The following is a 56,383-nucleotide window of genomic DNA, read 5'->3' on the forward strand; positions in this document are numbered from 1 at the left end:
CGCGGGTTAAATAGCGGCTCGCTCGACGATGGCGCCGCTTTCGCTGCTGTTTCAGGCGTTCGCGCCGCATCGCCATAAACAAGCGTGCAGCGCAAACCGTTTTGCGAGCATTGCGCGGCATATGCGGCACCGACCTCGCTGGTTAGGCGATCGTTCTTTCCGTCACGCTCAACACCATTGCCCTGCGACCATGCCGGGTGGAGTTGAGTTGCCAGGGCTAAGAACAGGCCCAGCACCAGCAGGCCGATGCTGCGGATCAACATGCCTCAGGCAAACACCGCCGCCGTGGCATCCGGACGCAATGGATCCGCGCCGAACTTGTTCGGACCATCAGTGCCCCTAAGCACGGTGATAACGAAGATCGCGATACCAGCGATAATACCTAGATAGGGGATAAAGCCCAAGATCGCCAGGGCGAGATACCACCAACCGGAAATGTTGCGGTCGTGGAAACGACGAACCATGAGAGAAATCTGTGGCAAAAGCACCGCAAGCGCGAGCAACCCGCCAATAACGCCGATAGCAATGACCAAGGCGGATGGGCCGGATTGGCGATCGAAAGAGGCGGCAATTGCTATTCCAGCGACAAACCCAAATACCATAAGTACGAGGGAGTAAAATAGCTGGAACCACCAAAATTCCGAGCGGGAAGCCCTACCGGAAAACGTGGCGTACTTCAATTTCAGTACTGTCCGCACAGATTCAGAAAATCCCATTTTATCCCCCGTTCTATCTTGTGAGACGCGCCATGATCGTCGGGCCTCAACGATGTCTGCATCCAAGAAAGTGACCCCGAACGATAAAGAGCTACAATTTGAACGTGAAACTTGCAAGAAGGCCGCGGTACCCATGGCTTATTTCAACCTTCTAATTCGCCATGAACCCGACTCCGGATAGGCGGACTGCAAACAGGCGGCAGTTAACACCCCTACCCTCTCAGCAGCGAAAACAACAACTTATCGTGATCAGCGGCTTTGACACGCCATGGCGGCGGGCAGACATCGTCTCGTTGAGATGTCGGTTTATATCACTGGGGCAGGCCCTGGTTTCAGGCCATATTTCACGAATTACATGGGTTTACCCGGCCAAGCCTCGCAGATTCGGCCGTTTCGCACGTAGCGGGAATCGTCGGGGCATCGCTTGCATCGGCTATCTGAAAGTGAAGTACTTGCATTCCGAAGACAGGGCATATCGCCAATCTGAATCACGGATTATGGAGGCATGATGAGGCTACGATCGCTATCCCCTCGCCTTTTGGCACAGCAGTGCTTCAATCCGGGTTGCCATTCAAGCCAGCGGCTCTAGCGATGACCAAAAACACCGATGCTGGTAGGCCCCGCGATCCGGATGTAACAGATCGTGCCCATATTGCTTCGACCGCCTACCATGTGATCAAGCGCTACTTCGCTCATGCGGAGGGATTGCCTGCTGGTTATGACTTCGAGGCGCGCTACCGCGCCTATCTTGGAGAGACGATCGGAGCCGAAAACCGGAACGCTTTTTCCCTGGCCACCATGCGCTTCTTCGCAAGCCTGCAAAACGGCCACACATTCTTCGAAGACGAAGTGCTATCCCAACAAGAGCCAGCACCGTTCAGCATAAAGCGGATCGACAGTCGGTGGACCATCATGCGATCAAGAATGCCTGAGTTAGCGCCTGGCGACGCGGTTGCTACGATTGACCACAAAGCTGTCGATGAGTGGCTCAAGCCGATCCATGACCATATTGGCCAATCCAGCCAAGCTGCGCTTGATCGGGCAACCTGGCGCCGGCTGTTTCTGTTTCCGAGGCATTTCACGATCGGCACGGACGACGGCCGGCAAGTGCCTGTCGATTTGACCGCGCCGCTTGCAGGACCGGAACGAGGGCTGATGCCTGCGACGGAAGTCGAGACAAGCCGACGCACAGACGGCTTGGTGGTGATCCGCATCCCCAGCTTTGCAAATCCAAGGTATGAACAGGACGCGATTTCTGCCATTCATAATGCAGGGGATACCCATGCCATACTCCTCGATCTGCGTGATAATGGTGGAGGCAGCACACCCGGAAACCTGCTTTCGGCCATCATGACGAAGCCCTACCGGGGCACTCAAGTCGCCACCCCCATGACGATCGCCATGAACGATGCTTCGCACTCCTTTAACGGCACCATTCCGGCCCTGCCGACGCTGATGATGCGATACGGGCCGAATGTAACAGCACCACTCGCAAATGCCTGGAGCGGAAATATAGCCCTGCTTGTTGACGGCGGATGTGCTTCCGCATGTGAGGATTTCGTCTTGCGCTTCCAGGATGGCGGACGAGGCCTTGTGCTGGGAGAGTCGACATATGGATCGACCGGGCAGCCGTATTTCGTGCGCTTCCCGGAATTTGGAATGTCGTTCAGAGTATCGACGAAACGCGAATATTTTCCTGACGGGCGTCAATTCGAAGGTGTTGGAATAACTCCCGACAGACTTATCCCGGTTACGCGTGAGGAGTTGACGAGCGGCACCGATAGTCAGCTCGAAGTTGCAGCCAGCCTCGTCTTGGCGCAGTGATTTTCGTCGCGCCGTTCGCTCTCTGACATGCTCCCCGGCACCGTCCTTGAACGCAGCCAGCAACCGACGAACGGACCGCGCCGAATATCGCCGCAAGGGCTTGCCGGAACCATGGCAACTTTTTCAAACGAATCTGTCTGCCAGAGATGTTCCTGCGCGCAATACTTGCGAAGTATTTGTTTATATATCTGTTTTCATTGCAGAAAATTCAAATTATAACACATGTGAAAAACGATATAACTCCAGTTGCTACGCGGTTTCATAGCCTGATATGAATCTTACATGATAACATTATCATGTTCGAAAATGTCGTTGATTCCGTGTTTTTGATCAGGCATCGTGCCAGCGTTGAGGGGTGGCGCACCCCTTCAAAACAGGAAAATGGAGTTAGTCATGTCTGTACTTGATAGCAGCTTGGACAATGCCGGTATCCGTGAGCTCCTGGACGGTGAACTCGATCATGTGGCGGGCGGCGGCTTGCTCGATGGACTCCTCGGTTCAATAGAAAAGGATGTGAACGGCCTTCTTGGTAACCCTGGTGGCGTTCTTGGCACCGTGCTTGGGAGTGCCGAAGGCGCTGTGAATGGCATCGTTGGTACGGTTGGCGGCATCGTTGGATCCCTCCCGGTCGTGGGCGGTCTGCTCGGCGGCCTTCTCTGACGCGAAAGGCTTGGTCGATTGGTCGACCTTGCGGGAATAACGAATAACCATGGACCCAAACGGCCCATGGCACGGAAGATGGCGCCCTTGCACTGATCCGATCAGTACAAGGGCGTCGGAGTCTAAGCAGGCACCACATCATCCCGGAATTTTGTCTCTGACATGCAAGCTGGCGCGCAAATTCTGATGCCGGCTTGTCAGTGTGATGTGCCTCTCACGGATTAGGCCCCAAAATAATGGGTGACCATCGGGATCGAGGACATCGCCAACGACGTGAGTGGTTTAACAGACGACTTAGCAGGACCAGCCCCATGTCCACATTGTTTCGTCGCGAAGTGCTGCAAGCCAAACAGGATGCCTGGCTTGGCCAGGTGCAGGTCGTTTACCCCCTGTCCGTCCGCCTCGTTGCGATCACCAGCCTGGTACTGCTGGCGGCTTGCCTGACATTTTCGATCATGGGCAGCTACACGCGCCGTGTCTATGCCAGCGGGGTAGTGATGCCTCGTGCGGGCTTGATTACGATCGCAAGTCCGGCAGCGGGCGTGATCGATGGAATGGCCGCGACGGAAGGGCAGAAGGTGCACGCTGGCCAGTTCCTTTATGCAATCAATCTGGAGGCAACCTCAACCGCGGGCCCGACCCAGGAACGTGTCATCGCCGCACTGACGGACCAGAAGGTGGCATTGCAGCGAGAACTGTCGCTGCGAAAATCGATGGCGGCGGTGCAGAAGCAGGGATTGAAGGACCAGCTTGCCAATCTCGACCTGCAGCACAAAAATCTCGCGGCGCAATTGGCGGCCGATGAGCAATCCTTGCCGCTGATGAAGGCGTCCATGGATCGATTGAACGATGCAGCCAACCGCCGCATCGTTACCGACGCCTCCTTCCAGTCCCAGGCATTCATCTATGCGGAGGCCCTTGGCCAGCATGCGCAGTTCGAACAGACATATCTGACGCTGGAGGGCAAAATCGCTGATGTCACCGCGCAGCTGTCTTTGTTCGACGACAATCTGGAAAAGGATGTAAGCGGGCTCGATCGCGCGATCTCGCAGCTCGATCAGCAAATCGCCGAGGTCCAGGCCAAGCAGGCGATCCAGGTTCTGGCACCTGCCGACGGCGTGCTGACGGCCGTGCGCGCGCATGTGGGGCAGCCGGTCGGTGCCGGCGCTGTGCTGGTCACGCTCCTGCCCAATGGCCAGGCGCTGCAGGCGGATCTCTATGTCGACAGTTCCTCGATCGGTTTCATCAAGGAGGGAGCCCCGGTCCTTCTGCGTTTTGCCGCCTTCCCTTTCCAGCGCTTCGGCCTCTACGAAGGCCGTGTCAAGGAAATCACACGCGCGCCCGTTCAAGCCATTTCCGTAGCCGAAACCGGATCGTCCTTGGCAGCCGGAGGACAAGCGCCCTCGCCCGGCAGCTCTTCCGGTCAGGGCGGCCAATACCGCGTCGTGGTCGAACCCGACTTGCCATATGTCATCGTCGACGGGAATCAAAAGCCGCTGGAGGTCGGCATGGAAGTGGGAGCAGACATCGCGCTTGATAGCCGTCGCATTTACGAATGGGCGCTCGATCCACTTTATCGCGCTCGCAGCAGCATCGGTGTGGTCACCGGCGTACCCAAGCAGGCAGCGCCATGAAGCTCGACCGTGTGCTGCAATTCGGTTTCAGCCGCCGCCTACCCATCATCCTGCAGGCCGAGGCGGCCGAGTGCGGCATGGCCTGTCTGGCCATGATCCTGGGCTTCCATGGCCATGCGATTGATCTCGGAACCATGCGGCGGCGCAATGCCGTGTCTTTGAAGGGCGCAACGCTGCGCGATCTGATCAATCTGGCGGATGCGCTGGGACTCGCGACGCGCCCCCTGCGGCTGGAGCTGGTAGACCTTCGCAAGCTGCGCCGGCCCTGCATTCTCCATTGGGGCCTTAATCATTTCGTCGTGCTGCAAAGTGTCGGACACGGCAAGATCACGATCCATGACCCGGCGGTCGGGCGCCGGGTCATTTCCATGGAAGAAGCTTCGCGCGAATTTACCGGCGTGGCGCTCGAAGCCCTTCCGAACGAGCGCTTCGTTCGCGCGGATGAACGACACGATCTGAAGCTGCGGCATCTGTTCCGCAATATCACAGGCGCCGGTTCGTCTCTCGTCAGCATCCTGCTCCTCTCGCTGGGAATTGAGCTTATCGCTCTTTTGATGCCGATCGGCTCGCAAATCATCATCGATGAAGTCATCGTGTCGGCCGATTATGACCTGCTGCTAACCGTGGGGGTCGGCCTTGCCGTGTTCCTCGTCCTGCAGCTGGTCATCAGCGCGGCGCGCACCTGGGCGATCATGCTCGTGAGCACCACGATCAATCTGCAATGGAATACCGGGTTGTTCGATCATCTGACCCGCTTGCCGCTGGATTTCTTCGAGAAACGGCATATCGGCGATATCATCTCGCGCTTCGGCTCGCTCGCCACGATCCAGAAGGCGCTGACCACCGATCTGGTCCAGGCGGTGCTGGATGGGCTCATGTCCATCGGCATGGTGGCGATGATGTTCATCTATGGCGGATGGCTTGGCTGGGTAGCGATGATCGCCACTGCCCTGAACGCTTGTCTGCGGCTGCTTCGCTACCAGCCATATCGTCAAAGCACGGAACAGGCGATCGTCTATGATGCCAAGCAGCAGACGCATTTCATCGAGACCGTGCGTGGAATGGCCAGCGTTAAGCTGCTTGGCTTGCGCGATCGCCGCCGCTCTGTCTGGCTGAATTATCTGGTGGACAGCATCAATGCCAAGCTGCGCCTGCAGCGTCTGGATCTGATCTTCGGCCGGGCCAATGAACTGCTCTTCGGCGCTGATCGGCTGGTCATGATCATCCTGGCGGCGCAAATGGTCATGACCAACAAGATGACTGTCGGCATGCTGGTGGCATTCCTGTCCTACAAGGATCAGTTCGCCACCCGCGTCGGAAGCCTGATCGCGTCATGGTTCCAGCTTCGGATGCTCAACGTACAGACCGATCGGCTGGCCGATATCGTGCTGGCGGAGCAGGAGGCAGAAGGCAGCGGTTTCGCCGCGCCTGCGATCCACGACAAGCCGGACCTTTCGGGTGCAGCGCTTCGGGCCGAGGATCTGTCCACTCGCTATGGCGAAAACGAGCCGTGGATCCTGCGTGGCGCCGATCTGGATATACCATCGGGCCAGAGCGTGGCGATCACCGGCCCCTCCGGTTGCGGCAAGACAACCCTGCTGAAAGTGCTGATGGGTTTGCTGGCGCCCACGGAGGGGCGCGTGTCTATCGACGGCATCGATATCCGCGCGATAGGGGGCACCGCATACCGGCATCAGATCGCGGGTGTACTCCAGCATGACGGCCTGTTCGCAGGCTCGATCGCCGATAATATCTGCGGCTTCGATCCCAATCCCGATCGAGGCTGGATTGATGAGTGTGCGTCACGCGCTGCAATCCTGCAGGATATCCAGCGAATGCCCATGGGCCTCGAGAGCCTTGTCGGCGATATGGGCAGCAGCCTGTCGGGCGGCCAGATGCAACGCGTCGTCCTGGCTCGGGCGCTCTATCGTCGGCCACGGATCCTGTTTCTGGATGAAGCGACGAGCCATCTCGACGAGACCACCGAGACGGCCATCGTGGCAGCCTTGCGCGACCTGCAGATGACCCGCGTGATCGTCGCGCATCGGCCAGCCACCATCGCGAATGCCGATTTGGTCATTCCCTTTGCTACACTCGGCGTCGCTCATCTCAGCGGCACTCTGCATCGGAGCGGCGTCGAACGGGAAGCAAAGCGACCGGGGTCGCTTCCCGATAGACAGGCTTGAACTATCACACTGGGCAGAGATCATGTCGGCACAGATGCCCGCGCATCATCCATATGCCTTGACGATTCCACCCGTGCCGCTGCCCTCCACGCAATCGACATAGGCTCCGATCAGCCTATCCATCGACACCGATTTCATTCCCGGAAACAGACGACCGAAATTTTCGATCGAGTCGGCGACCATCGTCGGACTGACGGCATTGATGCGCAGGCCGCGCGGCAACTCGATTGCCGCTGACAGGACGAAACTATGCAGGCCACCACTGATAACCGCGCCGCCGGTGACGCCTGGCCAAGCCTCATCGGCGAATATGCCGCTGGTCAACGTAAACGAGCCATTGTCCGCGAGGTAGCGCTGGCCGATCAGCACCAGATTAATCTGGCCGAAGAGCTTCCCGCGCATGTTCTCAAGCAGAGCGGCTTCGGTCAGCTCGGCGAAACGGTCCAATGCGCCCGATGCGGCAACGCAGATGCAGGCGTCTAAGCGCCCTACGCGCCGATACATCTGCTCAATGCTTTCAGCCGATGTGATATCGACCGCTACGTCACCACCGGAGCGGCCGGCGGTCATCGCCCGATGCCGCACCGCCAGCTCCGCGCAGAGCGGGCGCCCAATGGTCCCCGCCCCTCCGACGACAAGAATTTGCATTCCACTCTCCCTATGCTGTCCATGACATCAACTGAAGAGGAAGATCGCTCACTGGATTTGAGAAGAAAATACTCTATTATATGATAGAGCTTTGAAGGGAATAATGCATAATGCGAGGCAGCGAGTTTGCCGATCTTAAGGCGTTCGTCGCCATCGCAGAACGCGGCAATTTCTCGGCTGCGGCAAGAACATTGGCTATTTCGCCATCCGCCTTAAGCCAGCGGATTCGTGAGTTCGAGGCCCGGCTGGGTGTGCGGCTGTTCAATCGCACGACCCGGAGTGTTGGCCTGACCGGGCAGGGACAAGCGCTGCTGGACAAAATCGTGCCGCTCTTTGCCGGCTTTGATCAGGCGGTCGCCGAACTGATAGCCGAAAACGCCGAGGTGGCCGGCTCACTGCGGCTCAATCTCTCACGCGTCGCCGCTATGTATCTGCTGGGGCCTCATCTGGAGGCGTTTCACCAGACCTATCCAGCCGTGACACTCGACATCACCATCCAGGACACCTTCTCGGACATTGTTGCCGGGCGGTTCGACGCCGGTATTCGCCTTGGCGAAACCCTTGAAAAGGACATGGTGGCGGTGCGTATGGGCGGACGAAGGGCTTCCATGGTGGTCGCAAGCCCGGAGCTTATCGACCGGATGGGAGGACCGGAAAGTCCTCAGGACCTGCACCGGTTCCCTTGCATCCGCTTCCGCTGGCCCGGTGCGATGAACATCTATCGCTGGGAGTTCGAGAAAGGCAGCGATGTTCTCGAGATTGATGTTGACGGCCCGCTGATCGCCAATGACACCGCGATGATGCTGAAGGCAGCAGAGCAAGGGCTGGGCTTCGCCTACCTGCTGGACCTCGAGGCAAGAGAGCAGATTGAGGCTGGCCGACTGGTGCAGCTTCTTCCCGATTGGACGCCCTCGTTCGGCGGTTTCTACCTGTATCATGCCAGTGCAAGACAGATGCCGAAGCAACTCAGAGCGTTCATCGACTTCCTAAGCGGCCGGCTGAACGTGTAGCGCGCCCTGCTTTCCAGTTCGCATTTATCATTGCCCCATAGAGCAACAAATCAAACGCACCTATTACTCACTCCAAGCAAGTAATTCGGGGTGATTTGCAAAAATTTAATCAGACATACGTCAAGGTGAAATGAGTATGGCTGAACTTAGGAAGCCCCCGCTTTACGCTAGCGCAACAGGCCCCTTGTTTTGCAGCTTCAATCGCGGGCAACTGTTAAGACATCAATCCTCTCTGAAATAGATCGATCCGTTATGGGAACAAAGGCCGCATAGATCGGCACATAAAGATATCGTCAAGGGAGATATGCTTGGGGGAGAGCATGCCGGAATTCTTGAAAAGCAAGGCTGGGAGGCAACTTGTTGCTCTCGTCTCCGGCTCGTCATTGCTGTGGATCATAGGTTTCTTTTGGCATCGAAACATCTTCGGCGGCCTCAGGGCGCTCGGCAACGACGCCACTGACGTGCTGTTCCTGTCATTTACGATTGTCGGGGGAGCGAGTTTTATCTATTCGTGCCTGCGAATTCTTGACCTCCGCAAGGAAATGCTGCGGCAGGAAGAGCGTGGAAAGCGCGCGCACTGGATTGCTACACACGATCATCTCACCCGTCTGCCGAACAGATATGCGTTCGAGAAATTCGAGATCGTGAAGACGGTGAATGCAGAGGAAGACGAGCAGGAACCAACCGCAACGATTTTTTCCATCGACCTGGATGGGTTCAAGAAGGTCAACGATCTGGTCGGTCATCAGGGGGGCGACAAGCTTCTTCAGGAAGTGTCGAAAAGGCTGTCTGCTTTCGCCGATGAATCGAGCGTCTTCCGCCTCGGCGGTGATGAGTTCATCGTCGTAACCAGAGGGCTGACCTCCGAGAAGGACGAAAAATTCGCAAAACTCCTCATCCACGCCATTAGCCACCCTATCCAAGTGGGGGCGATATCGTGTCAGGTCGGAGCGAGCGTCGGCTATGCTCGCTGGCCGCAGCAAGGGGATTTACTGCAGGAAGTCTGCCATCGCTCAGACATCGCGCTTTATGAGGCCAAAAGCGTCGGCACCAACATCGCCCTTCGATTTTCAGAGGATATGCAGCTCAAGGTTACCGCGCGGGCAAAGCTCGAAGGGGAACTTCGTCAGGCCGTCACGGAATGCCGCATCAAACCATATTATCAGCCTTTGATCGACCTGCGGTCAGGACAGGTCTGTGGCTTCGAGGCCCTTGCCCGATGGATTGCGGATGATGGCACAAGCATCTCGCCGGCGCTTTTCATTCCCATTGCCGAAGAAACCGGCTTGATGACGCCCTTGTTTCAGCAGCTTCTCCACACCGCGTGCGATAATGCCAAGTCGTGGCCCCAGCACATATCGCTTTCCTTCAATGTCTCCGCCATTCAGATGGATGATCGGCTTCTCGCATCCCGGATTCTCAAGATCCTCGAGGATACGGGTTTGCCATCATCCCGGCTCGAGGTTGAGATCACTGAAAATGCCTTGATCCGAGATCCGGATCTTGCCGCATCGATCATTGACGATCTTCACAGTGCAGGCATTCAGATCGCACTGGATGACTTCGGTACAGGCTATTCGAGCCTCGCACAGTTGGCGCGCTATCAGTTCGATAAGATAAAGATTGACAAGAGCTTTGTCAGATCAGCGCGGGAACATGATGACCGGCATGAAAAGATCGTGCAGGCGCTGCTGATCATGAGCCGCGGCCTGGATGTGAAAACGACCGTGGAAGGCATCGAAGAACATGGGCAATTGATGTACTTCCTGCGTGAGGGATGTGACATCGGACAGGGCTATCTTTTCGGGAAGGCCATGCCCTTCCCCGAAACAATTCCCTATATTCGAGATCGAGAAGAGCTATCACGCAAGACAGCCTGAGCTGCCTCCTGAAATCCCCGACACTTCGCTCCTACATGAGATGATCATGCCAGCAACAACGAGGATTCCATTGCCGCGGCAAATGACAAGACCTGCTCGTCGGCAAAGCGCCGGTCGATGATCTGAAGTCCTACCGGCAAGCCATTTGATCCACGCCCGGCCGGCAGTGACAGAGCCGGAAGCTGCGGCAACAGGTTGAAAGGACAGGTCATATCGAGGCCTGCGAATTTGCCGTTCGGCAATGTCGCGACATAATCGTCGTCGTTCTCCTGCACTGATGGAGCGGTGATCGCGCAGGTCGGGCATAGCAACGCGTCGTAGGTCTCGAAAATCTTTGCCATGTCCCGCCACATGGAGGTGCGGAGCAGTTCCACGCGCTTGTAGTCCGTCGCATTGGCGGCAAGGCCACGCTCGATTATCGAAACGACGACGGGATCCATTTGGTGCCTGTATTGGATCAGGCGCTCGCCGAAGAATGAAGACATGAACACGCACCACACGTCGAACCATTGGTCGTTGACGGCGCGGGTCCAATGCATCGGCACCTCATCGACGACAGCGCCCAGCTCGCGAATTCTCCCGATCGCCTCGCGCATCACGGCCGCGACTTCGGGTTGGATCTCGTAATATCCAAGATCCATCGAGAAGGCGAAACGCCTGCCTTCTAAACTCCCCTTTCGCGCGGCTTCCCCCGAGAAACTCAGGGGCAGCGACATGATGTCTTCATCGCTGGGGCCGCTCGCAGCCTCCATGAAGGCAACGGCATCACCGACCGTTCGTGCCAAGGGGCCAAAATGCGAGATATTGTCGAAAACGCTCGGCAGGATCGTCATCGGAATGCGGCCGAGGCTTGGCTTCAGCCCGACGACGCCGCAGAAGGCGGCGGGAATGCGAACCGATCCACCCATATCGGTGCCCTCGGCAAATGGCACGACGCCGGTTGCCACCGCCGCCGCCGAACCGCCGGAGGAGCCACCGGGCGTTCTCTCGAGGTCCCAGGGATTGCGGGTCGCGCCCCATCGCGGACTATGCGTGAAGCTTGCATAGGCGAATTCCGGGGTTGCCGTCTTGCCGATCAGGATTGCACCGGCCTCTTCAAGCCGGCGGATGCAAAGCGCGCTCTCCTCCGGTATCCAATCGCCCAATGTCCAGGACCCCAGTGTGGTCAAATCCCCTTTCGTCGGTGTCAGGTCCTTCGCCGCGAAGGGTACGCCGTGAAGAGAGCCAACCGTCCCGCCTTCGGATAGAATCCGGTCCGCCTTGCGAGCCGAAGCAAGTGCTTGCTCCTCGCGGATCACGGTGAATGCATTCAGCGTCGCGTTGGCAGATTTTGCCCGGCGAATTGACTCCGCGACGACGGCTTCCGAAGTGAACTGCCCCGAGCGGATACCGCTTGCGATTTCGGTCGCGGGAAGGTCGAGTGGATGAGTAGTGGAAAGATTTCCCTGAGGCTTGTTCACGAGATCGGTTTCCGTTCTTTCGGGCCTATTGCATTTCGCGGGTAAAGCGCGCGTGCTACTGATGTGGTTGCGATGTCCGACAAAGAGAATGCAAGGAAAGGTCTGCTTTTTGATGAGTTCGGCTGCGACATCGAACACCCAGACGCCACCTTTCGACGTTTGGAACACCAGTCTTGGTACTGCAGCAAGGTCCATCGGCTCGCACGCGTTTCCCGATGCCCTGGCCGTCACATTGCGGCTTCTGGCGCCATTCCAGATGATGAACGGCTTTCTCTACTCTCCGGACGGACACGCCTTCGATCTCTACAATGAAAAGATCGTCGCCAAACGATCTGTCATCGTCGATCGCTATCTGGCCGGGGCGTTCGTGCTCGACCCGTTCTACGATGCCATCTGCAACGATAACAGCGAACGCATGATCGTGATGCGTGACCTTGCTCCCGACGACTTCACGCAGACCGAGTATTTCCGGCTGCACTACGCGACAACCGAGATCGTCGATGAGATCGGTTTCGTGCTGAAGCTCGAGAGCGATTTTGTCGGCGTGCTCTCCCTGTCCAGAACCGGTATCGCGCCGTTGTTTTCCGGCGAAGATCTGGTCCGGCTGAGAGCCGCCGCACCGGTTATTTGTGCGCTGGGAGAACGGCATTGGTTTCACGTTCCCAGCCTCTCCCTCGACAGCCAGACCGCACCGCCGGCCTCGAAGATCGAGCACCCTGCTCTCACCAAGCGCGAATTGGAGATCGTCACGCTGATCCTCAAAGGACATTCCACCCTCTCGCTTGCGGCGGTTCTTTCCCTCTCCCCGAACACGGTCAAGGTGCATCGCCGGCAGGTTTACGCAAAGCTGAATATCTCAAGCCAGGCCGAGTTGTTCCGCCTGTTTCTGGCGTGAGGCCCGGCCACAGACCGAGCCTCATTTTCGTCCAGCACCCTACTCCGCAAAATCCATTTCCGGAGGAGCCGTCTGGAAGGCGCGAGTGAGATAGGCAAGATAGGCGATGCCGATCACCAGCCAGACGAGACCGAGAATCTTGGCATCCTTGTCGAGGTTCCAGAGAAGGAAGAGATCGCAGACAGCCGCTACCGCCGGGATGACGAGGCCAATCAGGGCTCCGAGCGGCTTAACCTCGGCATTGCTCTTCAGATAGAGAGCGATGACCGAGATGTTGACCGCCGTAAAGGCCAGGAATGCGCCGAAATTGATGAAGGAGGTGGACGTGGTGACGTCCATGGTCAATGCGAGCAGGCCGACAATGCCGACAAGGATGAGGTTGAGCAAAGGCGTATGCCACTTCGGATGCAGGCTGCCGAAGAAGGCCGATGGCAGCACCTTGTCACGCCCCATGGCATAGAGCAGACGACCGACGCTCGCCTGGGCGGCAAGACCGGAGGTGAACTGCGCGACAACCAGCGTGGCGAGGAAGATCGTGACGAACAGATCGCCGCCGATCGTCTTTGCGATTTCATTGGCCGCTGCATCGGCGGAAACAAAATCGAAACCGGGATGGGCAAGCTGCGTGACATAGGCCGAGGCAATGAAGATCAGGCCGCCGGCAAGCGCCGTGATCAGGATCGCCCTCGGCATCGTGCGCTTGGCATCCTTTGTTTCCTCCGTCAGCGTCGAGACTGCATCAAAACCGAGGAAGGAATAAGCAGCGATCGCAGCGCCGGCGACAGATGCCGAGAAAGGCACATCCGGCTTGAAGAAGGGCGTGACGGAAGCAAGACCGCCGGGACCGTTCAAGGCAATGACATATCGCGCCGCCAGGAAAACGAACGCCGCGAGAACCGCGAGCTGCACCACCATCAGGATAAAATTGACGCGGTTGGCAAAGGCGATGCCGACGACATTGACGATTGTCGTTACCGCGATGAAGCCAACGATCCAGATCCAGCCTGGAATGCTCGGAAACGCCGATGTCAGATAGGCGGCGCCGATGAGCCATATGACCATCGGCAGAAAGAAATAATCGAGCAGGACGGCCCAGCCGACAAGGAATCCGATGTTCGGATTGATCGATCGGCGCGCATAGGTATAAGCCGATCCGGCGACGGGATAGACGCGTGCCATGACGCCATAGCTGATGGCTGTCAGAAGGATTGCTCCGGCGGCCACGAGATAGGCCATTGCCGTCGTTCCCTGGCTTGCCGTTGCAAGCGCCCCGAAGGTGCCGAAGACGATCATCGGCGTCATGTAGGCCAGGCCAAAGAGCACGACGGACCAAAGCCCGAGCGTACGGTCAAGTTTCACAGTGTTGTTCATGTTCCGCCTCCGCGAAGAGTTCTTGTTTATCTTCTCGGAAACTGCGCAGTGCAGATAAATCAGCCATTCCCGCGCAGGTCTCCGCCCGCTGCTTTTTCTTATTTATGAAGAAAACATGACCGAGGGGGTGGCCGCTTGATATAACCCCAAGGTGTTATATCGGCAGCGCTGGCTGGATAGGTGAAACTTGCTGCCCATTGCCTCTCTTTAGCCTGTGCTGCTCCGCATATGATGCACGATCTTTGCAGGTATAATTCAGGCCGACATGAAAAGAAGGCCTGGAGGGAAACCAGGCCTTCTTCTCTTTTCTGATCGGAGGTCAATTTCAGATCAGATTAGAAGCTGCGTTCGAAGCGAAGGATACCGGCCCATTGGCTTTCGTTGATCGAATCCCAATTGGTGTAGGAGACTTCCGGTTCGATGAGCAAATTCTTGACCGGGTTCCACTTGACGTTCGTGGTCGCGGCAAAGATCTTGGAGTCGGTGTAGGCAAGCTGGAAGTTCCACTTCAGCTTGTCGTTGATCGGAACGCTTGCGCCACCCCAAACTGCCCAGTCGCCCCAGCCGATGTCAGCTGCATCGCCAGCACCGTTTGCACCGGCATACTTGTTCAGCTTGCTGCCATCGGTGTTGTAGCCGCCCATCAAGAAGGCCGAGAAGACACCGAAGTCAGCGTCAACACGAGCCTTGACAGCACCTTCTTCGACGATCGAGTCGTAACCGCCGACCACCTTGAAGCCCCATGCACCAGACTTGAAGCCGGCACCGGCGACAACGTCAGGAGCATAGTGGTCAGAGCTGTCTTCGCCATTCGAGCCGGTAGCGCCCGAACCGGAGTTGGTGTCTTCAAGCGAGATCACAGCCGTGAAGCCATTGCCTGCATCGTAGTTGTAGGTGATCTGGTTCAGTTCATACGGGCCGTCATAGACCACGTCGTCGTTGATGACGTCGCCGGCGTAACCGGTGAATACGTTGAACTGCGAGTCTTCCTTACCAACGGTGAAGCCACCGAGGCTGATGCTGGCATGCAGCAGGTTGGTAGAGGTCGAACCGCCGTCGTTCCAGTCCCAACGCAGTTCGGTATTGGTCTTCAGAGCACCGTATTCGGTGTCCGTAGCCGTTTCGAGACGCAGTTCAGCACGGGTGTGCCAAAGCGTGCCCAGGCGTGCATTGGGGTTGTAAGGAGTATACCACTGACCTTCGGTACGAACCTTGCCGCCGATCTTGAGGCAGGTTTCAGTGCCCGGGATGAAAAAGTAGCCGGCACCGTAAGCGTCGCAGATGCGAACGTATTCCAACGGCTCCGGCTCAGCAGCGACAACGGCATCAGCTGCGTGCGCACCGGATACTACTGCCAACGCAGCAGCGGAGCCGAGAAGAAGGCTCTTGATATTCATTTTTTCTCCAATCGCTTTGCCAAATCAGAGCGACACCAGCGTTGACCCGCTGCATTCGTTGATTTGGCTGTTCCCTATGATTGGAAGCCCATGGGCCCCCACGCACAGGATAGGGACGGAAAATCTCGCGACGGAATCCAATACTTCGGTCGCAGCCGCTAAATCAGGCAGGGGAAGGTGCGGCAGATGTATAATTACAACATATATCAAATAAACTTAAACTGATTTACTTAAGTATACATGATAGAAACATTAGAAAACAAACTTTTGGTATATATACGGAATCGGTAGATGTCTTATAGTAAGTCTTATTTAGTATTTGTCCAGTGCACCATGGAATAAATGGCCCCTGCTGCATCAAAGATAGCAATGGTGTGTGGGCGGCACCGCCAGGATGGCCAAGAAAGATGTCAGCATCACAACGCTCGACATCCTTTTCTTCGAGTTCGGAGATCTTAGCCTTGTCGGTATCGTGCGGTGTGACCGAGGCTTCGGCAGCGCAACTTTTTCAGCGTTTCCCGCATGGCACATTCGCGGCTTGCCGAAGACGATGAAAAATCAGTCTCTCGGTTCGCAGGAAATGAGCACAATTACCGATTTGAAAACACAATGAAATTCAGCGTCACTTCAAGATCGTCAGCTAACAAGGCCGGAATCGGTGCTGAAAGATTGATGGCACGATGCAATGTAGCGAATAATTCGTGCGGGGCAGAGACAAAGATGAACGACCAAACCCATTCTTTCGGTGCAGCCCCGATTTTGGATCGGCAATGGGCCTTCATCATTGGTGGACTCTGGCTCGTCGTCATGTCTGCCTCGCTGATTGAAAGTTACGCCTATCGTTATGCTGGCGTCTTGCTCCTGATTTTGTCGCTCATTTCCTATCTGCGCTCCTCATCAAGGCCATCAATCGACTGGCGAGGGTGGCTCTGCCTGGCCTGGGGCACCTATGCGCTGCTGCGATTTTCTCTTCAGTTCGCGCTGGAAAGCGATCATCCGGTCGGCGATCGCGATCTGCTGTTTCTGATGCCGCTCGTTTTCCCGTCTCTCGCTTATGCGCTGTTTCTATGCTGGCCTCACCTCGAGAGGCTCATCGCTGTCTACTTCGGTTTCGCGCTCATCGTCCTCTTATGGGGTGCGCGGATTACTGAGGTCGCCGCGGGCAAGACGGTCATTCCGTTGATCCAGCACAATCAAATACACGGCGCGGTTTGCTGCGGTATGATTTTTATAGGCGCCGTGTTCTGGCTGCTCTATTACCTGACCGAGGGAGCCGACAGGCGCACGATGCGCCTCTATGCTTCCGTTCTGTCCCCGCTCATCTGCCTACTCTGCCTGATTGGCATCTATGGGGCAAAATCGAAAGGGGTCTGGCTTTCGCTCCTTCCGGTATTGCCGATCCTGGCATTTCTGGCACTTCGCAGCCTGAAACAGCGACTGGCTGTGCCGCTCGTCCTTGCCTCGCTCGCTTTGCTCGCCGCAGGTGCCTATGCGGTCCGGGACAATATCGACCACACAGCCGGAGCGACAGTCTCAGCCGCTCTCGCCATGTTCAAGGATGCCGGCACGACCGAGCCAATTGGCCAGGCCGTCTCGCGCTCCATCGAGAGCGGCAGTACGCCGCTTGCCATGAGCGAGCGCCTGCAGCTCTGGTCAAACGCGTGGGAATTGTTCTCCGCCGCGCCGATTTTCGGCTGGGGAACAGAATGGCTCACACGCTGGCCGCATACCCGCTATCCAAATGTCGGATATACTTTCATGCACAATGGCTATCTCGAAATCCTCATCCGGCATGGGATATTCGGCGCGGTGGTTTTGGGCGCGATGCTGGCCTGCTTTTGCGCCAGCGTCTGGCGGGCGGCAAACAGGGGGATCATCCCAAGGCACGCCATGTATGCCTATTTTCTGATTCTCTTCTTTTTCAGCTTGACCATTCTCAGCAACTCGAACAACCGGCTCGCCAGCGGAGAAAGCCTGTCGATCCTGACCGCCACCTTCGCCCTGGCATGCGAGCTGAGAATTCGCAGGCAGGCGGCTTGAAGAGGGTTTCATATCAAGGAACCGGAAAATGAGCCGTTCCTGCCCCGCATACGACTGCTATCAAGTTTGTCGCGAGTAAAACCTGGCAGCCACGCGATCAAGGGCGATGAAAATCCCGCCAAGAGCCAGGAATATTACGCCCAAGATCGTCATGTTGATCAGAACGGCGTTTAGGCCAATGTCGCTCACCTCCAAAAAGGGGTAGGGATAAAATCCCGAGAGATGACCATGGATCAGCGAGTATACTGAGTAGAGCGCGGGAAACAGCAGCCACCAGATCGCATCACGCCAGGAAAGCCTGCCGCGTTCAACAAGGAAAATCCAATCCAGCGCGGTGAGTAACGGGATCCAATAATGAAGTATCTGGTCCCCCCACAATTGCCACCCGCGTGGATGCCAAACGTCCTGCAGCACCCATACATAGACGCAGCCCGCGACGCCGACATAAATGAGGAGTGCGGTTTTCGTGGCTGAACGTTTGGCCCATCGTCCGATCCCCGATGACGGCGTGATTTCAGCCGACAGCAGTGCAATAACGAGCAGAATATTCGCTTGGATCGTAAAATAGCTCAGGAAATTGGTCGTCAATCGTAATCGTGAGACATGGACTGCCGGTATGATGGCCGCGTATGAGATGACGATGCCTGATAGCGCCAGCAGTGCGATCATCCAACGCCAGAATCGGACTGAAATTCTCTTGGACATCGCGGTCTCGCAGAGTTCTAGGGCAACCGACCCCCGCTCGCGAGGTGCACGACTTACGCATATGTCGTAGATCGAGTCGACAATACCCGTCTCTAGCGCACCAGCTCAAAAATCGAAATCTATTTTCGGCTTCATGACTTGGAGAAGCCGCGCTGCTTAACCTTTCGTCACCCTCTTGCGCAGCCGTACGGCGATTAGCAGTGCTCCTTCGGCAGCAATAATCGTTAAGAGGACCCAAAAGCCGGTCTGGACAACGTCTCTTCCGCTGTAGCGCAGGCCATAGCCGAGGCACAGAAAGGACCCGTTCCAGATCAAGCAGCCAAGCGATGTCGCCGCCAGGAAAGTTTTGGGATCGAGCCGCAGGGCACCCGCCGGCAAGGCCATATAGATCCTGACTGCAGGGATGATCTGGCCAGACAGCGTCACCCAGAAATGGTTGCGGCGATAGCTGTCCGTCAGCCCGTCATAGAAGGAGAGCCGCAGCAGTATGTATCCACCATAATTGGCGACTGTACGACGAACCCTCTGCGGTCCGAACATCCAGCCGACGGTATACCAGCCAAGCCCACCTGTTACCGAACCGGCTGTCATTGCCGCAATGGAAAAGACAAGCGTGAGGGGATCGGGCGCCATCAAGCCAATGAGCATCAAAAGGATGTAGGATGGGAAAACCGGGACAAACTTTTCCACGACGGCGAGACAGAAAATTCCCCCAAGCCCGAAGCTGACGAATAGTCTGATCGTACCAGGCGCTTGCGCCACAAGTTCCTGCGCCGTCATGCGAGCTTCGATCCCACCGATCCGGAACCGTTCAAGACTTTGCAATCGCCAGCCTTGGAGATCTGGTAGACGGAGGCTGGCGGCAGGTTCCAGACAGTTCGGCCGATCCGCACGTCTCTAAGGTTTAAATGATCCAGCACCTGGTCCGGCACCGGACAGCGAGGGCCATAGGTGATCTGATGAAATGCTCCGCCCGGTTTGAGATTCTTGAAAGCGCCGCCGAGAATGGCGCGGATCTCCCGTACCCGCATGGCACGAAAGCCCAGTCCGCTGACCACCGCACCGAAGGGAGCGCCTTCCAACAGTTCCATCTCGCCAATCCGCGCCGCGTCCAGGCACAGCACGCGCGCCTTGGGGAATCGTTTTTGCAGGAGCCTGGCGAAATCAGCACTCAGCTCGACCAGCGTGAGATCATCTTCGCGAACGCCTCGTTCGAGAAGTGAATAGGTGAAGGCTCCCGTACCCGGGCCTAACTCCATAACCGCACCTGTGGCGGGTCCAATGCCTTGCGTCATCAAGGCAGATACGCGAGAACCCGAAGGGGCTACGGCCGAGATGGCACGGGGATTGCGAAGCCAGGCAAGAAAGAACGAGGCGGCGTCAGTGAGCAGCATGACAGCCACTCTCAATTGCGAAATATCGATCGGCGGTGAAGTCGTTGGGGTTACTGGGCATTGGTGCTTCCTTCCAAGATGAGGAAGCGACGTCTCACACACCCAGATTGAGAAAACCTGTCATGCCGGAGTGCCTCGGAAGATAGCGGCTTACGTGGATCGAGGACGAGAAGCCTAGGTCCGCAACGGTCTTTGCAAGGTTATCGCAATGTAGCGATACTAAGTTCCGCGCGCCCTATCGATATGGGCGGGGGATGGAGTTTATCGAATGCGCGTGCTTCTGGTCGAGGACGAGCGGCCCATGGCCCTGGTCCTGCGCAACGGACTTGTGCGACACGGCATGGTCGTGGACGACGTGGCAAGCCTATCGGAGGCGGAAGCCGCGCTCCACAACGATATTTACGATGTCGTGGTGCTGGACCGCCGGCTGCCTGACGGGGATGGCCTTTCGCTGGTCAAGCTGCTGCGCGCCAAAGGCGATGTCGTGCCCGTTTTGGTCTTGACGGCGAAAGGCGACCTGATCGACCGGATCGCCGGCCTTAACAGCGGCGCGGATGATTACCTCGGCAAACCCTTTGCGTTCGAAGAGCTTCTGGCACGCTTGCGGGCAATCTTGCGTCGACCGGTTCATTTGCAACCCGACATCGTCAACCTTGGCCGCATGTCGTTCGATTTCGCCCATCGCGAGGCCCATGTCGAAGGTGTCCATCTGCGCATGCCGCGCCGCGAACTGCTGGTGCTTGAAGCACTGATGCGGCGCATGGGGCGCATGGTGCTACGCGAGACGCTGATGGAGGCCGTTTTCGGCATGAACGACGAAATCGAGTCAAACGCTCTCGATACGCATATCTCTCGCGTTCGTCGCAAACTTGCCGACGCGCAGGCCGGTATCACCATCAGCGGCATTCGCGGCGTCGGCTATCTCCTGCGCGAGACTGCATGATGCGGCCACGCTCGCTGAAATGGCTGCTCGTCAGCAGGCTGGTGACGCTACAGGCAGGCATGATCGCCGTCGTCCTGCTGCTGGTTATAGCCGCGATCTGGAGCACCGGTTATCTTCTCGACGAGTATGAAGGCGGCAGCCTCGATGTTCTGGCTGATGCTACGGAGCGAGACCCGACGGGAGGATTGGCGCTGCGAGAGACGCCGGAGCTCGCGCATCTTCGCGCCAAGGCGCCAGATTTGTGGTTCATGGTTCGCGACACTCAGGGACACCGCCTGCAAGAAGGCAACATTCCTGCAGCCTATCTGCCTGTCGTCGCAGTGCTTGACCAATTCAGCGATGCCCGGCTGAGCGACCGGCCGGAATTGGCCGGAAAACCCGATGCGGTAATCAAATGGGTGGAAAGCCCTGCCGGCAGGGTCCAGATCCTGACGGGTACGAAAGGGCAGATGTCCGTGCAAAGACTCGCAAGGGGTATTTCAGGCGGCTTTGTCCTGGTGATGCTGCCCATTATCGTGCTGATGGCACTGGCGACCTCGCTTGCCACTCCGCTGGTGGTTCGCCGGGCGCTGGCTGGTCTTGGCCGGACCGTAGCGCAGGCGGCCCACATCGAGTTCGACAAACGTGGCGCCCAACTGGAGGTGAACGATGTTCCCGCTGAGATCGGTCCGCTCGTCAGCGCGGTCAATGACACACTGTCCCGCCTCGATGCAGGATATGAACGGCATCAGCATTTTCTGGCTCAGGCGGCCCATGAGCTGCGCACGCCGATCGCTATCCTGAACGCACGCGTTGCAGCCCTCCCCGCCGGCCAGGACAAGCGCGACTTGCTGGAAGATGCGGCGCGGCTGACAACACTTGCCGGACAGCTGCTGGATCTTCAGCGCCTCGATCAGAAGCGAAACGATTTCCTGCCGGTGAACCTGACCGCCATGGCCAAGCAGGTGCTGTTCGACCTTGGCCCCTTGGCGCTGGATGCCGGTTATGATGTGGCCTTCGAACCGCAATGCGACGAGGTACTGGTGACGGGCGACCAGACGTCGTTGGAACGGGCGCTGACCAATCTGGTTCAAAACGCCATCGATCATGGAGGGCGTCAGGGAACGATCACGGTTCGCGTCGGCAAGAGCGGCTTCGTTGAAGTTTGCGACGAGGGCAACGGCATTCCCTGGAGCGAACGCGAGCAAATCTTCGAACCTTTCAATCGCCTGGGCTCCGAGGGCCGGGGTGCCGGACTGGGACTCAATCTGGTTCGTGAAATCATGCAGCTCCATGATGGCTCCATCGCCGTGGTCGATGTCGCCACCAAGGGCGCCTGCCTCAGGATGTCGTTTCCCGCAGCACCTTCAGCGTAATCAATGAGACGATATCGGCGTCATCAACGGATCGTCGCCGACGATCTCGACCAGAAAATCGAGAACCGTCCTGATCCGCATCGGCAGGTTTCGGCGCGACGGATAGACGACACTGATCGCGAAACGACTCGGTGGAAAATCGGGCATGACGTTCACCAGCCTACCGTCCGCGATGTCAGATCCGACCAGAATGTGGGAAAGCACGGCAAGTCCGTTTCCGGCAAGCACGGCACGATGGACCGCGATCGAATTGCTGGCGACCAGACGAGGCGCGATGCGAACCGCCACATCCTCTGCTCCATTGGAGAAAGACCAGGAGCGGGCATCGCCTGCGCGGCTGTAGCAGATGCAGTCGTGGGTGCCGATATCTTCAGGCGTTTCAGGCGCTCTTCGTCCCCGCAGGTATGCGGGCGATGCGACGAGAAAGGCGGTGGTCCAGCCGATCCGGCGGCACATGAGACTACAGTCGGCCACCAGCCCGAGGCGAACCTCCAGATCAATGCCCTCCCCCACCAAATCGGAGGGTTCGTCGCGAAAGATCAATTCGACGGCTAGCCCGCGATGGCGTTCGAGCAAAGCCCCCAGGCGGTCGCTGACATAAAGCCCTAGCGGTGTGGGCAGAGCGAGCCGCACTTTGCCTGCGACGGCCGCGCCCTCACGGCATGTCGTCTCAGTGAGTGCCTCGACGGCCTCTATGATCTTCTGTGCCATCGGGATGATCTGCTCGCCCTCGGCTGTCAATGCAAGCGCGGTCGTCGTGCGATGCAGGAGACGCGTATTGAGGTGCGCCTCCAGTGCCGAGACCTGACGGGAGATCGCCGGTTGCGTCCGCCTGAGGTCGGCGGCTGCCGCGGAAAACGAGCCGGTTTCCACCACCCTCATGAAAGTCTGCAGCGCGCATACGATATCCATTTCCGACCGTCCCATACTTTTCAGCATAAGCCTTATGTCCGCAGCTTAGTCCGGCAGGGGTTTACTGTCCAGCTATTAAGGATATATTTTATCCATAAGGACAATAAATATCCTTAATTATGGGGATGGCAATGACACAGCGCTTGAACTACGCCCAACAATCCCCGGAACTCTTTCGGAAACTCTCGGAACTCAGCATGGCCCTGAAAGACAGCGCCATCGAGCAGAAGATCCATGATCTCGTGCAGATCCGCGCATCTCAGATCAATGGCTGCGCCTTCTGTCTCGACATGCATGTCAAGGAAGCCAAGATCCATGGCGAGAGCGAGCTCCGGCTCTACCACATCGCCATCTGGCGGGAATCCAATCTCTTCGTGCCCCGGGAACGGGCTGCTCTCGCCTGGACGGAAGCCGTCACGAAACTGCATGAGGGCGGCATTCCCGATGAACTCTACGAGCGCGTGCGCGGTCAGCTTTCCGAGAAGGAAATCTCCGACCTCACCTTCGCAATCATGGTCATCAACGCGTGGAACCGCTCCAGCATTGCTTTCAAATCCGTGCCCGGCTCCGCCGACAAGGCATACGGCCTCGATAGGGCCGGCCTCAACTGAGCCTTTCGCCCGAAAGGCTCCTTGACCGACACGCAACGGCACGACCGGCTGCGGAACGCCCAGTAAACATCGTCATCAACGGCAGAACCGGCCTGACCGGTTCAAAGACCGCAATCAACAGGAGACAGTCATGACCGTACAAAACACTTCCCATCCCATTAAATCAGCCCCCGAAGAGCTGGTTCCCTCGCGCTACGCGGTGAAGATCGGCGAAATCGACGTGCTTGTGGTAAGCGACGGCGTACTGCCATTGCCGACAAAGATGCTGGGCTACAATGCCGATCCGGCCGAACACGCAGGCTGGCTGAACGACATGTTTCTGCCGCCGGACGCTTTCGACTGGGCGCTGAATGTGGTCGTGGTGCGCACCGGCAAGCAGACCATCCTCATCGACGCAGGCTTGGGCTTGGACCCGGAGTTGAACCTGCCGCGCGCCGGGCAATTGATCAAGCGGTTGGAAGCCGCCGGCATAGACCTTGGATCCGTGACCGATGTGGTGCTGACCCACATGCATATGGACCACGTCGGCGGCTTGCTCGTCGACGGCGTGAAGCAGCGGCTGCGCCCGGACCTGCGCATCCATGTGGCCGCCGCCGAAGTCAAGTTCTGGGAAGCCCCCGATTTCATGCATGTGTCGATGCCGCCCGGTTTCCCCGATGCGCTTCGAGCGACCGCCAAGCGGTTCCGGGAAGAGTATCAGAGCCAGCTGCGACTGTTCGACGACGAGCGCGAGGTAGCGCCTGGCGTCATCGTCTCCCGGACCGGCGGCCACACACCCGGGCATAGCGTGGTCCGTGTGGCATCCGGCAAAGACAGGCTGATGTTCGCCGGCGACGCCGTGTTCGCCGTCGGATTCGAGCATCCCGACTGGCACAATGGCTTCGAACACGATCCGGAAGAAGCAGCGCGCGTCCGCGTTCGCCTCCTGCGGGAGTTGGCGGAGACCGGCGAGCTTCTGGTGGCCACCCACATGCCGTTCCCCTCCGTCGGCCATGTGGCGGTCGATGGCGACCACTTTCGTTGGGTGCCGGTCTTCTGGGACTACTGAGACCTTGATGGCCGGGGCCGAGCCGGGCGCGAAGCCTTCGCGGTCGGCGCGGCTCATACGACGCGGCTCCCATGGGGCCGCCGCAAACCACAACCACCTGAAATAAATGAACAATGCGGCACCCAAGGTGCCGCGAATGGAGAAGCTCATGAAAATCGTCATCATCGGCGGAACCGGCCTGATCGGTTCAAAGACGGCCGAACGCCTTCGCAAGCAAGGCCATGAAGTCATCGCCGCAGCCCCCAACACCGGCGTCAACACTATCACCGGTGAGGGCCTAACCGAGGCATTGAGTGGCGCCTCCGTCGTCATGGACCTGGCAAACTCGCCATCCTTCGAGGACAAGGCGGTGCTCGAATTCTTCGAGACGTCTGGCCGCAATCTGGCGGCAGCGGAAAAGGCGGCGGGTGTGAAGCATCACATCGCCCTTTCCATCATCGGCGTCGATCGCCTGCCCGAAAGCGGCTATATGCGCGCCAAGGTCGCCCAGGGGAAGATCATCCGGGAATCCGGCATTCCCTATACGATCGTCCATTCGACGCAGTTCATGGAATTCCTCAGCGGCATCGCTCAGTCTGGCAAAATCGGCGATACGGTACGTCTGTCGCCGGCCTTTGTGCAGCCGATCGCGTCCGACGATGTCGCCGACAACATGACCGTCGTTGCGAACTCGGCTGCCATCAACGGCATTGTTGAAATCTCGGGTCCGGAACGTGTGCGGCTGAATGAGCTCGTTGCCCGCTATCTCAAGGCGATGGGCGATACAAGCAAGGTCGAGGCCGATCCGGAAGCCCGTTATTTCGGCGCCAGGCTGGAAGACGGCTCGCTTGTTTCCGACAACAATCCGCGCCTCGGCCGCATCACCTTCGAGCAATGGTTCGCAACTTCTGCCCGTAAATGACCCCTGCCGATAAATCGTCAGGCGCCGTGCCGCCTCACTCTTAAGAAAGGAATTCGAGATGCTGAAGTCAATTCTCGGCCTCACCCTGGCCGCTCTTCTGTCCACCACCGCCGTTGCCCATGATGCCGGGGAGAAGGACGCGAAAGTCACGCTGGTTTACCAGCACGAGCTGCCGAACGTTCCCGGCAAGAGCATCAAGGGCATTCTCGTCGAATACGGCCCGGGTGGCTTTTCCGAAGGCCATACGCATCCAAGCTCCGCCTTCATCTATGCAACCGTTCTGGAAGGGGCGATCCGCAGCCAAGTCAATGATGGTCCGGTGGAAGTCTACAAGGCCGGCGAGAATTTCTCCGAAATGCCCGGCGATCGCCATGGCGTCAGCGAGAATGCCAGCAAGACCAAGCCGGCGAAACTGCTGGCCGTCTTCGTCGTCGACAGCAGCCAGAAAGAACTGACCTTCCCGATCAAGAAATAACCGGCTGCGAGATGGGTGCCTGAGGCACCCGTCCCTCCCAGCCTTTTGGAAATCATCGTCGGTGAGCCCCATCATGTTTGGTGAAGATCATTCCCTGCCGCTCGTCCTCATCAATCTTCTCGGGCTCGCCGGCATTCTCATTTGGCATATTCAGGGGCGCCGGCACCCGACCGCGCGCCTTGTCGCGCAGATCCTGTTTTTCGCCGGCATGACACTCGTGCTCTGGCTTGCCGGCATTTCGCCCTATCATCTCGACGACGGTGAACTCCAGGGTGCAGGCATCCTGCTTGCCAAATCTGCCAGGGTGCTCTGGTGGCTGCATCTTGCCTGGACGATGATCGGCTTCGTCCACATCTATCTCACTCTCAATCGCCGTCCGCATGAAGCCCATCTCCTGCAGGACCTGATCGTCGGCATCGTCTATCTCGGCGCCACATTATCGGTCATCGGTTTCGTCTTCGGCGCACCCGTGGGGCCGCTGATTGCCACCTCGGGCGTGGTCGTCGTCCTTATCGGCCTTGCGCTGCAGAACACGCTGGCCGATGTCTTTTCCGGGATCGCGCTTGCACTGGGCCGCGCCTATGTGATCGGCGACTGGATCCAGCTTGCCGATGGCACCGAAGGGCGCGTCGTTGAAACCAACTGGCGCTCCACCAACCTGCTCTCGGGCGGAAATAACGTCGTCGTACTGCCGAACGGCGTCCTGGCGAAACAGGGTGTTACCAACCGCAGCCGCCCGGATGAATCGCACCAGATATCGCTGACGATGCGAGTTTCCGCCGCTCACAAGCCGCGGCTCGTCGAAGAGCTCATGATCGCCGTTTTGCAGCACAGTGAAAGGATCGTCATGAACCCGCCGCCGGCCGTCGCGCTCAAGACCATCGACGCGATTGCCATCGAGGTCGAGCTGCTATTCCGCGTCGCGAGCGCGGCAAGCCGCATGTCGGCCCAAAACGAGATCATCGACCTCATCTACGAGCATTGCCGGACGGACGGCGTATCATTGGCAATGCCGGCGCAAAGCCTCGTCTGTGTTCCCATGGGTGAACCCAAGGAGCAGGCTGCTTTCACGACGATTTCATCCGGCGCGCTCTAGCACCCATTCAAAGGAGCTTTTCCAGAGCTCCGGCGGGATTTCCTGCGACAGGATGCCGACAAGGTCGGACAATTTGACGCCGCGTAATTTCTCGCGCCAGGCTTCGTCGGCCGCCCACATGATGCGCGCGACCGCGCAGGGGCTGCTTTCGCAATAATCCTTCGGGCGACAGGGGTTATTGGCACGAATATTGGTGCAGACGAAGGTTCTTTGCCGGCCTTCGACAGCCTCTACAATATCAAGAAAGGTGAGATCTGCAGGCGGTTTCGCCAGCCTGTAACCGCCGGAAGGACCAAGGGCGGTATCGACAAGCCCGGCCTGCGACAGACCCTGCAGTGCCTTCGAAAGATATTCCTTGGGGAGCCCGTGAAATTCTGCCAGCGCCTTGGTGGAGAGATAACGGCCCTCTGGCAGGCCTGCAAGAATGGCGCAGCAATGAAGCGCCCATTCGACTTGGCTTTTCAAAATCATAAATACACACCAAAGGCCTGCGGTTGGCATACATTGATCAAGGATAAATAATATCCTTATTTGATCATCATGTAAACAAACGCAAAGTGCGCATCCGCTACCGTCCTACAGTACCGCGGCCAAGAGAACCACCTAGACCAAAGTATCATTCAGCGCGGTCACGCATGCGACTAGCATTTCGTCATCAGCCAGCGCCGGTCCGGGTTCGATCTGGTGATTAAGCGAGGATCTCGTATGTACCAGGATTCCATCATCAACTTCGCCGAGTCCGGCGAACACAAGGCCGTCATCGTGCGCACGCAGCTATTCGCTTTCCTAATCGGAGCAGCAATGGCGGGTGCCTATATCGGCTTTGGCGATATCCTTATGTTTACCGCCGGCGCGCACGCGGATGCGGCCTGGGCGCATCTCATCATGGGTGCGGTCTTCTCATCCGCCCTGACGATCGTCGTGTTCGCCGGTTCCGAACTCTTTACCGGAACGGCCATGTACATGCCGCTTGCTGTTCTGACGCGGCGCGCGCATCTCTCGGACATGCTGCTCGTCTGGTGTGCCGCCTGGATCGGTAATCTGATCGGCGCGGTGGTCCTTGCCGGACTGTTTCATATGGCGGGCGGCGGCGTGCTGCTGGGCGACGGGAGCCAGGAATTCTTTTCCGTCGTCTCCGCAAAGATGTCGGCGGGTTCGCTTGCGCTTCTCGCGCGCGGCATTCTGTGCAACTGGCTGGTCTGCCTGGCGATCTGGATGGCGGGGCGAACCGACAATGCGGCCGCAAAGATCATGCTGATCTTCTGGCCGATCACGATTTTCGTCGCCGCCGGATACGAGCACTCCGTCGCAAACATGTTCACCTTCGCCATGGCCCTGATGGGCGACCATCCGGCCAACATCACCCTTGCCGGCGCTGCTCACAACCTGATCTGGGTCACGCTCGGCAATCTGATCGGCGGCGCCGTCTTCATGGCCTTGGGCTACTGGGTCCAGTTCCAAAGCAGCGGCCATGTTTCGTTCGCACCAGCTCCCGCAGCCATCCGGCCTGAGATCGCCGGCAAGGGAAACCGGAAATGAGCACCCCAAACCGGCCGGCTCGACGGTATGAGCCTCAGGCCGTGGATTGAAAGCTGCCCGGCTAGGCGATAACCTGCCCTCAACGTCATCGTCGCCCCCACGTAGCCGCACCACACCTATGTACAGGTTAAGTGGTGTTCATAAGAGGATAAGCTTGCGGTCGAACAGGCTGAGGGAAGAATGTCCATAGCGTCAATATTGCTTCGTGCCCGCGATCCAGGCCAGGGCCATAACCTGGCCTTCGGCGTGGTTGCCGTCACGCTTGCGGCCGTTATCTTCTGCATCGATACCTATACCGATATCGAGGGTGCGATCGCGGTTCTCTACGTTGTCAGCATGCTCCTTGCCGCTCAATCGATGACCCGCATCGGTCTGCTTGTCATCGCGGCAGGATGTGCCGCCCTGACTTTTCTCTCTTACGCCATGACGCATGGCCAGGAAGCAAACCTTCAGGAAACACTCCGTCTGTTCGGCGCGCTCGCTGCACTGTCCGTGACGACCTTGCTACTCCTCAAAACCGAAACTGCACGGCTCAATCTACTTTCAACCCATTCTGCATTGTCGGAAAGCGAGGCAAGATATCGCTCGATTTTCGATCGCACACGCGTTGCCCTCTGGGAGCGCGATTATTCAAAGCTGCGAAGCTATCTGATGGATGTCAGGGCGCAGGGCGTTATCGACATCAAGGCTTATGCGCGTGTTAACCCGACCCTGGTCGACCACTGTGGCAGTCTCATCAAGGCGGTAGCGGCAAACCAAGCCGCCCGCGAATTGCTGGGTCCAAACTCCTCCGGCATGGGCATCCCACAGCGGGCGCTTATTGCCGGCCAGGAGAAGTTCCTTGATATGCTGCAGGCGATAATGAATGGCGACCGAACTTTCGAAGACAAGGTGGAGGTGCAAACCGACGATGGCGAAGAAAAGCTCGTGCTGCTCAGCGTCAGCCTTCCGGAAGATCCAGCCGCCTTCGGCCGCGTCGTCGTCAGCATGGTCGATATCACCCAGCGTGAATTGGCTCTGAAGGCGCGGGCCGAGGCCCAGGCGGAACTGACGAAGGCTTCGAGAGCCGCAATGGCCGGCGCGATGTCGGCGTCACTTGCCCACGAACTCAACCAGCCGCTCGGCGCGATTGTCATCAACGCGCAGACGCTGCTGCGATGGCTCGATCGCGAACCGCCGGATCTCCCCGCCGTGCGGCGCTCGGCCGAAAGAATGATCCGCGACAGCCAGCGGGCAAGCGAGCTGATCCAGAATGCGCGCCGTGTGCTTTCTTCGCCGAACAACGATCTCGAGAATGTTGATCTCGGCAGTCTGATCGATGAAACGATCGCCTTGATGGAGCACGAGCTTCAGCAGAGCAAGACGGCCGTGCTGGTCGACTACAGCCCGCATATCCCCACCGTATCGACCGTGAAAATCGAATTGCAGCAGGTGCTGATCAATCTCATGACGAATGCCATTCAGGCAATGGATGAGGCCGGGTGCTCCGAGCGGAGTATCAGGATAAAGATGGATCAGCCTGATATCGAGCATGTCTGCATCGCGGTGCGCGATACAGGCCCCGGCATTGGCGCCGATGCGAAGGACAGGTTGTTCGCGCCGTTCTTCACCACCAAGGCGACCGGCATGGGCATGGGCCTTTCGATTTGCCGCAGCACGCTGGAGGCCCGCGGCGGAAGGCTCGATGGAACCAATCATTCCGAAGGCGGTGCGCTCTTCGAAATGCAGCTGCCGATAAAGCCGGAGGCGGAGCATGCCTGATCAGCGCAAAATGCAAAAGGAGCCGCCCAAGCCAGTGGTCTTCATCGTCGACGACGATCTGTCGATGCGCGAGGCCCTCTTGGATCTCTTTCGCTCGATGAAGTTCGAGGCGCAGGCATTCGAGAGTGCCGCGGCGCTGATGGACGTGACGAACTTCGACCGCCCGGGCTGCATCGTTCTCGATGTCCGCCTGCCCGGCCTCAACGGGCTGGATTTTCAGGCACAGCTGGAGCGCCTTGGCAGCAAGATGCCGATCGTGTTCATGACCGGGTTTGGGGACATACCGATGACCGTGCGGGCGATGAAGGCCGGCGCCGTCGACTTTCTAACCAAGCCGTTCAAGGACCAGGATATTCTGGATGCCGTGGCGGCAGCGATGGAACGCGACACGCAGCGCCGGCGCCAGCATGCGCAGAACGAAGCCATTGTTTCGCTTGCGGATCACCTCACCCCGCGCGAGCGCGAGGTCATGAAGGCCGTTGTGATGGGGCTGATGAACAAGCAGATCGCCTACGAGCTCGGCATCAGCGAGGTCACGGTGAAACTGCACCGCGGCAATGTCATGCGCAAGATGGAGGCACGCTCGGTCGCCGAGCTGGTCCGCAAGGCCGAAGTGCTGGGCGAAAGCATAAGCCCACCTGTCTCTTAGTATGATATCTTTCAAGTGAGCTTCAGAGCATAAAGATCACTATAAGCGCCGAAAAGCAGCCAGAAAGGGTCGCTTCGTTGCCTCCGACACCGACCATAGCCATCGTCGATGACGACCACGCCATCCGGGAAGCCATGGATGATCTGGTGAAGTCCTGTGGTTACGACAGCCGCCTGTTCGCGTCGGCCGAGGAGTTTCTCGCCTTCGAACCGCGCTCGGCAATCGACTGCATGCTCGTCGATGTGAAGATGCCCGGCCTTAGCGGGATCGAGCTGCAGACGGAATTGAACAGGCATTCGGACCGGCCGCCGATGATCTTCGTCACCTCCTACAAGGATGAGCGGACGCGAAAGAAAGCCATGAACGGCGGCGCCCTCGCCTTCCTCGGCAAGCCAGTGGATATCGCAAGGCTCATCGATTGCCTTGAGTCCGCGCTCGGTCATTGACGGCCGAAAGATAACCCTAGGCCATCTGCCCTCTTCGACTCATCCAGCCCTTGCAATCACTCGTCTGCCGATCGCACTCCGCGGCCTCGGGGCTAGCCCGAGGGCGGAGCCGCGCCGGTCGATACCGTGTATTCGCGGATAGACATATACCTTTTGCCGAATACTACTAGACCTAGGTATAGATGTGCGATTGCCTCTGCGGTTGTAGCCTCCAGTCATCAGATTCAGCGACAGGAGGAGACGATGCCCAGACTTGAAGTGACGCATACCATCGCGGCTCTTCTTATGGCCGGCATTGTCGGCTCGACGTCCATCCACCTCGCAAACACCGTTGAGACACGACCTCATTCGCCTGCATTGCAGGGCGCCCCCTCGCATTCGCATTGGCGTCCGGGTCATCGGCAAGTGAAGTCCTAGCCGCCATCGGCCGCTCGTCCTCAGAGACCTTGGCCCACGCTTCAGCGGTCCTGCACACCCATCCACATGAAAGGAGTAACAGCAATGGATTCTCTATCGAGACGCTCGGTTCTTGCCCTCGGAGCCATGGGAGGTGCCGCGCTGGCGACCGGCGCTGCCCAGGCGGCCAGTTTCGGCAATCCCGATCAACCGGCCGAGGGGGCGATCAATGCCAATCCCGCCGGCCTTTCCGACCCCGGTCCGAAGAACCCGGCGCTCGGCGAGCAGTTCCCCTCGTTCCAAAGCCCGCCGGCCACCGATATCGGCGACATGCAGCTCTTCTGGGCATCGTTCAACAACGCCGCCAAGCGTATCCAGAACGGTGGCTGGGCGCGCCAGGTCACGAAGTCGGATTTCGCGATCTCCGAAGCCGTCTCCGGCGTCAACATGCGCCTCGGCCCCGGCGGTGTCCGCGAGATGCATTGGCACCGCGCCGCCGAATGGGCCATCATGACCAACGGGCGCTGCCGCATCACCGTCCTCGATGCCCAGGGTCGTGCCTATGTGCAGGATGTGGAAGAAGGCGATCTCTGGTATTTCCCGGCCGGCTTCCCGCATTCGCTGCAGGGGCTTGGACCGGACGGCTGCGAATTCGTGATCGTCTTCGACCAGGGCGACCAATCCGAATACGGCACGCTGCTTCTGACCGATTGGCTGGCCCATACGCCGCCGGAACTGCTTGCCAAGAATTTCGGCGTTCCGCAGGACGCATTCAAGAACATTCCGCTGCAGGATCTGTGGATCTTCCAGGGCAAGGAACCGGGCCCGCTTTCGGCCGATCAGGAGGCCGTTGCTTCCGCCGGCCTGCCGCCCTACCCCTTCACCTACAAGCTGACCGCTTCGGCACCGTTGAAGCAGAATGCATCGGGCACCATCCAGCTTGCCGACAGCAATACATTCAAGGTCTCCAAGACCATTGCCGCAGCGATCGAGACGATCAAGCCCGGAGCCGTACGCGAGATGCACTGGCATCCGAATGCGGACGAATGGCAATACTGGATCAAGGGTGAAGGACGCATGACCGTGTTCGATGCCGGCCCGCGCAGCCAGACCGCCGACTTCCGGCCGGGCGACATCGGATATGTGAAGAAGAGTCAGGGCCACATCATCGAGAATACCGGCAAGACGGACCTGCAATTCGTCGCCGTCTTCAAGGTGGCTGAATATCAGGAAGTGGGTCTGTCATCCTGGCTCACCCACACGCCACCGGCGCTTGTGGCGCAGCACCTCAATGTCAGCCTGGCCGACATTGCGAAGTTCCCCGCCGATCAGCCGGGCATCATGCCTCGCTGATTTCAGATTGCCGCGGCGCATTGGCGCTGCGGCAATCCGCGTCACTGCAAAATGCGACGGATGCGGTAGGCGCAGCGGCGGGCTCCCGCCAGAATATGTTCGTCGCGCTGGATCGATACATCTTCGCCCATGACTTTTTGGAAGATGGCCAGTTCGGTTCGGCAAAACCCCTGGCACACCTGCGCTGCGGCGCATATGGGACAATGGTTCTCCACCAGCAGCCAACCATCGCCGTCAGGCGCTACAGACCACTCTGCCATGTATCCTTCGCGAGACCTGATGTCGGTCAGTCCGGCAAGACGGCCTTCGATACTCCCCGCTGTGGCCAGAGCGTCGACATAGGATTTTTCCGTTTCCAGCTCGCGCGCCGTAATCAGTTTCTCGAGCCCGGCTTCGCCGAAGGCAGCACGAATGCCTTTGATCAATCCGAGGGTGAGCTCCGCATGGGTGTCGGGAAAGCGGGATCTGGCGGCTTCGGTAAGATGCCAGAGCTGCTTTGGCCGCCCGACGCCGGCCGAGATGGTTTCGGCCGTCACGAGGCCATCATCACCGAGCTTGAGCAGCAGCTGGCGCGCGTTCTCGCCGGTAGTGCCGAGACGCTGTCCCAGCTGCGCCGACGTCTGAGGGCCGCGCATCTTGATCTCCAGCAGCACGCGCTCTCCAGCAGCACCCCTTTGTTTTTCCAAGCTATTGCTTGACATACTACTTTCCAAAGATATTTTCCAAGGTAAGGCTTGCTAAATAAACCATCTCCATGAACCCGACAATACCGGAGCTCGATATGTCGTCGCCGCTCGTTTCCCCTTTAAACGCCATTGATATCCAGAGTTCTCATCTATCCAGGCATTCCGATAGGGCGGTGGTCTGATTCCATGACCGCGATAATCCAAACGCTTCTGGCGCGGCTTGAAAGCGGCGATGACGGCCCGCTCCTGCGCTTTGCTCTGGGTAAAAGTCTGCTGGATGCCAGTGATGCAAACGGCGCGCTTCCGCACCTGCGCGAGGCTGTCCGTCAGAATTCAGACTACGCTGCCGCATGGGCACAACTCGGCCGCTGCGAACTTGCTCTTGGTGCCGAAGACGCCGCCATCGAGGCCTGGAGTCGAGGTCGCGACGCTGCTCGCCGGCATGGCGAGGTTCAAGCCGAACGCCAGATCTCCGTCTGGCTTCGGCGGGCTGTTGCAAGGAACGCCGGCAATGCCTGACGTGTTTGGTGTTTTGCTGCTCAAATCCATCATAGGATTGGGCTTTGGGGACTGTTTGCGGCCTGGAGCAACCTAGTTGGGCTTCCCGGCATCGCATCATACGCGGCTCGCGGAGCAACCGAATGCAGCACGAGCCGCGCAGAGACTTAGTAGCGTTGGAAGGATGCTAATTGCTTCCTAACTACGCGAAAACGACTTCTTCCATTTCGATCTTGCTCGTGTCGATTTCCATCGCCAACCCGGGTCGATCCGGCACTTCAATCATGCCGTCAATGACATCGAGGGGATCAACGAGGAAATGCTCGTGCACGGCATTCCACTTGACCAGATACTCCTGATAGGGCGTGTGGATCGGCGATTGCACCGCCGAAAAATGCGCCGTGGCAAAACTTGAATGGCCGTGGGGGATGGTGACAAGATCGTGGACCGAGGCGTAGGCGGCGATCTTCAGTGTTTCCGTCAATCCACCGCACCAATAAATATCCGGCTGAATGACGTCGAGCGCCTCCGAGTCGATGAAGCGTTTGAACCCCCAGCGCGTATATTCGTGTTCGGCGCCGGACAGCGGGATACGAATGCGCTCCCGGATCTTGCGATAGCTGTCGATCCGATCGGGCATGACGCATTCTTCAAGCCAACGAGGCCTATATTGTTCGATCCGATCGGCAAGATCGACGACATAGCCGACATCCATAGCCTGCCAGCAGTCGAACATCAGATCATAGTCTTCGCCGACCGCTTCGCGGAGTGTGCGCACCAGCTCGACGTTTTTCTTCAAGCCCTCCGCGCCGCTCATCGGTCCATGGCGAAAGAACCATTTCTGAGCCCGATAGCCCATTTCCTTGTATTCAATCGCACGCTCGCGGACCCGACCGGGGTCGAGAACCGCAAAGCCGAGCATCGAGGCATAGGCTGGAATCTTCGTCTGCGTCGGCCCGCCGAGCAGACGATAGACCGGCTGGTTCAGCCATTTTCCGCGCAAGTCCCAAAGCGCGCAGTCGATGGCTGAAATCGCCAGCATGGCGTCGCCCTGTCGGCCGTGAACCATGAAACGGTGCATCTGGTCCCAAAGGCGTTCGCCGGCTATCGCATCTTGACCGACCAGCAATCGCCGCAGGCTTTTTGCAATGATGAATGCCACCCCTTCCGGAATTGGCCCAGCCAGACCGGTAACGCCTTCGTCCGTATGGATTTCGACGAAATAGGTGACGATCTTGAATCCGTCGGCGGTCTGCACACCACCCTCGAAGTCATTTCGCGTCCGGTATTCGGGATAGATATCGACGGGACGAACAAGGCGTTCCTCCCAAAGATCTGCCTGTGTCGGCAAGGTGCCGGCCAATTTTCTAAGACGGATTTCCGTTATCAGCATTATCGGACCTCGACTGCGGAGTTAGACCGGTTTCGCCCAAACAGGACGGTGATGATGGTAAGAACAACGATCGACATGGCGGCCATCAGCGCCAACCAATAAAGGCCGCCGTTGAAATCGCCCGTCGAGTCGCGGATGGTTCCAATGACCCAGGGATTGACGACACTCGACAAATTGCCAAGCGCATTGATGAGTGCAATGCCACCGGCAGCAGCCGCACCGCTAAGGATTGCTGTGGGCAGGCCCCAGAAAACCGGCATGGCGCCGAAGACACCAAAAGCGGCAACGCAGAGAAAAATGAGTTTCACCGTCGGATCACCGGCACTCCCGGCCCCGACCAGGCCGATAATGGAAATGGTCAAGGCACAATAGTTCGCCATCCGGCGCTTGCCCGGCAGGTCGGCAAGGCGGCCGAGCAACAGCATGCCCGCAAGGCCAAACAAATAGGGAATGGCCGCGACGAAGCCGGTCTGCAACTGGCTGAGACCGAACCCCTTGAGGATCAAGGGCAGGAAGGTGCTGACCGCGCCATTGAGGTTTGTGAGGCCGTAGTACATCAGGCAGAAAAGCAAGACCTGCGGGCTGAGCAAGGCCTTCAGGAGCTGCTTGCCATGACCGCTTGCACTCAGCGCCGACCGCTCCCGTTCCTCCTTGGTCAGCCGCTCCACCAGCCATGTCCGTTCAGCAGCATCGAGGAACTTTGCTTCCGAAGGGTTGCTCGGAAGAATGAACGGGATGCACACGGCCAACAACACGGCTGGAACACCCTCAAGCAGATACATCCATTGCCAGCCATGCAGTCCTAAAATTCCGTCCATCTGCAAAAGCAAGGTCGATACCGGCGTGCCGATCACCAAGGCAATTGGAATCCCAGCCATGAACAGGCTGATGATACGGCCGCGATAGGCCGAGGGATACCAAAGCGTCAGATAGAAGACGACGCCCGGAAAGAAACCGGCTTCGGCAGCGCCAAGCAAGGCCCGCAACACGTAAAGACTGCCCGCGCTCCAGACCAAGGCATGAGCGCTGGAAAGCAATCCCCAGGTCAACATGATCCTGGCGATCCACCAGCGGGCGCCAAAGCGCTCCAGCGCCAGATTGGACGGAATTTCCAGCAAGACGTAGGGCACGAAGAACACGCCGGCGGCAAAGCCGAATGCGGCGGTCGACAGACCAAGATCCTGGTTCATCGTCAGCGCCGCCACGCCGACATTGGCGCGGTCAAGAATTGCAATAAAATAAGCAAAAATCAAAATCGGCAGCAAACGCCACGTCAGCTTGCCGATAACAACCTGTTCGGAAACAGCCATTCTCTCCTCCTAGAGATCCATTCGCTCTAACACCGAAGGATGCCTTCACCTCTCCGAGCTTCCGGTTGATCCCTTCAAATGATTCCCGGAAACGTTTCCGGCATTGCCATGCCTCAAGGTCACTGTCAAGTAAGGGACACTTTGCTATCGACGAATTGAGCCTCATGAAGAAACCAACCAACGTCGGCATTCGGGAACTTGCAGCCCATCTTGGCATGGCCATCAGTACGGTCTCACGGGCGATGAACGACCGCAGTGAAGTGAGCGCCAAGACCCGGAAAAAGATCCTCGATGCCGCCGAACAATTGGGCTATCGGCCAAATCAGTCCGGACGAAGCCTGCGCAGCGGATCGACGAAAGCCATTGCCCTGACGATGCGCACCGACATTGGCCGTTCGACTGCCGGCGAGACGTTTTTCATGGCACTCAGCGAGGGCCTGCAAAGCGCACTTGCCGATGCCGGGCTGGACCTGATCATTCTGCCCTGCGCCTCCGACCAGGACGAGAACCAGTTTCTCTATCGCGCCGTCGACAGGAAGCTGGCCGACGGCTTCATCATTTCCAACGTTCAGCGCTTCGACCCACGCATCGACTATATGAAGAAATGGCATGTGCCTTTCGTCGCGCTCGGAAGCAGCGAGACGCCGGGGGATTACGCAGCTCTGGATCTGGACTTTGCCGGCGTCGCCCTGAGGGCCGTAAGGCGGCTGATTGATCATGGCCATCGGCGGATAGCGCTGGGACTGACGGCGCAGGAAACCAACAACAACTACGTTTTTCTCGAAGGTTTCCGTCGCGGCCTTGGCGAGGCAGGGATCGAGTTCGACGACGCCTTGGTCTTGCGCCTGCACGACCGGATTTCCGGCGGCTATGAATTGGGATCCGCTCTTCTGGCGATGGACGTCCGCCCCACCGCGGTGGTGCTGATTCAGGAAACCATGGCGATGGGCCTCTATCAGCGCCTGGGCGAAGCAGGCCTGCAACCCGGCAGGGATCTCGCCGTCATCGGGTTTCGCGAAAATCCGGTCTGCCGCTACCTGACCCCGCCGCTGACAAGCTTCCGCATCGACTTGAAGCAATACGGTGTCCGGCTGGCCGAGATGATGGTTTCCGTACTGGAGGGCATGACCATTCCGGAAGCGCAATCGACTTTGACGCGCGAAGTCTGGTCAATGGATATTGTGCCCGGCCAAAGCGACGCCGAGCCTGTACGCTAGGCAAGAATGCCAGCAATCTTTGGTGACCTGGCAGAGCGCGCAGGTACGCCGAACACGATCGGCGATTGCCCCCGCTGATGTTCACCTGAACCGACCCGTCTGACGCCAACATGCCGCCGATGCACAAGACATTGCCGGGTAGATAGAAGGTGCTGGTTTACACAAATATATCTTCCTGGTAAGATACTGGTATATTAAATTCCGAAAGCAGCCCAGCGAGACCTTGATGAGTGACACCATACATGCCGTGCAATTGGCGTGGAGCCGAGAACGACCCGATGTTGATAATTGGCCCGTGGGGGTGATCGGGCGAGTGCAACGACTTTCCCATCTGCTCGAGGACGAACTTCAGAGCTTCTTCCGCCAGTACAATCTGGATACGAGCGAAGTGGACGTGCTGTTCACGCTGCGCCGGTCTGGCGCACCCTATGGGCTGACACCGACGCAGCTTGTCAAATCCTTGATGGTCACCTCTGGCGCCATCACCAAACGCATCAATCGGCTGGAAAGAAGGAATTTAGTCGAACGCATTCCCGACGCCCTAGATCGCCGGATCGTGCAGGTTCGATTGACCCAGCAAGGTCTTGCGATGGTCGATGCACTGTTCGCACCACATATCGCCAATGAAGGCCGACTGCTGCAAGGCATGGATCGAGATAAGCTGGACCAGCTCGCCGGCCTGCTCCAAGCCCTTTTACAGACCTTTGGTGAAGCCTCGTACCGATGACTGCGGAATTGCATGCGGCAAATCCCGTGTGCCGTCCGCCTATCTTGGAGTTCTTGATGCCGTTTTCCAGAGATGTCCGACCTGACGAGACCGCCGCCCGCACCGCGCTTTGGCGCGCCTTGCATAGGGCAATCGACCCACCACCACATGTGCTGGAGGATGAGCTGGGATTGAAGCTGCTGAACCCGGGTCCGGACTGGCTCAAGCGCGGAGATATGGACCCCGGCTTTACGCGTCCGTTTCGGGCATCGATCGTGGCCCGGGCTCGGTTCATAGAGGACCTGGCAATCGACCGAGCAAAACAGGGCCTGAGCCAATATGTCATTCTCGGCGCCGGTCTTGATACGTTTGCCCAGCGCAACCCCGAAATCGGCGCTTTGCTTGATGTCTTCGAGATCGACCAGCTCGGAACACAGCAATGGAAACAAAACCGCCTGACCGAACTTGGGTTTCCCGTTCCCGACTGGCTGCATTTTGTGCCTGTCGATTTCGAGCAGGGACGGTCGTGGTGGGATAGTCTGATGACTGCAGGATTCGACCCGACGAAGGCCACGCTTGTCGTATCCACAGGTGTGAGCATGTACCTGACCCACGCAGCGAATGAGTTGACCCTCCGGCAGGCAGCCGGATTGCCGCCCGGCTCTACCTTCGCGATGACGTTTCTCGTCCCTACGGAGTTGGCCGATCCCGTTGTTCGGCCGGGCCTTGAAATGGCAGTCCGCGCCGCAACGGCGAGCGACACCCCCTTTCGATCGTTCTACACGCCCGAAGACATTCTTGCCCTTGCACACAAGGCGGGTTTCCGGCGCGCTCAGCATGTGTCAGGCGACGAGCTCGCCAATCGTTATTTTGCACACCGAAAAGATGGGCTCAGGCCACCTAATAACGCCGAGGAGCTCTTGGTCGCGCATACCTAGTCGCTCCGACGGAATCGGGGCGTTTCCAGTCGATGGGAGCTGCCTCCTGAAGGGACCGCAGAATTCGCAATTCCATCCCTAACCTACAGAAATCAACGACACTGTTCGCCTCCAACCAAACGACCAGTTTCGATTCTTGACGATGAGTTGCATCATGTATACACCGTATACATGAGCACTCGCATCGTCATCCTGAATTGCGCACTCGATGAATTGCAGGCTGTCGGCCTGGACAAGCTCAGTTTGCGCGCCGTTGGGAAACGGGCGGGCATAACGCCCATGGCGGTCTACCGGCATTTTCAGGATAGAGCGGACCTGCTGCATGCGCTTGGCGACCACGCTCTTTCTCAGTGGCAAGCACGCGTCGAGCAAATTCAAGACGTGGATTTCCGCGGCTGGATTGACGCCGTCACCCGCGCATTCATAGACCTCGCTCTCGATTCACCGGCGCTCTTCGATGCCGCTTTCGTGCTCAAGACGCGCGCCGAACGTGTATATCCTCAGGACTTCGTCGGGGGCCGCTCTCCAGTGGTTGGAGCCTTTTCGGCTCGCCTGGCAGACGGTCAGCAGCGCGGCCTGGTACGCCCGGGCGATGCGCTTGAGATCGCCATATTCTCCTGGGGCCTGTTGCAAGGGCTGATCGGGATGCATCGTTCCGGCCGCTTCAATCTTTCGCGTGAAGACTTCACCGACATGTGCCTGCGGGCTGTCGCCAGACTCATCAACAAGGACTAGCCGATGAAAATGAGAGGCTTGATTGCTGCACTGATTTCCGGCGCTGTCCTTGCGGTGAGCCGCGATACAGGTCATCTGGGCTTTCTCGTTTTGCTAGGTCCGATTCCACTTTTCGTCCATGTCCTGGGTGAAAGGCGGGCTTTGAATGTATTCGCGCTGGCATACCTGGTCGGGCTGATGGCCGAGGCTGGCCCGCTTTACTTCTATGGCGGCGTCATTCCCATGATTTATTGGATTGTAGCGCTGCAGGCACTGTTTTTTGCCCTGTCGGTCCTTTTCATGTGGGCCCTATATCCACGAAGCCCGACGGTTGCCGTTTTTGCCTATGCAGCCATGACGGGTGCAATTGAACTTTTGTACTCCTACATCTCGCCAAACGGCAGCTTCGGCGCGCTTGGCTATGCGTTGGTGGACGTTCTTCCTTTGCTGCAGGTGGCATCGCTTGCGGGCGTGAGCAGCCTCAGCTTTCTCGCGGCGATCATACCCGCCGGCATTGCAATGCAGATCCGGCGGCCGACCGATTACTTTGCCGCTTCAGCATGGATTCTACCGGTTCTTGCCGCTCTTCTGTTTGGATTTTGGCGGCTGGCGCAGCCGGATGGCGAAACTATTCGCATAGCACTCCTGAGCAACGACGAATTTGCTGGCGTCGCTACCGATCAGCCGGATCGCAATGAAGCGATTGTCGCTGATTTCCGCCAGAATATCGAACAGGTTGCGAGCAAAAGGCCGGCCTACATCGTCACGCCGGAAAAGATGTTCCTGCCCACGCCGGAATTTGCGCAGCTTTCCGTGAAATTGAACACGAAAATCGTCGCCGGAATAGACCGGCCGCTTGGCAATGGGCAACGCTCCAATACGGCGGAATTGACCAGGCCCGATCTGTCACCGCTGGCGTATGACAAGCATTACCTTATTCCGGGGCTGGAAGGTGAATATGTTCCCGGCAAGGATCTAGTAAGCGTTGATCGCGTCGGCATCGCGATTTGCAAGGACATGGATTTTCCCCAGTTCCTTCGAACCTATGGCAGCCGGCACATTGGCCTATTGCTGGTACCGGCTTGGGATTTCAACGCAGATGGAAGACTGCATGGCAAGATGGCCATCGTACGGGGCGTGGAAAACGGCTTCGCGATCGCGCGTGCAGCCAGTCACGGCTTGCTGACGTTAAGCGATAGCAAAGGCAGGATCATAGCCGAGACCGCCTCCACAAAAGGCCAGGGCAATCTTGTCGACGCAGTGCCGCTTGGGTCCGGGGATACTTTCTACGCGCGCAATGGCGATGCCTTCGGCTGGTCGCTTATCATCCTGTGCGGCGGACTTCTGTTGGCCTTGCTGGTGGTCAGGGTCGAGCCCCACAGGGATGCATGACGTAAGCGCTGCCACAGCGAAATAGCGAGCGCGGGCATGTCGGCCGCTCGCTGAAGGGCGAGCCGCCGAACCGTCGCATGAAAGAGAATGAGTTTTGCAAAGTTTGAGTTGACCGCTTTCAATGGCGAGGCAACACTTGCGGCCTGTAGCAAGGCAGGAGGAAACATGATGGATGAACCAGACCGTTGGCGCCACATGGCAAGTGCACCGAAAGACGGCAGCAGGATCCTCGTCACGATCCGCTCGACTGAACAGGGGCCGGCCGCAGTTGATCTCGCCTACTGGTCGAATGGCGATCAGTTCGGCGCAGAAGGCTGGCGCGCCTCCGATTCCTCGCCCGGCCGCCTCTTCGAATACGCCGAGCCGGAATTGAAGTGTTGGATGCCGATGCCTTCGGCCAATCTCAACCGCACCGCAATGCCCTCACCGTGGGAAGGTGAAGACGCGGAGCAGCTCGACGGATCGGGGATCTAAGAACTCGCTTCCCCACGCTGCCAAGATTCGATGCGTGGTAAAATCAAATCGACATATGCCTGCCCAATATCAGCCAACCGCCTTATCTGGGTTGTCTGTCATCGGGCCTTCACGTCCTTAGCAACTGCTTCAGGTCACTGTTTGGGTCTGCCAGCACGCCCTTGTCGGGATTGATCCCCAATTCGAGCATCTTCCGGCCGACTATATAGGCGGTCGCATCGTTGATCGCGTCGACGGATACGAATGCGCCTGACTTGAAATACCAGACGGAATGCGTGCCCTTGCGACCATCCGCGCGAAGAAGCGTCTGATCATAGCCAAGATTGAAGCCGGCGATCTGCAGCTTCACATCATACTGATCCGACCAGAACCATGGTTTCGGCCTGTAGGCCGCATCGCCGCCAGCAATGACCAAGGCTATGGCCTCGGCCTGGTCGACGGCATTCTGAACCGACTCGAAGCGGATGCGCCCCTCCTGCCAGGGAAGCGACGCGCAGTCGCCGGCCGCGAATATAGATGGATCGGATGTCCGGCCGAACTCATCCACAACGATACCGTTCTTGACCTCCAGACCCGCGACATCGGCGAGCTGATCATTCGGAACAACACCAATACCAACGATGACGCAATCGACATCCACCACCGTACCGTCGGAGAGCCTGGCGGCGGTGACCTGGCCGTCCCTGCCGATCAGATGATCGAGGCCGGTCTTCTCCCTGATGACAACGTCATGCGCTTGATGAATGGCACGTATAATATCTGCCGTTTCCCTTGCCGCCGTCCGTTGCAAAATACGGTCGGCCATCTCGATCAGGGTGACCTCCATTCCGCGATGACGGGCAACAGCTGCCGCTTCGAGCCCAATATAACCGCCACCGATAATCAGCACGCGACGGCCGGGCAGCATCGCTTCAGCCAGATGGTCGGCATCGCGCTTGTCGCGCATGACATGGACGCCCTTCAGTGTCCCGCCGATCGCCGCCGGGAGCTGCCGGGGTGTCGATCCGGTTGCAAGCAGCAGAGTTCCGTAGTCGAGAACCGTCCCGTCGTGCAGGAGCACCTGTTTTCGCTCGCGCCTGATCTCCTCCACCCAGGTCGAGAGGTGAAACTCGACCCTGTTGTCGGCATACCACTGCTCGGGACGGAACAGCAGCCGATCGAAGCTCATGTCGCCGAGAAGATATTTCTTTGACAGCGGCGGCCGCTGGTAGGGCAAGACGTCCTCAGCACCGATAATGGTGATCGGACGATCATCTTTCAAAGCCCGCAATTTTGCGGCAGCCGCAAAGGCCGCCTGGCCCGCGCCGACGATGACCAGTCTTCCGGTATTTGGCATCTAAGAGATCTTTCTTCACGAACGGGCAACAGGTCCCGCCTTCAGCTGCGATATTCCGGCTCCTCAGCATCAAGGATCGCCCGTACCTCGGACAGATGGTCGATCGCGAACTGGCCATAGTCAGCCCATTGCTGCTGTGTGACCGCCGCGACATTGTCGGATACGATCCGCAATGGGCGACCCGAAGCATAGGCGATCATCAGTGTCTCGCAGGCACGTTCGAAATAATACATTTCGTCCAGCGCCGCAGCGACCGTATCGGCGGCGACCAGCACGCCGTGATTGCCCATCAGCAGCACGTTGCCGTCGCCGAGCGCTGCAGCCAAACGGTCACCTTCGTCGGTGGAAAGGCCCATGCCGCCAAAGCCCTCGTCGATGACGAGCCGGCCGAAGAAGCGCATGGTGTTCTGGTCGATCGGCGGCATGCGGCTGTCGGCGAGCGAGGCAAGCGCCGTCGCATAGCGCGGATGCAGGTGCATCACGCAGCGGGCATGCGGACAGCGGGCATGGATCCGGCCATGGATATGCCAGGCGGTAGGATCGGGCGCATCCGGCCGGTCGAGCGTCGAGGCATCCTCGGTATCGAGCAGGATAAGGTCGGAGGCGCGTATCCGTGAAAAATGCCGGCCGCGCGGGTTCATCAGGAAGTATCGCCCGCTCGGCTCGACGGCGACACTGAAATGATTGGCGACGGCTTCGTGCATCCCCAACCGGGCGAACCAGCGGAAGGCTGCGGCAAGATCGCACCGCATCGTGTTCATGGTGTCCTCATCCGGCATCACGCCCGGGGCACGGGTCGACAGGGTCTCTATGGCGTTCATGCGTTGGTCCTCCGTGTGAGATTTTCATTTGCATTTGGAGTGGCACGCAATGGCGTGCGGCCACGGATGATATCCGCAGCCTTTTCAGCGATCATGATGGTCGAAGCATTGGTGTTGGCGCTGACGATCGCCGGCATGATCGAGGCATCCACGACGCGCAGGCCTTCAAGCCCGCGAATGCGGCATTCCGGATCGACGACGGCGCCCGGATCGTCCGCCGCGCCCATCCGGCAGGTGCCGACAGGATGATAGCAGGTCTCCAGCGTTTGCCGGATCCAGCAATCGATCTCCTCGTCAGTCCGTACAGCCGGGCCGGGAAAAAGCTCTTCACCGGCGAAGGGAGCAAGCGCCGGCTGTGAAAGCACGTCGCGCAACAAATGAACGCCGGCGCGAAGATCGGTGAGATCCTGCGGGTCGTCCAGATAGTTGAACAGGATCTCCGGTGCCTGAAACGGGTCGCTGCTCGTCGCGCGCACATGTCCACGACTGCGCGGCCGCATCAGGTCGATATGGACCTGGAAGGCATGTTTGGCTAGCACGTCTGTTCCGCCGGGCACCACCGCCAGCGGCATGAAGGTGAACTGAATATCCGGCTGGTCCAGCTCGCGTCGGCTGGTCACGAACCCGCCTGCCTCGAAATGGTTGGTCGCCGCCGGGCCGGAGCCTCTGAGCATCCATTCGGCACCCGCCAGCCAGCTGCGCGGCGCGCGCGTGACAGGATAGAGGGAGACCGGCTGCTTGCAGGCATGCTGGATGACAAGATCGGGATGATCATTCAGGTTCTCGCCGACACCGGGCAGGGCGTGGCGCACCTTGATGCCAGCGCTTTCCAGATGCTTGGGCGAGCCGATGCCCGATAGCTGCAGCATATGCGGCGAACCGATGGCGCCGCCGCAGAGGATCACTTCGCCCGCTGCGGCAAGATGCTCGCGCCCGGCCTTCGCATAGCGGATTCCCTTCGCACGCTGCCCTTCGATGTCGATCCCCAGCACATGCGCGCCTGTGATCACCGTCAGGTTGGGCCGACTGCGTGCGGGATTGAGATAGGCATGCGCGGCGCTCCAGCGGCGGCCACGCCAGGTGCTGCGCTCGACCGCGCCGAAGCCCTCCTGCTGGCGGCCGTTGAAATCGCTGGTCCTTGGATAGCCCGCCTCGACGCCGGCTGCGATAAAGGCACTGGCAAGCGGCGATCCCTCGACGTCGCCACGCGTGATCCTGATGGGGCCACCCTTGCCGCGAATGCGATCATCCGCGCCAGGAGCGGTTTCCGCCCTGCAGAAATAGGGAAGCACGTCCTCATAGCTCCAGCCGCGCGCACCAAGCTGCGCCCAGCCATCAAAGTCGCGTGGATGACCGCGCAACCAGACCATGCCGTTGATCGAGGATGAGCCACCCAGAACCTTGCCACGGGGATGCCCGAGCCGCCGGTTTTCCAGATGCGGCTCGGGTGCTGAGGTAAACGCCCAGCTATAGCGGTCTCCCCAGACCACGCGCGACATGCCCGCAGGCATTCTGAGCCATATGGATCGGTCCTCTGGCCCGGCCTCAAGGAGGAGAACCCGGCATGCCGGATCCTCCGTCAGGCGTGCCGCCAGCACACAACCGGCGGAGCCGGCACCGGCGATGACATAGTCCCACGACATGTCGGCGCGTCCGCTCATTCCCGGATCGCCTTGTAGCAAAGCGTATGGAAATGATGCACGAGGTTCTCGCTCTGATTGGGGCGCGCGGGATCGATCAGATACTTGCCGGAACCGAAGCCGAGGGAATGCAGCCCCTTCTGGTTGGTGATGTTCAGTTCGATATCTTCGGGGCCGAGCTGTGTGTTCATCCACTCGATCGCCGCTTCCGTCACCGGCGGCATTGGACGACCTTTCGGCTTGTAATAGCCAAAGCGAAGCAGGGATTTTTCGGGCCCAAGCGGGATCATGATGAAGGTGCCGACCATATCCGTGTACGGAAAGCTGTAGAAGGTCGTGTTGGGAAAGATCCCTATGTTGAAGAACCAGTCCGTCTGCCAGGTCGAGCCTTCGAGCGGCACGCCATAGGCTTCCTTGGCGCCCTTGTTGGGAGGGCCGATATAGGTCCACCACTGCCCGTAAGGCGTCAACGCATAACCCTCGAAATTGATCAGTGCCGCCAGATCCTTGTGAACCGGTCCCGAGAGGTCGAAATGATAGCCCTCGATCGAATTTTCCTGAATGACCTTCCAGTTCGCATCGACAATGACGTCCGATTCCGAGGCTAGTTCGAGATTGTCAAGATCGGGAAGAAAGCGGCGCATCTCGGCTTCCGCTCCGCTGGCAATTTCGGCGACGGCGGGAGCGTTCTCGTCAAGTGTGATGAAGACGAAGTTCGCGAAGATTTCGAACCGGACATGCCGGAGACCCCAGTCCTTCTTGTTGAAGTCCTCGAGATTCTCGGTGCGCGGCGCGCCGCGCAGGCTACCGTCCTGATTATAGCACCACGAATGATACATGCAGCGGATCACGCCCGGCCTGTTGCCGCGCCGCTCATCGATCAGCCGGTTGCCGCGATGCCGACAGACATTGTGAAACGCACTGATTTCACCGCCCTTGCCGGCCATCACAACGACGCTCTGTTCGAAGATGTCTTGCACGACGAAATCGCCGGGATTGGCGAATTCGTTGATGTGGCCAACGACGTGCCAACAGTTCATGAAGATCTTCGCCTTCTCTTCGTCAAACACACCCTGATCAAAGAAGAACGAAGCCGGCATCGACGTGCCCGTCCGCGGATCGCTATAGTCCCAGGTCAATTGCGCTATGGTCATGCCTACCCTCCTGTTCAACGATGCGGCCCGGGAAGGACCCGCCACAGAAGGATGCTATGATCCAAAAGAGCTCTGCGATTGACATTATCCGCCATATTCCGAAAAGCGACGCCATTCGGCCTTGCCAGAAATCGATAGCAATTTTAGTATGTTATAGGCCGCCCAGCTCAATCGATTATCACATCCGAAGCAACCAGACGATTTTGGACATTATGCGTCCGAAAAAATCAAAAGGCTCTCCATGTCGTCGTTCGAAAATCCTAAAGGTCATCGCTTCGGCCTCGTACTTGCTCCGGGGTTTTCCTATCTTGCGCTGGCGATGGCGATCGAGCCGCTGTTCATCGCCAACTGGCTTGCCCGTCGTAGGATCTTTAGCTGGAACACCCTGTCGACCGACGGGTTCGCGGTCGCGGCCAGCAACGGGATCCAGAGTGCCGTCGACTATCCCCTCGGCACGACAGAGCGTTTCGATGTTGTGCTGATACTGGCCAGCTTCGACGCACGTGAAGCGGCATCGGACCATCGGCTGCTGAAGTGGCTGCGCTGGGTCGAGCGGGCGGGCGCCGAGGTCGGCGCAATCGAGACCGGAAGCGAAATACTGGCCGCCGCCGGCCTGATGGAGGACCATCGGGCGCCCGTACACTGGTACAACATCGAAGGCATGCGGGAACGCTACCCCGACGTCAATGTGACCGATACGCTCTACAGCCTTTCCGCGCGCCGGCCCATCTCGGCGGGCGCGAGCGCGACCCTCGACATGATGACCGCCCTCATTGCCCGCACCGCCGGTCAGGAGCTTGCAAACGAGGTCGCCCAACACCTGTTGCTGCAGAAGCGAGAGGGCCACGACCGTCAACAGACATCAGACAACCGCGACCAGGGCACCGTGGCGCGCGATCCCGTGACCCGCGCACGCCACATCATGGCTGCGACGATTGACGAGCCCCTTCCCTGTCCGAAAATTGCTGCGATGGTCGGCGTTTCGGAAAGGCATCTGCAGCGCCTATTCCAACAACAGCTCGGCTCTGGCATGACTCAGGCCTATCACATGCTGCGCATGGAGCGGGCGCATCAACTGGTTCAGCAAACGGAACTGACCATTACGCAGATCGCGGTTGCCTGCGGCTTCTCCTCGCTCGAGGTCTTCTCGCGCACCTACAGGAAGGCCTTCAGTGTCTCCCCGAGCAAGGATAGACACCAGTCCGTCGACAGCAGCGTGTTTCGCCGAGGAAATATGGGGCACCCCAATTTGCCCCGCGGAAGAAACCAGCCGGTATAACCTCCGGCTGGCGTTGTATTTGCTGCTCAGCGGGATGTCAGATCATCGGGCAGTTCGGCATTGTGGTATTTGCGATAGATATCGCGCAGCACCTTGTTGTCGAAGTTTGTCTTTACCCATTGGTCCAGCCATCCCTTCAGGGCAGTTTCGCCCTTCGGAATGCCGATGCCCAGCACGGTCTCCTTCTGGGTGAACTTCACCTGCAGCGGATGATCGCCAAGCTTCTTGTTGATGCCGTTGATGACAGCCGACTGGCTAGAGAGAATGTCGACCTGGCCCGAGACGACGGAGGTGATGAGCGTCGCGTCATCTTCAAAGCGGACGATATTGGCGCCCTTGGCATTTGCCGAGATGTCCTGATCATTCGTCGTCGCCCGGGTAACCCCGACGCGCTTGCCGACGAGATCCGAATAGCCCTTGATCTCGATGCTCGGAGGCGCCGCAACGACGAGCGCCAGTGTGGCGTAGGGAACGGAGTAGTCGATCGCTTTCTTCCGTTCATCGGTGATGCCGAGCGCGGAAACGACCATGTCGGCCTTGCCGGTCTGGACGGACGGGACGCGTGCCGCATTGGTGATCTCCACCAATTCCAGCTGAACGCCGAGGTCTTTGGCGATCAACTGCGCGGTCTCGACGTCCGATCCCGTCGGCTTCAGATTTTCGTCCACAAATGAATATTCCGGAGTGCCCATCGCAACCGCGATGCGGACTTTCCCGGCCTTCTTGATGTTGTCGAGCACATCCGCATGGGCAACGGTCGCAAGCGCAAGCAGACCGGCACTGGCAATCAGCGCAAGCTTCGAAATCATTCTTCTCTGCATATGAAACTCCTCTCTGGTTGTTCGACCCTGCGCCTGGGCACAAGTACTCCTCTTGGAATTCAAAGCTCGGCGGCCATGAATTCCCTCAATTCAGGCGTCTGGGGATTGGAGAGGATATCCGCCCCTCCGGTTTCCCAGACCTTGCCGGTATGCATGTAGATCACGCGGTTGGCGGCGCGTTTGGCAAAGCCCATCTCATGCGTCACGACGATCATGGTCATGCCGCCGCGGGCAAGATCCTCCATCACCCGCAAGACCTCGCCGGTGAGCTTGGGGTCGAGCGCGGACGTCACTTCGTCGAACAGCATGACCTTCGGCTGCATGGCGAGCGACCTAGCAATGGCCACGCGCTGCTGCTGACCGCCTGAAAGCTGTTCCGGGTAGCTTTCGATCTTTTCCGATAGCCCAACCTTGGCGAGCACTTGTACAGTAACCTCGCGCGCCTGGTCCTTGCGCATGCCTTTGACGCGGCGCAATGCCAGCATGATGTTTTCAGCGACGGTCATGTGGGGAAACAGATTGTAGCTCTGGAACACCATGCCGATATCCCGGCGCAGGGCGCGAAGATCGAGTTTCGGGTCTTCTACGCGATGGCCACAGACATCGATCGAGCCGCCCTGAATCGTCTCCAGGCGATTGATGCAGCGCAGTGCGGTGCTCTTGCCGGAACCCGACTGGCCGATCAGCGCGACGACCTCGCCGGCATTGATCTCGAAGGAGACCCCTTTCAGCACCTCCAGCTCGCCGAAGCGCTTGACGACATTGGTGAGCTTAACGGCGACCGACATTGAGTTTCCTCTCAAGCGAACGGCTCCAGACCGACAGCGGATAGCAGACGCAGAAGTAAAAGAAGGCTGCGACGCCAAAGACCAGGAAGGGCTGGAACAGTGAGTTGTTGATGACCTGGGCAGCGCGGGTCAGCTCCAGAAAGCCGACGACCGAAGCAAGCGATGTGTTCTTGACGAGCTGCACGAGGAAGCCGACCGTCGGCGGCGTGGCAATTTTCAAAGCCTGCGGCAGGATGACATCCCGCAGGGCCTGCCAGCGCGTGAGCCCAAGGCATTCGGCAGCCTCGAACTGTGTCTTGGCAATCGACTGTACGGAGCCGCGCCAGATCTCGCCGAGATAGGAGCTCGAATAGACCATCATGCCGAGGCAGGCGGCGACAAGCGGCGGCACCGAGATACCGAAGACGCCAAGACCGAAATAGAGAAGAAACATCTGGATGAGCAGCGGCATGCCCTGCACGATCTGGATGTAGACAAGAGCCACCCGCCGCAGCCAGCGGAAGCGTGATATGCGCGCAAGCATGACGAAAAAGCCCGCGATGCCACCGAACAGAAAGGCGAGTGCCGAAAGAACCACGGTCCACGCGAGGCCTTCGAGCAAATAGACGAGATGATTGGTCGAAAATGCACCGAGCATCAGTACCTCACAAACCGAGTTCGAGTTTGCGGCGGCGCGGGAAGGCGATAAGCCCGAGCCCGAAGAAGGCGGCGCGCATCAGATAGGTGATGGCAATGTAAAGGACCGCAACGACCACATAGGTTTCCAGCGAGCGGAACGTGTTCGACTGTATGTTGTTGGCGACGCCCGTCAGTTCCTCTGCCGATATCTGCGAGCAGATCGAGGTCGAGAGCATCATCAGGATGAATTGGCTGGAAAGGGCCGGATAGACCCTCTCTATCGCCGGAAGCAGGATGATGTCGCGATAGATCTGGAATTTCGAAAGGCCAAGCGATTCCGCCGCCTCGATCTGGCTCGGATGGACGGAATCGATGCCAGCCCGTACGATTTCCGCCGTATAGGCACCGACATTGATCACCATCGCGAAGACGGAGGCAGCGACGATCGGCAGACGAACGCCGATGGAAGAGAGGCCGAAGAAGATGAAGAAGATCTGTACAATGAAGGGAGTATTGCGCACCGTTTCGATGTAAGCACCGGCCAGACCTCGTAGTGTTGCCACATCGGATCGACGGGCGATCGCACAGGCAATGCCGATCGCAAGACCGATAATCACCGAGAACAGCGTGATCTCGACAGTCGTCAGCGCGCCCGCCAGAAAATCCAGCCAATAGGGCAGTAACGCCCCAAAATCGAATTGATACTGCATCTCTCCTCCAAATGTTGCGCGAGACCACCCGATCCCACCGTCCTCAGCGCGCCAGCCATCCTCCATCGACCGGAATCACGGTTCCGTGGATGTAGTCGGATGCGGGCGCGGCGAGGAACACGGCGGTCGCACCGATATCCTCCGGCGTCCCCCAACGACCAGCGGGAATGCGGGCAAGGATCGCAGCGTTGCGATCCGGATCCTCGCGCAGCGCCGTGGTATTGTTCGTCACGAAATAGCCGGGTGCAATCGCGTTCACATTGACGCCCTTGCCAGCCCATTCGCAGGCAAGCAGCCGCGTAATACCCGCAAGCCCGCTCTTCGAGGCCGTATAGGAAGGGATTCGTATCCCTCCCTGGAATGACAGGAGTGAGGCGATGTTGATGATCTTGCCCCGGCCCCTTTCGAGCATATGTCGGCCCGAGGCCTGCGATAGAAAGAATGCCGTCTTCAGATTGGTATCGATGACCGCATCCCAATCCTCCTCGGTGAAGTCGATCGAGTCGGCACGGCGGATGATCCCGGCATTGTTGACCAGGATATCGAGGGCTCCGAACCTTGAAACAGTCTCGGAGACGATCCGCTTGACGGGCTCGATTGTGGACAGATCGGCATTGATAGCGTGAAAGCGGCAACCGGCCTGCCGAACCAGTGCCTCGGTCTCCTCCATCGACGAGCGGCCGACGGCGACGATCGATGCTCCTGCTCCCGCAAGCGCAACCGCAATCCCCTGGCCGATGCCTGTATTGGCACCGGTAACGACCGCAGTGCGGCCGCCAAGATCGAAGAAATTGGTCATGCGGCTACCTCAAATCGGCGATTGCGATGTGGTCCATATCGGTGAAACTCTTGTTGTCACCAGCCATGGCCCAGATGAAACTGTAATTCTTCGTGCCGGCCCCCGAATGGATCGACCACGGAGGTGAGATAATCGCCTGTTCGTTGGCGACAAGCATGTGGCGCGTTTCCTGCGGCTCGCCCATGAAATGGAAGACGCGCTGATCCGCCTCGAGGTCGAAATAAAGATAGGCCTCCATGCGTCGGTCATGTGTATGCGCCGGCATTGTATTCCAGACACTGCCCGGCTCGATCATGGTGAAGCCCATGGTCAGCTGGCAGGACTGGCAGACATCGGGATGGATAAACTGGTAGATCGAGCGCTTGTTGGCGGTCGCTGCTTCGCCCGGCGTCAGGTGCCGCGCCTGCTCGCGTTTCAGAAGCACGGTCGGATGCATCGCATGCGCCGGTGTCGAGACGAGGTAGAATTTCGCCGAGGTGCCGGCGTCCCTGCTTTCGAAACGAACATCCCTGGCGCCCTTGCCGACGTAGAGGCAATCGTATTTTTCGAGATCGTAGGACTTGCCATCGACGGTGATACGGCCGGCACCACCGATGTTGAGTGCACCAAGCTCACGCTCGGCCAGGAAGGTTTCCTGTCCGACCGCCTCGGGCGCCGTCAGCGTTAATGCCGATCCGGCCGGCTCCGCGCCGCCGATGACCATGCGGTCGTAGTGAGAGTAAGTGAGCCGGATCTCGCCGCTTTCGAAGACGGTCTCGACCAGAAAATGGCGCCGAAGCGTTTCCGTGTCATAGCCACGAACGGCTTCCGGATGGGACGCGTGTCTCACGTCTGTTTTCATGGAATTATTTCCTTTTCTCGATGGTGTCCGGCCGTCGTGACCAGCGTTGAAGGCAAGTGGGACAGGTCCCGATCGAGCAGGCTTGCGGCTTTCACATTCGCCGCAAGCCCGTTCGCTATTTGATGTATCCGAGGCTGCGCGGCAGGGAATTCGTGATATCGGGCACGAACGCGATGATCAGCAGGCAGACGAAGAGGATCGCGAGATACTTGGCGATCGGCTTGACGGTCGCTTCCAGCGGCACGTTGCCGACGGCGCAGCTTGTATAGAGCCCGAGGCCGAGCGGCGGCGCGAAAAGGCCGAGGCCCATCGCGACGATCAGTACAATGCCGTAATGCAGCGGTTCGATCCCGAAACTATGGGCAACCGGCAGCAGCAGCGGTCCAAAGATGATTAAAGCCGGTGCTCCTTCCAGCGCCGCCCCCATGACGATCAGGATCAGGATCGAGACAATCAGGAAGGCCCAGGCGCCAGCCCCATGCGTCAAGCTGATCATCATTTCAGCCAGCATATGCGGGACCTGCGCGATGGTGATCGAGAAGGCGACCGTCTGCGAGGCGGCGACCACGAAAAGGATCATGCCGGCGAGGGTTGCCGATCGTTTGAAGAGCGCCAGCGTGCTCGCCCATGTCAGTTCACGGAAAGCCAGCGCGCCGACGATCAGAGCGTAGGCGACGGCAAAGGCGCCGATCTCGGTGGCCGTTGCAAAGCCCGAGCGATAGCCGCCGAAGATGATGACGATCACACCGAGGCTGATGCCGCCGCTTCCAAGAAGGCTGCCAAGGCTCCGATCCGATTTCTCGACAATCGCGGGTGCGTCCTTGCGCGAAAAGATGACGACGCCGGCAATCAGCGCCGTGGCCATCAGGATTGCGGGGTAGATGCCGGCGGCGAAAAGCCCACCGATCGAAATATTGGCGACATAGCCGAGAATGATGAGATTGATGCAGGGCGGGATCGTTTCGGCCATGACGGCGCTCGCCGCCAGGAGAGCGACACCGTCGGAAGGGTTGTTGCCGGAACGACGCATCGCGGGCACCATAACCGTGCCGACGGCCGTGACATCGGCGAGCTTCGAGCCGGAAATGCCGGAAAAAAGCACCATGCTCAAAACGGTGACGATGCCGAGGCCGCCGCGCCGCTTTCCGACGCCGCGCCGCAAGAGTTCGATCAGGCGAACGGACATGCCGTTCACTTCCATGGCCAGACCCGTCAGCACGAAGAAGGGGACGGCGAGAAGCACGACGTTGTCGATCCCGCTATAGGCTTGTTGGGCAAACACGGCATAGGGGATGAACCCGTCGCCGGTGATATAGAGCAGCGCGCCGGCGCAGAGAGCAAATGCGATTGGAATCCCGGAAGCGAGGCAAATGGCAAAGCCGAAAAGGAGCAATGTAAGAGCGCCCGGCGCGTAGTCCGGCAGGAAGAACATCCATGCCGCAACGACGGCTCCAATGGCCAGCAGGCCACCCAGCGCGACGAGAATTGCGTGCGCGGGATAGGCGAAGAGCCTGGCTGCTGTGAAGATCGCCATGCACAGACCGCCGGCGATCAACGGATAGATGAACAGGTTCTGCGGCAGGCCCGTCGAGGTCACCTGCGTCCAGGCCGTCTCGCAGTATTGAACCGCAAAGACAACGAATGCGATGGAGACGACGAACTCGACCCAGAGGCCGGCGGCCTCCACGACAACGCGGTTCTTTTCTCTCAGATTGTCACGGAGAATGCGGATACCGACGTGATGTCCCTTGGCGACAGCAGCGGCGCCACCAAAAAAGGCGACGCCGATCAAGAGCATGCGCGCAACCTCATCCGCCCACAGGATGGTATCGTTGAATGCGTAGCGCCATAACACCGAGACGATGACGACCAAAAGGTCCGCCGCCAGAAATGTGGCCGCGAGCACTTCGACGAGTGTCTGAAGAGCGCCGATGAACGGCGCTCCCCTGACGGCGGGAGCCTGCGCACCCGGGACGACGGCATCGACCAACATGGTGCTCATGCCTTGACGATCGCGTCGAGCACCGGCTTGGTTGCCGGGTACTTCGTTGCAAAATCGTTCCAGAGCGGCTGCACCAGCTTCTTGAATGCCGCGCGATCGACCTCATGCGTCTCGATGCCATTCTTCTTCAGCGTCGCAAAAGCGGCCGTCTCGATGTCGTTCGCCTTGCCGCGCTGGAATGCCGTTGCTTCCGCGGCGGCCTCCTTGAAGGCGGGAAGCGTTTCAGCCGGAATTTTCGAAAGCGCCCGCTTGCCGATGACGATGGTTTGTGGATTGCAGATATGCTGGGTCAGCGAAATGTGCTTGGCGACCTCATAGCACTTCAGTGCCAGAATGGTGGGGGCATCGTGCTCCATGCCATCGATCACGCCCGTCTGGAGTGCCGTATAGACTTCGCCCAGCGACATCGGCGTTGGGGCTGCCCCCATCGCCTGCAAGGTGGCGACGAAATTCGCCACGGGCAGGACGCGGATCTTCTGGCCCTTCAGCAGTTCCGGTGTGTTGGCCGGCTTGCGGGCCGCGATATTGCGTCCGCCGAAGCTATAGGCCCAGCTCAAGACTTCGACGCCGATCTTGTCGGCGAAGATACCGTTGAGCACGGTTCCGGCATTGCCATCCAGAACGGGGCCGGCCGCGCTCATATTATCGAAGAGGTAGCCGAGATCGAGCACGCCGACTTCCGGCGCGAGTGTGCCCCAGATGGAAGAGCCTGATATCATCATGTCGACGATACCGAGCTTCACCTGGCCGACGATATCCGCTTCCTTGCCGAGCTGATTGTCCGGAAAATACTGTATCTGGATCGCGTCCCCGACTTTGGCCTTCAAGGCGCTCTGGAACTTATCGTACCAGAGCCAGTGCGCCGAGTTTGGATCCGATGGGAGCGATGACGATAGCCGTAATGCTATCGGCGCCGCAAAAGATGGCGCGGCACGTCCGAT

Annotated in this window: 56 protein-coding genes (2 of these 56 cut by a window edge); 30 read left to right on the forward strand and 26 right to left on the reverse strand. The window is 58.7% G+C overall.

Annotated elements, in window-relative coordinates:
* Positions 1-263 carry the beginning of a hypothetical protein gene (locus tag BSK43_RS30495; RefSeq protein WP_077467258.1) on the reverse strand. The gene continues 493 nt to the left of window position 1, outside the view, so only the first 263 of its 756 coding nucleotides appear in the window; the start codon lies at positions 261-263; its stop codon lies beyond the left edge, outside the window.
* Between the two features lie 3 nt (positions 264-266).
* Complete coding sequence (locus BSK43_RS30500; protein ID WP_077467662.1) at positions 267-716, reverse strand: DUF805 domain-containing protein; 450 nt, start codon at positions 714-716, stop codon at positions 267-269.
* Between the two features lie 591 nt (positions 717-1,307).
* Between BSK43_RS30500 and BSK43_RS30505 the strand changes: the two genes are divergently transcribed.
* The 4 genes from BSK43_RS30505 (at position 1,308) to BSK43_RS30520 (ending at position 7,020) form a co-directional block, all read left to right on the forward strand.
* Positions 1,308-2,540, forward strand: a complete 1,233-nt coding sequence (locus BSK43_RS30505) for a S41 family peptidase (RefSeq protein ID WP_077467259.1) — start codon at positions 1,308-1,310, stop codon at positions 2,538-2,540.
* A 393-nt stretch (positions 2,541-2,933) separates the two neighbouring features.
* Positions 2,934-3,200 (forward strand): hypothetical protein, encoded by a 267-nt coding sequence (locus tag BSK43_RS30510; RefSeq protein ID WP_077467260.1) that lies wholly within the window; start codon positions 2,934-2,936, stop codon positions 3,198-3,200.
* A 311-nt stretch (positions 3,201-3,511) separates the two neighbouring features.
* Positions 3,512-4,834, forward strand: coding sequence for an HlyD family efflux transporter periplasmic adaptor subunit (locus BSK43_RS30515; protein ID WP_169055483.1), 1,323 nt, complete (start codon positions 3,512-3,514; stop codon positions 4,832-4,834).
* Positions 4,831-7,020, forward strand: a complete 2,190-nt coding sequence (locus tag BSK43_RS30520; protein WP_077467262.1) for a peptidase domain-containing ABC transporter — start codon at positions 4,831-4,833, stop codon at positions 7,018-7,020. The genes BSK43_RS30515 and BSK43_RS30520 overlap by 4 nt, the downstream gene beginning before the upstream one ends.
* 45 nt (positions 7,021-7,065) lie before the next feature.
* On the opposite strand, the gene BSK43_RS30525 is transcribed toward BSK43_RS30520, so the two are convergent.
* Positions 7,066-7,668, reverse strand: a complete 603-nt coding sequence (locus BSK43_RS30525) for a short chain dehydrogenase (protein WP_077467263.1) — start codon at positions 7,666-7,668, stop codon at positions 7,066-7,068.
* A 110-nt stretch (positions 7,669-7,778) separates the two neighbouring features.
* Here BSK43_RS30525 and BSK43_RS30530 point away from each other — a divergent pair, with 110 nt between their 5' ends.
* Both BSK43_RS30530 and BSK43_RS30535 read left to right on the forward strand, forming a co-directional pair.
* Positions 7,779-8,678 carry a LysR family transcriptional regulator gene (locus BSK43_RS30530; protein WP_077467264.1) on the forward strand — a complete coding sequence of 300 codons (900 nt, stop codon included), beginning with the start codon at positions 7,779-7,781 and terminating at the stop codon, positions 8,676-8,678.
* Between the two features lie 320 nt (positions 8,679-8,998).
* Positions 8,999-10,558: an EAL domain-containing protein gene (locus BSK43_RS30535; RefSeq protein WP_077467265.1), complete on the forward strand. Its 1,560-nt coding sequence runs from the start codon at positions 8,999-9,001 to the stop codon at positions 10,556-10,558.
* A 44-nt stretch (positions 10,559-10,602) separates the two neighbouring features.
* On the opposite strand, the gene BSK43_RS30540 is transcribed toward BSK43_RS30535, so the two are convergent.
* The gene (locus BSK43_RS30540) at positions 10,603-12,018 is read right to left on the reverse strand and encodes an amidase (protein ID WP_077467266.1); all 1,416 of its coding nucleotides are present in this window, start codon (positions 12,016-12,018) and stop codon (positions 10,603-10,605) included.
* Between the two features lie 112 nt (positions 12,019-12,130).
* Between BSK43_RS30540 and BSK43_RS30545 the strand changes: the two genes are divergently transcribed.
* Positions 12,131-12,913, forward strand: coding sequence for a LuxR family transcriptional regulator (locus tag BSK43_RS30545; protein ID WP_169055460.1), 783 nt, complete (start codon positions 12,131-12,133; stop codon positions 12,911-12,913).
* 39 nt (positions 12,914-12,952) lie between these two features.
* Here BSK43_RS30545 and BSK43_RS30550 read toward each other — a convergent pair whose 3' ends face one another.
* Complete coding sequence (locus BSK43_RS30550) at positions 12,953-14,284, reverse strand: APC family permease (RefSeq protein ID WP_077467267.1); 1,332 nt, start codon at positions 14,282-14,284, stop codon at positions 12,953-12,955.
* Positions 14,285-14,619: 335 nt separating this feature from the next.
* Positions 14,620-15,681, reverse strand: coding sequence for a porin (locus BSK43_RS30555; RefSeq protein ID WP_077467268.1), 1,062 nt, complete (start codon positions 15,679-15,681; stop codon positions 14,620-14,622).
* 394 nt (positions 15,682-16,075) lie between these two features.
* Here BSK43_RS30555 and BSK43_RS35275 point away from each other — a divergent pair, with 394 nt between their 5' ends.
* Together BSK43_RS35275 and BSK43_RS30560 are read left to right on the forward strand one after the other, a co-directional pair.
* On the forward strand, positions 16,076-16,294 hold the full coding sequence (locus BSK43_RS35275) for a hypothetical protein (RefSeq protein ID WP_077467269.1): 219 nt from the start codon (positions 16,076-16,078) through the stop codon (positions 16,292-16,294).
* Between the two features lie 107 nt (positions 16,295-16,401).
* Positions 16,402-17,721 carry an O-antigen ligase family protein gene (locus tag BSK43_RS30560; protein WP_077467270.1) on the forward strand — a complete coding sequence of 440 codons (1,320 nt, stop codon included), beginning with the start codon at positions 16,402-16,404 and terminating at the stop codon, positions 17,719-17,721.
* A 60-nt stretch (positions 17,722-17,781) separates the two neighbouring features.
* Here BSK43_RS30560 and BSK43_RS30565 read toward each other — a convergent pair whose 3' ends face one another.
* The 3 genes from BSK43_RS30565 to BSK43_RS30575 all read right to left on the reverse strand — a co-directional run bounded on the left by BSK43_RS30565 (position 17,782) and on the right by BSK43_RS30575 (position 19,820).
* Positions 17,782-18,426 (reverse strand): Pr6Pr family membrane protein, encoded by a 645-nt coding sequence (locus BSK43_RS30565; RefSeq protein WP_077467271.1) that lies wholly within the window; start codon positions 18,424-18,426, stop codon positions 17,782-17,784.
* A gap of 156 nt (positions 18,427-18,582) precedes the next feature.
* Positions 18,583-19,206: a DedA family protein gene (locus tag BSK43_RS30570; protein ID WP_077467272.1), complete on the reverse strand. Its 624-nt coding sequence runs from the start codon at positions 19,204-19,206 to the stop codon at positions 18,583-18,585.
* Positions 19,203-19,820, reverse strand: a complete 618-nt coding sequence (locus BSK43_RS30575) for a methyltransferase domain-containing protein (protein WP_077467273.1) — start codon at positions 19,818-19,820, stop codon at positions 19,203-19,205. The genes BSK43_RS30570 and BSK43_RS30575 overlap by 4 nt, the downstream gene beginning before the upstream one ends.
* Before the next feature lie 268 nt (positions 19,821-20,088).
* On the opposite strand from BSK43_RS30575, the gene BSK43_RS30580 reads away from it, so the two are divergent.
* Positions 20,089-20,763 carry a response regulator transcription factor gene (locus tag BSK43_RS30580; protein ID WP_077467274.1) on the forward strand — a complete coding sequence of 225 codons (675 nt, stop codon included), beginning with the start codon at positions 20,089-20,091 and terminating at the stop codon, positions 20,761-20,763.
* Positions 20,763-22,118, forward strand: a complete 1,356-nt coding sequence (locus BSK43_RS30585) for a HAMP domain-containing sensor histidine kinase (protein WP_077467664.1) — start codon at positions 20,763-20,765, stop codon at positions 22,116-22,118. The genes BSK43_RS30580 and BSK43_RS30585 overlap by 1 nt, the downstream gene beginning before the upstream one ends.
* Here the strand turns inward: BSK43_RS30585 and BSK43_RS30590 are convergent, their stop codons facing one another.
* A complete protein-coding gene (locus BSK43_RS30590) occupies positions 22,119-23,030 on the reverse strand; it encodes a LysR family transcriptional regulator (protein WP_077467275.1) in 912 nt (303 codons plus the stop codon).
* Between the two features lie 131 nt (positions 23,031-23,161).
* Between BSK43_RS30590 and BSK43_RS30595 the strand changes: the two genes are divergently transcribed.
* The 5 genes from BSK43_RS30595 to BSK43_RS30615 all read left to right on the forward strand — a co-directional run bounded on the left by BSK43_RS30595 (position 23,162) and on the right by BSK43_RS30615 (position 27,161).
* Complete coding sequence (locus tag BSK43_RS30595; protein ID WP_034484416.1) at positions 23,162-23,641, forward strand: carboxymuconolactone decarboxylase family protein; 480 nt, start codon at positions 23,162-23,164, stop codon at positions 23,639-23,641.
* Positions 23,642-23,771: 130 nt separating this feature from the next.
* Positions 23,772-24,689: an MBL fold metallo-hydrolase gene (locus tag BSK43_RS30600; RefSeq protein ID WP_077467276.1), complete on the forward strand. Its 918-nt coding sequence runs from the start codon at positions 23,772-23,774 to the stop codon at positions 24,687-24,689.
* 148 nt (positions 24,690-24,837) lie between these two features.
* Positions 24,838-25,590 carry an SDR family oxidoreductase gene (locus tag BSK43_RS30605; RefSeq protein WP_077467665.1) on the forward strand — a complete coding sequence of 251 codons (753 nt, stop codon included), beginning with the start codon at positions 24,838-24,840 and terminating at the stop codon, positions 25,588-25,590.
* A gap of 58 nt (positions 25,591-25,648) precedes the next feature.
* Complete coding sequence (locus BSK43_RS30610; protein ID WP_077467277.1) at positions 25,649-26,065, forward strand: cupin domain-containing protein; 417 nt, start codon at positions 25,649-25,651, stop codon at positions 26,063-26,065.
* Positions 26,066-26,138: 73 nt separating this feature from the next.
* Positions 26,139-27,161, forward strand: coding sequence for a mechanosensitive ion channel family protein (locus BSK43_RS30615; protein WP_077467278.1), 1,023 nt, complete (start codon positions 26,139-26,141; stop codon positions 27,159-27,161).
* On the opposite strand, the gene BSK43_RS30620 is transcribed toward BSK43_RS30615, so the two are convergent.
* Positions 27,144-27,632 (reverse strand): Rrf2 family transcriptional regulator, encoded by a 489-nt coding sequence (locus BSK43_RS30620; protein WP_068391423.1) that lies wholly within the window; start codon positions 27,630-27,632, stop codon positions 27,144-27,146. The two genes, BSK43_RS30615 and BSK43_RS30620, sit on opposite strands and share 18 nt — an antisense overlap.
* A 234-nt stretch (positions 27,633-27,866) precedes the next feature.
* Here BSK43_RS30620 and BSK43_RS30625 point away from each other — a divergent pair, with 234 nt between their 5' ends.
* The 6 genes from BSK43_RS30625 (at position 27,867) to BSK43_RS30645 (ending at position 33,305) form a co-directional block, all read left to right on the forward strand.
* The gene (locus tag BSK43_RS30625) at positions 27,867-28,700 is read left to right on the forward strand and encodes a formate/nitrite transporter family protein (RefSeq protein ID WP_077467279.1); all 834 of its coding nucleotides are present in this window, start codon (positions 27,867-27,869) and stop codon (positions 28,698-28,700) included.
* 180 nt (positions 28,701-28,880) lie between these two features.
* Positions 28,881-30,461, forward strand: coding sequence for an ATP-binding protein (locus BSK43_RS30630; RefSeq protein WP_136687369.1), 1,581 nt, complete (start codon positions 28,881-28,883; stop codon positions 30,459-30,461).
* Entirely contained in the window at positions 30,454-31,110 is a 657-nt protein-coding gene (locus BSK43_RS30635; RefSeq protein ID WP_077467280.1) for a response regulator transcription factor, read from the forward strand. The genes BSK43_RS30630 and BSK43_RS30635 overlap by 8 nt, the downstream gene beginning before the upstream one ends.
* 77 nt (positions 31,111-31,187) lie before the next feature.
* A complete protein-coding gene (locus BSK43_RS30640; protein ID WP_077467281.1) occupies positions 31,188-31,556 on the forward strand; it encodes a response regulator in 369 nt (122 codons plus the stop codon).
* Positions 31,557-31,799: 243 nt separating this feature from the next.
* Entirely contained in the window at positions 31,800-31,973 is a 174-nt protein-coding gene (locus BSK43_RS35280) for a hypothetical protein (protein ID WP_169055484.1), read from the forward strand.
* 84 nt (positions 31,974-32,057) lie between these two features.
* The gene (locus BSK43_RS30645; protein WP_077467282.1) at positions 32,058-33,305 is read left to right on the forward strand and encodes an oxalate decarboxylase family bicupin; all 1,248 of its coding nucleotides are present in this window, start codon (positions 32,058-32,060) and stop codon (positions 33,303-33,305) included.
* Positions 33,306-33,346: 41 nt separating this feature from the next.
* On the opposite strand, the gene BSK43_RS30650 is transcribed toward BSK43_RS30645, so the two are convergent.
* A complete protein-coding gene (locus BSK43_RS30650) occupies positions 33,347-33,958 on the reverse strand; it encodes a MarR family transcriptional regulator (RefSeq protein WP_348641766.1) in 612 nt (203 codons plus the stop codon).
* A gap of 219 nt (positions 33,959-34,177) precedes the next feature.
* On the opposite strand from BSK43_RS30650, the gene BSK43_RS30655 reads away from it, so the two are divergent.
* Positions 34,178-34,510 carry a tetratricopeptide repeat protein gene (locus tag BSK43_RS30655; protein ID WP_077467284.1) on the forward strand — a complete coding sequence of 111 codons (333 nt, stop codon included), beginning with the start codon at positions 34,178-34,180 and terminating at the stop codon, positions 34,508-34,510.
* Between the two features lie 181 nt (positions 34,511-34,691).
* Here the strand turns inward: BSK43_RS30655 and BSK43_RS30660 are convergent, their stop codons facing one another.
* Together BSK43_RS30660 and BSK43_RS30665 are read right to left on the reverse strand one after the other, a co-directional pair.
* On the reverse strand, positions 34,692-35,882 hold the full coding sequence (locus tag BSK43_RS30660) for an enolase C-terminal domain-like protein (protein WP_077467285.1): 1,191 nt from the start codon (positions 35,880-35,882) through the stop codon (positions 34,692-34,694).
* Positions 35,882-37,192, reverse strand: coding sequence for an MFS transporter (locus BSK43_RS30665; RefSeq protein WP_077467286.1), 1,311 nt, complete (start codon positions 37,190-37,192; stop codon positions 35,882-35,884). Before BSK43_RS30665 ends, BSK43_RS30660 begins: the two co-directional genes overlap by 1 nt.
* A gap of 164 nt (positions 37,193-37,356) precedes the next feature.
* On the opposite strand from BSK43_RS30665, the gene BSK43_RS30670 reads away from it, so the two are divergent.
* The 6 genes from BSK43_RS30670 to BSK43_RS30695 all read left to right on the forward strand — a co-directional run bounded on the left by BSK43_RS30670 (position 37,357) and on the right by BSK43_RS30695 (position 42,633).
* Positions 37,357-38,409: a LacI family DNA-binding transcriptional regulator gene (locus BSK43_RS30670; RefSeq protein ID WP_077467287.1), complete on the forward strand. Its 1,053-nt coding sequence runs from the start codon at positions 37,357-37,359 to the stop codon at positions 38,407-38,409.
* 226 nt (positions 38,410-38,635) lie between these two features.
* On the forward strand, positions 38,636-39,136 hold the full coding sequence (locus BSK43_RS30675; protein ID WP_077467288.1) for a MarR family transcriptional regulator: 501 nt from the start codon (positions 38,636-38,638) through the stop codon (positions 39,134-39,136).
* Between the two features lie 56 nt (positions 39,137-39,192).
* A complete protein-coding gene (locus BSK43_RS30680; RefSeq protein ID WP_077467667.1) occupies positions 39,193-40,053 on the forward strand; it encodes a class I SAM-dependent methyltransferase in 861 nt (286 codons plus the stop codon).
* A 171-nt stretch (positions 40,054-40,224) separates the two neighbouring features.
* On the forward strand, positions 40,225-40,788 hold the full coding sequence (locus tag BSK43_RS30685) for a TetR/AcrR family transcriptional regulator (protein WP_068391379.1): 564 nt from the start codon (positions 40,225-40,227) through the stop codon (positions 40,786-40,788).
* 18 nt (positions 40,789-40,806) lie between these two features.
* On the forward strand, positions 40,807-42,159 hold the full coding sequence (locus tag BSK43_RS30690) for a hypothetical protein (protein WP_077467289.1): 1,353 nt from the start codon (positions 40,807-40,809) through the stop codon (positions 42,157-42,159).
* A gap of 168 nt (positions 42,160-42,327) precedes the next feature.
* Positions 42,328-42,633 (forward strand): hypothetical protein, encoded by a 306-nt coding sequence (locus tag BSK43_RS30695; RefSeq protein WP_068391515.1) that lies wholly within the window; start codon positions 42,328-42,330, stop codon positions 42,631-42,633.
* 109 nt (positions 42,634-42,742) lie between these two features.
* Here BSK43_RS30695 and BSK43_RS30700 read toward each other — a convergent pair whose 3' ends face one another.
* From BSK43_RS30700 to BSK43_RS30715, 4 genes are read right to left on the reverse strand one after another with little or no spacing between them, the layout of a single operon-like run.
* Positions 42,743-43,969: an FAD-dependent oxidoreductase gene (locus tag BSK43_RS30700; RefSeq protein ID WP_077467290.1), complete on the reverse strand. Its 1,227-nt coding sequence runs from the start codon at positions 43,967-43,969 to the stop codon at positions 42,743-42,745.
* Positions 43,970-44,010: 41 nt separating this feature from the next.
* Positions 44,011-44,790: a class II aldolase and adducin N-terminal domain-containing protein gene (locus tag BSK43_RS30705; RefSeq protein WP_246662734.1), complete on the reverse strand. Its 780-nt coding sequence runs from the start codon at positions 44,788-44,790 to the stop codon at positions 44,011-44,013.
* Positions 44,787-46,451, reverse strand: coding sequence for a choline dehydrogenase (locus BSK43_RS30710; RefSeq protein ID WP_077467291.1), 1,665 nt, complete (start codon positions 46,449-46,451; stop codon positions 44,787-44,789). The genes BSK43_RS30705 and BSK43_RS30710 overlap by 4 nt, the downstream gene beginning before the upstream one ends.
* Entirely contained in the window at positions 46,448-47,584 is a 1,137-nt protein-coding gene (locus BSK43_RS30715) for an aromatic ring-hydroxylating dioxygenase subunit alpha (protein WP_077467292.1), read from the reverse strand. Before BSK43_RS30715 ends, BSK43_RS30710 begins: the two co-directional genes overlap by 4 nt.
* 241 nt (positions 47,585-47,825) lie before the next feature.
* Between BSK43_RS30715 and BSK43_RS30720 the strand changes: the two genes are divergently transcribed.
* Positions 47,826-48,863, forward strand: a complete 1,038-nt coding sequence (locus BSK43_RS30720) for a GlxA family transcriptional regulator (protein ID WP_077467293.1) — start codon at positions 47,826-47,828, stop codon at positions 48,861-48,863.
* 26 nt (positions 48,864-48,889) lie between these two features.
* Here the strand turns inward: BSK43_RS30720 and BSK43_RS30725 are convergent, their stop codons facing one another.
* The 8 genes from BSK43_RS30725 to BSK43_RS30760 all read right to left on the reverse strand — a co-directional run.
* Positions 48,890-49,684 carry a transporter substrate-binding domain-containing protein gene (locus tag BSK43_RS30725; protein ID WP_077467294.1) on the reverse strand — a complete coding sequence of 265 codons (795 nt, stop codon included), beginning with the start codon at positions 49,682-49,684 and terminating at the stop codon, positions 48,890-48,892.
* Between the two features lie 59 nt (positions 49,685-49,743).
* Complete coding sequence (locus tag BSK43_RS30730) at positions 49,744-50,472, reverse strand: amino acid ABC transporter ATP-binding protein (RefSeq protein WP_077467295.1); 729 nt, start codon at positions 50,470-50,472, stop codon at positions 49,744-49,746.
* Positions 50,456-51,109 carry an amino acid ABC transporter permease gene (locus BSK43_RS30735; protein ID WP_068391350.1) on the reverse strand — a complete coding sequence of 218 codons (654 nt, stop codon included), beginning with the start codon at positions 51,107-51,109 and terminating at the stop codon, positions 50,456-50,458. The genes BSK43_RS30730 and BSK43_RS30735 overlap by 17 nt, the downstream gene beginning before the upstream one ends.
* 7 nt (positions 51,110-51,116) lie before the next feature.
* Positions 51,117-51,800 (reverse strand): amino acid ABC transporter permease, encoded by a 684-nt coding sequence (locus tag BSK43_RS30740; RefSeq protein WP_077467296.1) that lies wholly within the window; start codon positions 51,798-51,800, stop codon positions 51,117-51,119.
* 43 nt (positions 51,801-51,843) lie between these two features.
* Positions 51,844-52,599: a 2-dehydro-3-deoxy-D-gluconate 5-dehydrogenase KduD gene (gene kduD / locus BSK43_RS30745; protein ID WP_077467297.1), complete on the reverse strand. Its 756-nt coding sequence runs from the start codon at positions 52,597-52,599 to the stop codon at positions 51,844-51,846.
* A gap of 4 nt (positions 52,600-52,603) precedes the next feature.
* Positions 52,604-53,440 carry a 5-dehydro-4-deoxy-D-glucuronate isomerase gene (kduI, locus tag BSK43_RS30750; protein ID WP_077467298.1) on the reverse strand — a complete coding sequence of 279 codons (837 nt, stop codon included), beginning with the start codon at positions 53,438-53,440 and terminating at the stop codon, positions 52,604-52,606.
* A 115-nt stretch (positions 53,441-53,555) separates the two neighbouring features.
* Entirely contained in the window at positions 53,556-55,442 is a 1,887-nt protein-coding gene (locus BSK43_RS30755; RefSeq protein ID WP_246662735.1) for a TRAP transporter large permease subunit, read from the reverse strand.
* Positions 55,439-56,383, reverse strand: the 3' portion of a protein-coding gene (locus BSK43_RS30760; RefSeq protein WP_077467299.1) for a TRAP transporter substrate-binding protein. 69 nt of this gene lie beyond the right edge of the window; the window shows 945 of its 1,014 coding nt (coding positions 70-1,014); the start codon falls outside the window, past its right edge; it ends in the stop codon at positions 55,439-55,441. Before BSK43_RS30760 ends, BSK43_RS30755 begins: the two co-directional genes overlap by 4 nt.

The sequence above is a fragment of the Rhizobium sp. P44RR-XXIV genome (assembly GCF_001999485.2).
Lineage (GTDB): Bacteria > Pseudomonadota > Alphaproteobacteria > Rhizobiales > Rhizobiaceae > Rhizobium.

Excerpts from the sequence above, each read along its gene's own strand:
- BSK43_RS30500 (WP_077467662.1), bottom strand. The coding sequence starts at position 716 with ATGGGATTTTCTGAATCTGTGCGGACAGTACTGAAATTGAAGTACGCC.
- BSK43_RS30505 (WP_077467259.1), top strand. The coding sequence starts at position 1,308 with ATGACCAAAAACACCGATGCTGGTAGGCCCCGCGATCCGGATGTAACA.
- BSK43_RS30510 (WP_077467260.1), top strand. The coding sequence starts at position 2,934 with ATGTCTGTACTTGATAGCAGCTTGGACAATGCCGGTATCCGTGAGCTC.
- BSK43_RS30515 (WP_169055483.1), top strand. The coding sequence starts at position 3,512 with ATGTCCACATTGTTTCGTCGCGAAGTGCTGCAAGCCAAACAGGATGCC.
- BSK43_RS30520 (WP_077467262.1), top strand. The coding sequence starts at position 4,831 with ATGAAGCTCGACCGTGTGCTGCAATTCGGTTTCAGCCGCCGCCTACCC.
- BSK43_RS30525 (WP_077467263.1), bottom strand. The coding sequence starts at position 7,668 with ATGCAAATTCTTGTCGTCGGAGGGGCGGGGACCATTGGGCGCCCGCTC.
- BSK43_RS30530 (WP_077467264.1), top strand. The coding sequence starts at position 7,779 with ATGCGAGGCAGCGAGTTTGCCGATCTTAAGGCGTTCGTCGCCATCGCA.
- BSK43_RS30535 (WP_077467265.1), top strand. The coding sequence starts at position 8,999 with ATGCCGGAATTCTTGAAAAGCAAGGCTGGGAGGCAACTTGTTGCTCTC.
- BSK43_RS30545 (WP_169055460.1), top strand. The coding sequence starts at position 12,131 with ATGAGTTCGGCTGCGACATCGAACACCCAGACGCCACCTTTCGACGTT.
- BSK43_RS30550 (WP_077467267.1), bottom strand. The coding sequence starts at position 14,284 with ATGAACAACACTGTGAAACTTGACCGTACGCTCGGGCTTTGGTCCGTC.
- BSK43_RS30555 (WP_077467268.1), bottom strand. The coding sequence starts at position 15,681 with ATGAATATCAAGAGCCTTCTTCTCGGCTCCGCTGCTGCGTTGGCAGTA.
- BSK43_RS35275 (WP_077467269.1), top strand. The coding sequence starts at position 16,076 with ATGGCCAAGAAAGATGTCAGCATCACAACGCTCGACATCCTTTTCTTC.
- BSK43_RS30560 (WP_077467270.1), top strand. The coding sequence starts at position 16,402 with ATGAACGACCAAACCCATTCTTTCGGTGCAGCCCCGATTTTGGATCGG.
- BSK43_RS30565 (WP_077467271.1), bottom strand. The coding sequence starts at position 18,426 with ATGTCCAAGAGAATTTCAGTCCGATTCTGGCGTTGGATGATCGCACTG.
- BSK43_RS30570 (WP_077467272.1), bottom strand. The coding sequence starts at position 19,206 with ATGACGGCGCAGGAACTTGTGGCGCAAGCGCCTGGTACGATCAGACTA.
- BSK43_RS30575 (WP_077467273.1), bottom strand. The coding sequence starts at position 19,820 with ATGCTGCTCACTGACGCCGCCTCGTTCTTTCTTGCCTGGCTTCGCAAT.
- BSK43_RS30580 (WP_077467274.1), top strand. The coding sequence starts at position 20,089 with ATGCGCGTGCTTCTGGTCGAGGACGAGCGGCCCATGGCCCTGGTCCTG.
- BSK43_RS30585 (WP_077467664.1), top strand. The coding sequence starts at position 20,763 with ATGCGGCCACGCTCGCTGAAATGGCTGCTCGTCAGCAGGCTGGTGACG.
- BSK43_RS30590 (WP_077467275.1), bottom strand. The coding sequence starts at position 23,030 with ATGGATATCGTATGCGCGCTGCAGACTTTCATGAGGGTGGTGGAAACC.
- BSK43_RS30595 (WP_034484416.1), top strand. The coding sequence starts at position 23,162 with ATGACACAGCGCTTGAACTACGCCCAACAATCCCCGGAACTCTTTCGG.
- BSK43_RS30600 (WP_077467276.1), top strand. The coding sequence starts at position 23,772 with ATGACCGTACAAAACACTTCCCATCCCATTAAATCAGCCCCCGAAGAG.
- BSK43_RS30605 (WP_077467665.1), top strand. The coding sequence starts at position 24,838 with ATGAAAATCGTCATCATCGGCGGAACCGGCCTGATCGGTTCAAAGACG.
- BSK43_RS30610 (WP_077467277.1), top strand. The coding sequence starts at position 25,649 with ATGCTGAAGTCAATTCTCGGCCTCACCCTGGCCGCTCTTCTGTCCACC.
- BSK43_RS30615 (WP_077467278.1), top strand. The coding sequence starts at position 26,139 with ATGTTTGGTGAAGATCATTCCCTGCCGCTCGTCCTCATCAATCTTCTC.
- BSK43_RS30620 (WP_068391423.1), bottom strand. The coding sequence starts at position 27,632 with ATGATTTTGAAAAGCCAAGTCGAATGGGCGCTTCATTGCTGCGCCATT.
- BSK43_RS30625 (WP_077467279.1), top strand. The coding sequence starts at position 27,867 with ATGTACCAGGATTCCATCATCAACTTCGCCGAGTCCGGCGAACACAAG.
- BSK43_RS30630 (WP_136687369.1), top strand. The coding sequence starts at position 28,881 with ATGTCCATAGCGTCAATATTGCTTCGTGCCCGCGATCCAGGCCAGGGC.
- BSK43_RS30635 (WP_077467280.1), top strand. The coding sequence starts at position 30,454 with ATGCCTGATCAGCGCAAAATGCAAAAGGAGCCGCCCAAGCCAGTGGTC.
- BSK43_RS35280 (WP_169055484.1), top strand. The coding sequence starts at position 31,800 with ATGCCCAGACTTGAAGTGACGCATACCATCGCGGCTCTTCTTATGGCC.
- BSK43_RS30645 (WP_077467282.1), top strand. The coding sequence starts at position 32,058 with ATGGATTCTCTATCGAGACGCTCGGTTCTTGCCCTCGGAGCCATGGGA.
- BSK43_RS30655 (WP_077467284.1), top strand. The coding sequence starts at position 34,178 with ATGACCGCGATAATCCAAACGCTTCTGGCGCGGCTTGAAAGCGGCGAT.
- BSK43_RS30660 (WP_077467285.1), bottom strand. The coding sequence starts at position 35,882 with ATGCTGATAACGGAAATCCGTCTTAGAAAATTGGCCGGCACCTTGCCG.
- BSK43_RS30665 (WP_077467286.1), bottom strand. The coding sequence starts at position 37,192 with ATGGCTGTTTCCGAACAGGTTGTTATCGGCAAGCTGACGTGGCGTTTG.
- BSK43_RS30670 (WP_077467287.1), top strand. The coding sequence starts at position 37,357 with ATGAAGAAACCAACCAACGTCGGCATTCGGGAACTTGCAGCCCATCTT.
- BSK43_RS30675 (WP_077467288.1), top strand. The coding sequence starts at position 38,636 with ATGAGTGACACCATACATGCCGTGCAATTGGCGTGGAGCCGAGAACGA.
- BSK43_RS30680 (WP_077467667.1), top strand. The coding sequence starts at position 39,193 with ATGCCGTTTTCCAGAGATGTCCGACCTGACGAGACCGCCGCCCGCACC.
- BSK43_RS30685 (WP_068391379.1), top strand. The coding sequence starts at position 40,225 with ATGAGCACTCGCATCGTCATCCTGAATTGCGCACTCGATGAATTGCAG.
- BSK43_RS30695 (WP_068391515.1), top strand. The coding sequence starts at position 42,328 with ATGGATGAACCAGACCGTTGGCGCCACATGGCAAGTGCACCGAAAGAC.
- BSK43_RS30700 (WP_077467290.1), bottom strand. The coding sequence starts at position 43,969 with ATGCCAAATACCGGAAGACTGGTCATCGTCGGCGCGGGCCAGGCGGCC.
- BSK43_RS30705 (WP_246662734.1), bottom strand. The coding sequence starts at position 44,790 with ATGAACGCCATAGAGACCCTGTCGACCCGTGCCCCGGGCGTGATGCCG.
- BSK43_RS30710 (WP_077467291.1), bottom strand. The coding sequence starts at position 46,451 with ATGAGCGGACGCGCCGACATGTCGTGGGACTATGTCATCGCCGGTGCC.
- BSK43_RS30715 (WP_077467292.1), bottom strand. The coding sequence starts at position 47,584 with ATGACCATAGCGCAATTGACCTGGGACTATAGCGATCCGCGGACGGGC.
- BSK43_RS30720 (WP_077467293.1), top strand. The coding sequence starts at position 47,826 with ATGTCGTCGTTCGAAAATCCTAAAGGTCATCGCTTCGGCCTCGTACTT.
- BSK43_RS30725 (WP_077467294.1), bottom strand. The coding sequence starts at position 49,684 with ATGCAGAGAAGAATGATTTCGAAGCTTGCGCTGATTGCCAGTGCCGGT.
- BSK43_RS30730 (WP_077467295.1), bottom strand. The coding sequence starts at position 50,472 with ATGTCGGTCGCCGTTAAGCTCACCAATGTCGTCAAGCGCTTCGGCGAG.
- BSK43_RS30735 (WP_068391350.1), bottom strand. The coding sequence starts at position 51,109 with ATGCTCGGTGCATTTTCGACCAATCATCTCGTCTATTTGCTCGAAGGC.
- BSK43_RS30740 (WP_077467296.1), bottom strand. The coding sequence starts at position 51,800 with ATGCAGTATCAATTCGATTTTGGGGCGTTACTGCCCTATTGGCTGGAT.
- kduD (WP_077467297.1), bottom strand. The coding sequence starts at position 52,599 with ATGACCAATTTCTTCGATCTTGGCGGCCGCACTGCGGTCGTTACCGGT.
- kduI (WP_077467298.1), bottom strand. The coding sequence starts at position 53,440 with ATGAAAACAGACGTGAGACACGCGTCCCATCCGGAAGCCGTTCGTGGC.
- BSK43_RS30755 (WP_246662735.1), bottom strand. The coding sequence starts at position 55,442 with ATGAGCACCATGTTGGTCGATGCCGTCGTCCCGGGTGCGCAGGCTCCC.